The organism is Streptococcus nasisuis (assembly GCF_040836615.1).
Taxonomy (GTDB): Bacteria; Bacillota; Bacilli; order Lactobacillales; family Streptococcaceae; genus Streptococcus; species Streptococcus suis_V.
In genome coordinates this window covers 2,417,649-2,475,319 of record NZ_CP162268.1, presented here as the reverse complement: position 1 = coordinate 2,475,319, position 57,671 = coordinate 2,417,649, and the positions used below count along the sequence as shown (strand labels likewise).

The window sequence follows — 57,671 nt, the reverse complement described above, 5'->3', positions numbered from 1 at the left end:
TGGCGCTGGTGGAAGATAGCCGCCTGCTGGCGGAGACGATCTTGGCTATCAAGAAAAATCACAGTATCAGCCTCATGCCGACAGTGGATTTTTTAGTGGCTCAGGTCGGTTGGACACCCAAGGATTTAGAGCGAATTGTCGTGGCTCAGGGGCCTGGTTCTTACACGGGCTTGCGGGTAGCGGTGGCGACAGCCAAGACTCTGGCTTACACTCTGCAGATTGATTTGGTCGGGGTTTCTAGCCTGCAGTCGCTGGTGCCAGCTGGCCTCTCTGGTCGGGTGGTTCCGCTCATTGATGCGCGCCGCAATTCGGTCTATGCTGGGATTTATGAAAATGGCAGAGCTACTCAAGCTGACCAATACTGGGTATTTGAGGAATTATTGGCTAGCCTGTCTGGTCAGGAAAACCTGACTTTTGTCGGGGAAGTAACAAACTTTGTCGAGCAGATAAATCAAGCTTTTCCAGAGGCGGCTATTCAAACCAGCCTGCCGTCCGCCTATCAGCTGGCGGTTATTGGTCAGGACTTGCCTGCGGTGGAAGTTACCAGTTTTGAGCCAGCCTACCTCAAACGTGTCGAGGCTGAGGAAAATTGGCTCAAGGACCATGCTGCTGGTAATGAAAACTATATCAAACGTGTATGATTGAAATCAGGAAATACGAGGGGCAGGCGGACTTAGTTCCGGCTGTATATGCCGTTTTGACGGATGTGTATGAGCTGTCGCCTTGGACGGAAAGTCAAGTGGCTTCGGATATGGCTGGGGCGGATACGACCTATTATCTGGCCTATGATGGGCAGGATGTGGTCGGATTTTTAGCGGTGCAGACGGTTCTGGATGAGATGGAGATTTTGCAGATTGCTGTTAAGACTCATTCTCAGGGACGGGGGATTGCAAGCCAGCTAATGGCTGCTGTGAAGGACTGGGAAGGGGACATTTTTCTCGAAGTGAGGGAATCCAATGCCCCAGCCCAAGCTCTTTATAGACGCCAGCATTTTACCAAAATAGGAAAACGAAAGAACTATTACCACAGTCCGATTGAGGACGCAGTGGTGATGAAGAGAGAGTGGAATGGAAGATAGATTGATTTTGGCCATCGAGACGTCCTGTGATGAGACGTCAGTGGCGGTTTTACGAGGTGAAGCGGAGCTTTTGTCCAATGTGATTGCCAGTCAGGTTGCCAGCCACCAGCGTTTTGGGGGTGTGGTGCCCGAGGTGGCTAGCCGCCACCATGTGGAGGTTATCACGGCTTGCATCGAGGAGGCTTTGCTTGCGGCTGAGGTAACGGTTGAGGACTTGTCAGCGGTGGCGGTAACCTACGGTCCAGGCTTGGTCGGGGCACTCTTGGTCGGGATTTCAGCGGCCAAGGCTTTTGCCTGGGCACATGGTTTGCCTTTAATTCCTGTTAATCATATGGCGGGGCATTTGATGGCGGCGCGTGCGGTTAAGGAGTTGGAATTTCCCTTGCTGGCGCTCTTGGTCAGCGGCGGACACACGGAGTTGGTCTATGTGTCTGAGGCGGGCGATTACAAAATTGTCGGTGAGACGCGCGATGATGCGGTCGGTGAGGCTTATGACAAGGTCGGTCGCGTTATGGGCTTGCCTTATCCGGCTGGTCGGGTCATTGATGAATTGGCTCATCAAGGTGAGGACATTTATAATTTCCCGCGGGCTATGATCAAGGAAGATAATCTGGAGTTTTCATTTTCAGGTCTCAAGTCGGCCTTTATCAACCTCTACCATAATGCCCAGCAAAAGGGTGAAAGTCTATCCAATGAAGATTTGGCGGCCTCCTTCCAAGCCTGTGTCATGGATATTTTGATGGCCAAGACCAAGAAGGCTTTGGCGGCCTATCCTGTCAAGACCTTGGTTGTGGCGGGCGGTGTAGCGGCCAATCAGGGCTTGCGTGAGCGTCTGGCGACTGAAATCACCGATGTGGATGTGATTATTCCACCTCTTCGTCTTTGTGGTGACAATGCCGGGATGATTGCTCTTGCGGCTGCGTCCGAGTACAACAAGGGTAACTTTGCGGGTTGGAAGCTCAATGCCAAGCCGAGTTTGGCGTTTGATAATTTGTAAGAGTTTTGTGAGAGGTTGGACGTTTGCCCAGCCTCTCGTTATCAATAGGAGAAGATATGAAGGATATGAATTTTCGGTCGGGCATGGAAGCAGCTCTGCCGACGGTTTTGGGTTATGCTAGCATCGGTTTTGCTTGCGGGGTGGTTTCGGTCAATTCAGGGATTACGGCCGTTGAGATGGGGTTGATGAGTCTCTTGGTTTACGCGGGGAGTGCCCAGTTTGTCATGTGTGCTATGATTTTAGCTGGGGCACCGCTTTTATCCATTGCGGTGACGGTATTTTTTGTTAATATCCGCCTTTTTTTGATGAGTTTGCACACGACAACGATTTTTCAAGGCAATAGCCTGGGTTCTAATATTTTGATAGGTTCCCTCTTGACGGATGAATCTTATGCGGTGCTTTTGCGAAAGCATGTTGAGGAAAAGCAGATTGCGCCCAGTTGGATGTATGGCAATAATCTAGCCAGCTATGCCTCTTGGTTTGTCTTTACAGTTTTGGGAAATATGCTGGGTGGTTTGATTGCTAATCCTGAGGCTTTGGGCTTGGATTTTGCTTTGATTGCCATGTTTGTTGGGATTTTTTCTGGCCAATTGGAGGCTATGGCTCGGAAACTTCCTATGAAGAAGATTGGTTTGATTTTGCTTTCGGTTTTGGTGGTTTATGTTGGCTTGGCAAGCCTAGTCTCGTCTTATTTGGCGGTCTTGTTGGCAACGCTTGTTGGATGTACAGTGGGGGTGATGGTTGATGGCCAATAAAACTATATTTTCTACCATTTGTCAAGTCCATCAAGGTATTTGACGAAAAATATTTTGAGTTCAATAGTCAAAATAAGGAAATTGTTTTCTTTTGGACTAAAGTTTAGTGAAAAAAGTGTATACAAAACCAACACCTTATGTTGAAATTTTTTGATAAGGTGTTACAATGATAGAGCATAAACAGTTTTATCGATTTTGGGTTGAAGCGTAATCGTAAAGTTTGTTATGCATAATGAGGTAATACATTGTCCGAATGAGTCGATGTATGGAGGCAATCGTGTGTGGCTTGGTTGAAGTCGTTTGCGATTGTCTTTTTCGTTTCTCATAAAAGTCTGCGATATGGCAAGGATTAGTGTGACTAGCTGAAGCGATATTGTGAATGCACTTGAACAGAATCTTTCTAGCGTAGGGATTGCCACGCTTGGTAATGTGCTCCTTAGCGAGGAAGCTTCCAGATTCATAGTGTCTTAGGTCAATACCGATAAAGGCATTGATTTGATTGGCAGACTGAAAACGGCGAATATCTCCCAGTTCGCCAATAATACTTGTTGCAGTCGTCTCAGCGATACCAGGAATAGAAAGCAGAATCTCATATTCTGGTAATGGCTGAGCTAGTTCCACCATTTCGTCTAAGACAGTTTGTCTCTGTTCAGAAAGTCTAAGCAATTCTTTTGCATAGTAACGCACCTCTTCCATGATCGGAGAGGTTTTCTTAACGGCACAATAAGATTGATTAGCTAGTGCTGTCAGCTTCTCAACTAAGTAAGCCACACGCTTGTCAGAAATCCGTTTTGAAGTGGACAGACGGATGCTCTTTGAGAGTTCATCCTTGCTTAACTCAAGCACGAAGTCCTTGCAAGGAAAAGCTATAACTAAGTTCCAGTATTGTTCCCCAGTTGGTGTTGACAAGATAGTTTCCAATTCAGGGAAAGTGACCTGTAAGACCTTGTGCAGGCGGTTTTTAGCTCGAACGATGTCCTCAGTTAAGTTCTGATAGAATCGACTGAGATCCCGCAAGTTTTGGTAGACTTCTTCTTGGACATACGTCGATTTACGATTCAGTACAAACTGAGATTGAGCTAGTTTTTCGGCGTCAATTTGATCTGTTTTTCTCACACGCAAGCTATCCAGTTGCTTCTTGGCTTCTAAGGGATTGAGTCGTGTATAAGCGTAGCTATGTTCATCCAGAAAAGCTTGAAGACGACGAGAATAGACGCCTGTTGCTTCAAAGATGATTTCTGGCTTGTGGACGGTTTTCAAATCGCCAAGTAGCCGAGAAAAGCCAATGGCATCATTGGACATGGTGTAGTTATGAACCTTCTCGCCGTTGACTAGAATGGCTACTTCTGAACTTACCTTACTCACGTCAATCCCAAATACTACTCGCATGATATTACCTCTTTGTCTTGAATGATTCCTTGTTTTAGTGATGTCATTTTCAATACTCGACGTCTGGCGTCCCACATACTTTGATAACATTCTTTCTAAAACAGGTGCCTTGCCAGTTTTTGATGCGACGTCTAGCGTCAAAAGAGTTCTCGACTTAACAAGACACCTCTACTTTATCATAAAGAAAAAGTAGTGAGTACTTTCTCCCGTCGGAGATTTCCTCACTACTAATCTTAGTATGTTTTTGATTATTCTAGCTGCGGCTGCAGTGACTTGGTTTCCGCGGGTTCTCCCATTTGTCTTGACTCAAAAAAAAGGTTTGCCTGATAGACTGGTCAAGCTTCTTAGCTTTTTGCCCCTGACCATTATCTTTGCCTTGACCTTATCTAGTATCATGGACGAGGAGGTTGGACGGTTGCCGAGCTTTTTGCCGGTAGAAAGCCTAGCTTTACTTCCAACTTTTTGGGTGGTTCTCAAGACGAAAAACATCTTGCTTGCGGTCCTGGTTGGTGTTCTGACGACGGCGCTGCTAAGATTGGTATTTATATAGAAAAAAGGAAGGGCTGGGTCTCTTCCTTTGCTTAGCGATTTTCTTGCCTCTACTTAGACGGCGATTGGTGATAGTGACGTTTGAAAGCAGTGGAATAAATGGATTGAAGATAGGTCTGTTGGTTTAATTTCTTAATGCTCATGAATCTCTTGCATTTTTATAAAATAAGTTATATAATAAGAGTGTTGAAAACTATCTTGCAAATCTACAAGTTATATTTTTCACAAAAAGGATTAAAAGGCTTGCCTTTTAAAAATACAACTCGATTTTCATAAGGAGGAAATCATAAATGGTAGTTAAAGTTGGTATTAACGGTTTCGGTCGTATCGGCCGTCTTGCATTCCGTCGTATCCAAAACGTTGAAGGTGTTGAAGTTACTCGTATCAACGACCTTACAGATCCAGCAATGCTTGCACACTTGTTGAAATACGACACAACTCAAGGTCGTTTCGACGGTACTGTTGAAGTTAAAGATGGTGGTTTCGAAGTTAACGGTAAATTCGTTAAAGTTTCTGCAGAACGCGAACCAGCTAACATTGACTGGGCTACTGACGGTGTAGAAATCGTTCTTGAAGCAACTGGTTTCTTTGCATCTAAGTCTGCTGCTGAGCAACACATCCATGAAAATGGTGCTAAGAAAGTTGTTATCACTGCACCTGGCGGCAACGACGTTAAAACAATCGTTTTCAACACTAACCACGATATCCTTGATGGTACTGAAACAGTTATCTCTGGTGCTTCATGTACTACAAACTGTTTGGCTCCAATGGCTAAAGCTCTTCAAGACAACTTCGGTGTTGTTGAAGGTTTGATGACAACTATCCACGCTTACACTGGTGACCAAATGATCCTTGACGGACCACACCGTGGTGGTGACCTTCGTCGTGCGCGTGCTGGTGCTGCAAACATCGTTCCTAACTCAACTGGTGCTGCTAAAGCTATCGGCTTGGTAATCCCAGAATTGAACGGTAAATTGGACGGTGCTGCACAACGCGTACCTACTCCAACAGGTTCTGTAACTGAATTGGTTGCTGTTCTTGAGAAAAACGTAACTGTTGACGAAATCAACGCTGCAATGAAAGCTGCTGCTAACGAGTCTTACGGTTACACTGAAGACCAAATCGTATCTTCAGATATCGTAGGTATCTCATACGGTTCATTGTTCGACGCAACTCAAACTAAAGTTCTTGACGTTGACGGCAAACAATTGGTGAAAGTTGTTTCATGGTACGACAACGAAATGTCTTACACTTCACAACTTGTTCGTACTCTTGAGTACTTCGCAAAAATCGCTAAATAATCCTTAGTGAAAATGAAAAGAGGCTTCGGCCTCTTCAGATTACAGACAAACATCGTTTTGGTGTTTGTCTTTTTTACTGTTTTTAGAGAAAAATGGCTGTTTTGGTGCTTAAACCATCTTATTTGAACAAAATAAAAAGGGCTTCCTGCCATCATTTTAACCAGTTTTTTGAGATTTAAGCACTCTAAAGAGTTCTATCTAAAACAAGAAGACCTGACTAGGATTAAGCTCAACGTATCTTCTCAAGGGTTATGTCAACACCGTCTTTTGAAATACAGTTAAAGGTCTAATAAATAGGCCTTTTTATAATTAAAAAAACAGATTCGCGGATCATTCAGAAAATTCTTGTAAAATAATGTGATGAAAGGGCTTTACTTTTTAGTAGTAAATAATATATAATAACACCAAGAAAACGTTTGCATATTTTGGCTAGAAAATAAGAGAGGAGATATATGACGACGTTGGCAGATGTGGCGAAAAGGGCCAATGTTTCAAAGATGACAGTTTCCAGGGTTCTGAATCATCCAGAACTTGTTACGGAAGAGTTAAAACAGATGGTCTTGTTAGCAATGAAAGAGTTAGATTATCAACCGAATGTTGTGGCAAAAGCCCTTGCACAACAACGAACTCTGACAGTCCAGGTCATTATCTTAGAGGAAATGGAGACTGTCGAGCCTTATTATGCTGAGTTGGTAGCAGGAATTTCATTCGGACTGAGCGAAAAAAACTATACAATGCAAATTGTGACGGATCGGAATCAAGTGACAGAACAATGTGACGGCTACATTGTCACGGGCGCGCGTATAGAAGATTATGGCTGGCTACGGAGGTTGTTGAAACCCGTAGTCTTATTTGGCGAAAATATGGTGGGACTTCCGTTTGTAGATACACACAATAAGGAAGCAACCTACCAAGCAAGTCGCTTTGCCTTTGAGAAATGCTATGAACAGGTCGTATTTGTTGGGATAGATTTGCCAGATGCCTTTGCACAATCTAGGGAAGCTGGGTATGTAGAGGCAATGGAGGAATTGGGACATCCCCCTAAGATTTATCGTCTAGAAAACAGGTCTAGGGTATCAGAAGACTTTGTAACACAATTGGACTGGTTATCACCCAATACTTGCTTTATATGTGCTTCTGATCGCATAGCGCTTGGTATTGAGCGGGGGTTATTGTTTTCATCAAAGAGAGTCCCAGAAGATTATGGGATTATTGGATTTGATGGAATCTTTATTGACCGCGTTTCTCATCCTCAATTAACCACTATGCGGCAACCGTTCCGAAAAATGGGGAGAATTACTGTTAAGCAGTTAATGACTCTGGTGGAGGGCTGTGAATTAAAGGAACAAAAGCGATTTTGCCAAGCTAGCTTGGTAGTGAGAGAAAGTACTAGAGCATAAAATGAATGATGCTACATAACTAATAGAGGGGTTGTTAAACCCAGTGTTGATGGGTACGATGACTGGGTAAATAAAGAGTACAATCCCTTTTTTGATTAAGAAAGCTGTTACCGGTAACAATTAAGAAAACGTTTGCAAAAGAAAATATTTTTTATATACTATTATCATATTATACATACCAAAGGAGTACGGCATGAATAGAAAACGTTTGCGTTTAGCAAAAAAATCACCAATGTTTGAAAAAAAAAGTTATTTTCGGAATTCGTAAGTTTACGATAGGAGTTGCGTCCGTCGGTATAGCGACAGCCTTTTTAATGTCTGGACCTGGTCAAACAGTTCATGCTGAGGAAGTGGCTACTCCTGTGGAAGCTATTATAACCGATGTTTCTGAGCAGCCTGTCGAAACAGTTGATAATGCATCAGCAGAACCGCTGGCAACTACTAAAACAGCTGTGGCAGAAAGAGCTGCAGCAGAAACAGCTACATTATCCACCCCGGCAGAAGCACCAATTGAAGAAGGCAGTATTCGTCTGCACTTTGAAAATGTAGACGAAACAGCCCCAGAGAGCCAAGGACTGTGGACTTGGGGAGGAGTGGCAAAGCCATCCGATGGTAATCAATGGCCAACGGATACAGCGAATTTTTCAAGCAGTCAGGTAGATGACTACGGCCATTACGTTGATATTAAAAAATCTGAGACACCAGGCACAATCGGTTATTTGGTCCTTAAAGATGGGGAAAAAATAACAGAATCGGACCAAAAAGTGGAGCTTCTTGTTCCGGAACAAAATGAGGCTTGGGTTGCTAGCGATTATACTGTATCTAGCTATGAGCCACTCAAAGATGAAAATGTTCTTCGAATCAACTATACACGTGATGACAGCAATTACGATGGTTGGGGTGTATGGACATGGGGAGATACGACTGAAGCGAGTGATGGTTGGCCAACAGGTGCTGTTGATTTTCAAATTGGGAAATACGGTGCTTATGTTGACATTCCTCTTTCAAATGGTTTAGATTCTAAGCTTGGATTTCTACTAATCAATCAGAATAATCCAGATCTTGCTGGCAATAAATCGATTGATTTAGCTTTTGCAGATCGTAAACGGCATAGCCAAATATTCCTTCGAAATGGTGACGACAAAGTTTATACCAATCCATATTTTATCGAAGAGAAAGTAGAATTAGATACAAGTAAAGCTACTCCGGGTACAAAAAATGTAACTGTTGAGGCAAGTGTGAAAGCACCATTCAACTACAATGAAAGCGGCTTGGTATCTGTAACTGTCACCAACCCTGAAAATGCTGAGATTGTCAAAATGGAAGTCGATACAAGTGCCATCGGCGGAGGTCTTGTGCCAATCTCTACTGAGCTCAATCGTGTGACCATTAAAGCGACGTCTAGCACAGCGCCAGGGACATATAGTCTTCCTGTAAAAGTCTATGATAAAGACAATGGTTACTACGAAACAAAATTGGATGTGACCATTACGGAGCGCATTAAGGCAGAAGGTGAAAAAGACTGGGATGAGCAAGTCATCTACTTTATGATGACCGACCGTTTCTACAATGGTGACGTTAGCAATGATCAGGTGGTTGACGGAGATGTGACCAATCCTCGCGGTCTTTACCAAGGCGGTGACTTCAAAGGAGTGACAGCTAAGTTGGATTACTTGAAAGAATTGGGTGTGGATTCTATCTGGCTGACTCCGATTGTTGAAAATATTCCACAGAATGTTGGTAGCGCTACAGATGGAGAATACTATGCTTACCATGGTTATTGGGCATCCAATTTTGAGAAACTTAATCCGCATTTGGGAAGTTTAGCTGATTTCCATGAATTGATTGATGCCGCAGCCGAAAAAGGCATCAATATTATTGTTGACGTGGTGCTGAATCATGCTGGCTATGGTACAGAAGAAACCTTTGCAGGTATGGTACGGACCAAGGAAGAAGATAAGCAGGGAGATGACCAATTAGGTTCATTATCTGGATTACCAGACTTCAAGACAGAAGAAGCTGCGGTTCGTAATCAGTTGGTTGCTTGGCAGGCATCTTGGTTGGAACGTTCAACAACTGCTAAAGGTAACTCAATCTATGGTTTCCGTGTTGATACCGTCAAACACGTTGATGATACCACATGGCAACATTTCAAAAATGAATTGGTAGATAGAGATCCTGACTTCCACTTAATTGGAGAAACATGGGGAGCTAACTATAAAGATACCAAGGGTGACTTGGGTATCGGTACTATGGACAGTTTGTTGGACTTCGGCTTCAAGGATATCGCTAAGTACTTGGTCAACGGTCAACTGAAAGCAGCTGGACAAGAGCTAGAGGAGCGCGGTAAAGTATTAACTAGTGCTGCCTCACTTGGTCAATTCTTGGGCAGTCATGACGAAGATGGTTTCCTCTACAGTCTCGGTGGCGCAGAAAAAGAAGGAAATCTGGACAAGCTGAAATTGGCTGCTAGTCTCTTGATTACTGCTAAAGGTCAGCCAGTCATCTACTACGGTGAAGAATTGGGTCAATCTGGACAAAACAACTGGCCAGTTTATGACAACCGGTACGATTTCGATTGGAGTAAGGTAGAGACAAGTGACATAGAGGATCATTACCAAAAATTGTTGGCTTTCCGTAATGCCAATTCAACATTGCTCTCACGTGGTGATACAACAACACTTGCTGGCAATGATAGCCAAGGTTGGCTTATCAGCAAACGCAGTTACCAAGATCAAGCTGCCTATCTTGTCTTCTCAACCAATACCGAGAGCAAGGAAATGGCGATTGAAGTATCTGGGAAAGATGTGGTTGTAACAGATGCATACACAGGAAAATCTTATCAAGCTATCGAGAAAGACGGTAAATGGGTTGTTCAAGTAGAACTTCCAACTATCGCTCAAGGTGGCACCATGCTCCTTCAGACCGAAGCAGGTGACATCGTCAATGCAAGTGTGCAAGGAGCAACTGAAGAACCAATTGAAGCAGGCTACTTCCGTGTTCACTTTAAAACTCTACCATCTGATAATTTATCTAGCTTAGGCTTATGGACATGGGATGATGTCGAAAAACCATCGTCAGATGTTGGTGCTTGGCCAACAGGTGCAACCAATTTCAGTACCGCTAAACAGGATGACTATGGCTATTATCTGGACATCAAGATGAAAGACGAAACAGCTAGCAAGATTAGTCTTCTGATTAATAATACATCTGGGGAAAATATAACCGGCGATAAAGTTATTGAGCGAATTAGCACCAAGATGAATGAAGCTTGGTTTGATGAGAATTATCAACTCAGCCTCTATCAACCACTTAAAGAAGGATATATTCGGATTAATTATTTCCGTACAGATGGCGATTATGACCAAAAAGGTCTCTGGATCTGGGGTGATGTGACTGCCCTTACCTTGGGTGACTGGCCAAATGGTATTGATTTTGAAAACCAAGGTAAATATGGTGCCTATATTGATGTCAAATTGACAGATTTACCAAGTTCAATTGGCTTCCTGCTATTGGATGAAAGCAAGTCAGGAGATGATGTGAAGATTCAGCAGAAAGATTATAGCTTTACAGATTTGAAAAACCAGACACAAATCTTCCTTAAAGATGATGATCCAACAATCTACACAAATCCTTATTTTGTGAACAACGTCCGTGTAACAGGCGTTTCCCATGTTAGCCTAACAGCTCTAGAAGCAGCATTTACAACGCTTGAAGGTGCTGATAAGGAAAGTATTTTAGAAAAATTGTCTGTAACAGATAAAAATGGCCAGACAGTGACTGTGACGGATCTTGTCTTGGATGCTACAAGCAACAAGGTGCGAGTCCTCGGGGATTTCAAACAAGAAAATGCGGGCTATACCCTCAAATATGGCAATGATAGCTTCACAACAACTATGAGCTGGCAATTGAAGGATGAACTCTATGCTTATGATGGAGAACTTGGTGCGCGTGTGAGTCAGGCGGGTAGTGTCGTTGATATGACTCTCTGGTCTCCAAGTGCAGACAGTGTAGCAGTTGTTCTTTATGATAAGGATGACCAGTCTAAGGTGGTCGGTACATTAGCTATGACCAAGGGCGATAAGGGACAATGGGATCTTGAATTGAATGGTCAATCAGGTCTTGGTATCTCGGACTATCGTGGTTACTACTACCATTATGAAATCACTCGTGGGGATCAAGCTGTTCTTGTTTTAGATCCATATGCTAAGTCTTTAGCGGAGTGGAATAGTGATTTGGCAGATACAGATCCATCTTATCGGATTGCCAAAGCGGCGATTGTGGATCCAGCAGAAGTTGGTCCAAGCGATTTGGATTATGCTACTATTCCTAATTTCAATCAGCGTGAAGATGCGATTATCTATGAAGCACATGTTCGTGACTTCACATCAGATCCTGCAATTTCGGATGAATTGACAGCTCAGTTCGGCACCTTTGCGGCCTTTGCAGAACGTCTCAGCTACCTCAAAGACTTGGGTGTGACCCATATTCAGTTGCTCCCAGTTATGAGCTACTATTTTGTCAATGAATTGAAAAATGCAGAGCATCTCAGTGAGTATGCATCAAGCAACAGTAACTATAACTGGGGTTATGATCCACAGAGCTACTTTGCCTTTACAGGTATGTATTCTACAGATCCGACAGATCCAATGAAACGCATCGAAGAGTTCAAAAACCTGGTCAATGAAATCCACAAACAAGGCATGGGTGTGATTTTGGATGTCGTGTATAACCACACTTCTAAGACTTTCTTATTTGAAGATTTAGAGCCAAACTATTATCACTTCATGGAGGCAGATGGTACGGCTAAATCTAGCTTTGGTGGTGGTCGTCTCGGAACCACTCACTACATGAGTCGCCGTGTCCTCGTTGATTCTATCAAGTATCTTGTGGACGAGTTTAAGGTAGATGGTTTCCGCTTTGATATGATGGGTGACCATGATGCCGAAGCGATTGAGCTGGCCTTTACCGAGGCACAAAAACTCAATCCAAATATCATTATGCTTGGTGAAGGATGGAGAACCTTTACAGGTGATGCCAATCAGCCTGTTCAGCCAGCGGACCAAGACTGGATGAGTTCAACAGATACGGTTGCGGTATTCTCAGATGATATTCGCAACACACTTAAATCTGGTTATCCAAACGAAGGTCAGCCAGCCTTTATCACAGGCGGTGCTAAGAGTGTTGAGTCTGTCTTCAATAACATCAAGGCACAGCCAGGCAATTTCTTGGCTGATGATCCAGGTGATGTGATCCAATATATTGCTGCGCATGATAACTTGACCCTCTTTGATATTATCGCTCAGTTCATCAAGAAGGATCCGTCAATCGCTGAAAACTATACTGAAATTCACCAACGTCAACGCTTGGGTAACTTGCTAGTCTTGACTGCTCAAGGGACACCGTTCATCCATTCTGGTCAGGAGTATGGACGGACCAAACAGTTCCGCCATCCTGATTACAAGAACCCAGTTACAGAGGACAAGGTACCAAACAAGGCGCATTTGTTGACAAATGCTGATGGTACACCATTTGATTATCCATACTACATTCATGATTCTTATGATTCATCTGATGCGGTCAACAAGTTTGACTGGACCAAAGCGACAGATGAGACCCTCTATCCAGAGAATACCCGTACTCAGGCCTTTACAAAAGGATTGATCGCCTTGCGCAAATCGACAGATGCCTTCCGTTTGGGAACAAAAGACCAAGTCGATCAAATGGTTAGCTTGATTTCAATTCCAGGTCAAAATGGTATTGCTACAAACGATGTGGTTATTGCCTATCAAACCATTGCAAGCAACGGTGATCGCTATGCTGTCTTTGTCAATGCTGACAGTAAGGAACGTAGTTTTGTTCTTTCAGATATTTACAAAGACTTACTGCAGGGTCAAGTACTGGTTGATGGTGAACGTGCAGGTGTAGAAGCATTGTCTGATTTAGTGGGTGTTGAATTGACTGATAGTGCAGTTGTTCTTGCACCTTTGACAGCAACGGTGATACGTTTATCTGACATCATTACAGAAGTTCCAGATACAGCCCCTACTGCTGAAGAAAAACCAAGTCTAGACTTTACTACGAAAGAACGTACAGAAGAATCTGTCCTTCCGATTGTAGAGGAAGTTCGCTATGATACAACTCTTGCAAAAGGTCAATCTTATGTGCTTCAAGAAGGTAAGGCAGGCAAGAAAGTTGTGAATTATCAAGATGTCTTGGTTGATGGTAAGGTGGTCGCTACTAACTTGTTATCAGAAACAGTAGTAGATGGTGAAGCACGTATTGTTGTTAAGGGTAGTATGGAGGCTAAGGAAACAGTAGAAAAACTAAGTCTTTCTACTCCAATAGCTCAAGTGTCTGAACAAACCACAAGTGCATCAAACAAAGAAAGCCTACCAGCTACAGGTGACCGACAAAGTGATTTGGCACTTCTAGGCCTCGGACTTGCTGGACTTGGTTTGACAGTTGCTGCACAAGGAAGAAACAAAAAATTAGAAGAGTAGTATGCTTTCCTCCAAAGAGGTTAGGAACTGATAGTTTCCTAGCCTCTTTTCTGTTGCAGAATTTAGTCGAAATTGTTTTTGGTATTTGACATAGTTATTTAAATTAACTTTGATACATTGTCACTTTCGGCTTACCGTACTTTACAGAAGTGACTTGCTTCGATTATTTTATTTTAGCAACCTGCACCTCAGTTCCTTGTCTGAAAGTTAATTCATTCGATTGTAGTTGAAAAAATAATTAGAAAAGTTTGGAAATGGTCCAAGAGTGAACACAAGCCTGTGTTTTATTTGGTCTTTTTGTTTGCGCTTTCAAGAATTATAATAAAGCCATAAAAATCATTTCAAAAAGGAGAATGAAAAATGGATTTTCTTCAAACCCCATTAAACTGGTTCTCGCAAAACATCTTGCAGAATCCAGCTTTCTTCGTAGGTCTTTTGGTATTGGTGGGTTATGCCCTCTTAAAGAAAAAGCCTCATGATGTCTTTGCAGGGTTTATCAAAGCAACGGTCGGCTACATGATCTTGAACGTAGCAGCTGGTGGCTTGGTAACAACCTTCCGTCCAATCTTGGCAGCCTTGAACCACAAGTTCCAAATCGATGCGGCAGTTATTGACCCATACTTCGGTCTTGCAGCGGCAAACGGTAAAATCGCTGAAGAGTTCCCTGATTTCGTATCGGCAGCTACAACAGCTCTCTTGATTGGTTTTGGTATCAACATCCTCTTGGTTGCACTTCGTAAGGTTACAAAAGTACGTACTCTGTTCATTACTGGACACATCATGGTACAACAAGCAGCAACAATCTCATTGATGGTGCTCTTCCTTATCCCTGGACTTCGTAACCAATTCGGTACAGCAGCTATCGGCATCATCTGTGGTATCTACTGGGCAGTCAGCTCAAACATGACTGTTGAAGCAACGCAACGCTTGACAGGTGGTGGTGGATTTGCCATCGGTCACCAACAACAATTCGCAATCTGGTTTGTAGATAAGATTGCTCCAAAACTTGGTAAAAAAGAAGAAAACTTGGACAACTTGAAGTTGCCTAGCTTCCTCAACATCTTCCACGATACAGTTGTTGCTTCAGCAACCTTGATGTTGGTCTTCTTCGGTGTCATCTTGTTCATCTTGGGTCCAGAAATCATGGCAAACCCAGAAGTTATCACTTCAGGCACACCATACAACCCAACTAAACAAGCCTTCTTCATGTACGTTGTACAAACAGCCTTCACTTTCTCAGTATATCTCTTCATCTTGATGCAGGGTGTACGTATGTTCGTAGCAGAATTGACAAATGCCTTCCAAGGTATCTCAAGCAAATTGCTTCCAGGTTCATTCCCAGCGGTGGACGTTGCAGCTTCTTACGGCTTTGGTTCATCTAACGCAGTTCTTTCAGGTTTTGCCTTTGGTTTAATCGGTCAGTTGATTACAATCGTTCTCTTGATTGTTTTCAAGAGTCCAATCCTCATCATCACTGGTTTCGTACCTGTATTCTTCGATAACGCAGCTATCGCAGTGTACGCTGACAAACGTGGTGGTTGGAAAGCGGCAGCCATCCTTTCCTTCATCTCAGGTGTCCTTCAAGTTGCCCTTGGTGCAGTCTGCGTCGGCTTGCTTGAATTGAGCGGTGGTTACCATGGAAATATTGACTTCGAAATCCCATGGTTGCCATTCGGTTATGCCTTTAAATACCTCGGTATTGCTGGTTATGTTCTTGTCTGCCTCTTCTTATTGGCTATTCCGCAACTTCAATTTGCGAAAGCAAAAGATAAGGAAGCATACTATCGTGGCGAGGCGCAAGCGGACTAACACTCTTCGAAAATCAAAAGGATACGTCGTCAACTTGCCTTGGTGAACTCTACGAAAGACACTTACTATTGTAAGTAGGATTTCCAACCTTCAACAGTCTACTAGACTGTTGAAGCTACCTCGGCTGCGTTTCCTAGTCTGCTTCTGATTTTCATTGAGTGCCTGTTCTTCAGTAAGACGAGAGATATTCGAAAATCAACAGAACAAAACTTCGTTTATTACTTGGTTCATTAAGAAAAACAACAAAATATATTTTATAAAAAACAAGGAGAAAATAAGATGGTTAAAGTTTTAACAGCCTGTGGAAACGGCATGGGTTCATCTATGGTCATCAAGATGAAGGTAGAAAACGCCCTTCGTCAACTTGGCGTAACAGATTTTCAATCAGCTTCTTGCTCAGTCGGTGAAGCAAAAGGTTTAGCGGCAGGATATGATATCGTAGTTGCTTCAAATCACTTGATTTCTGAGTTGGAAGGTCGCACGAAAGGTCATTTGGTTGGTCTTGATAACCTCATGGACGACAACGAAATCAAAACAAAATTACAAGCAGTGCTATAAATAGCCGTTAGGGGTAGGGAGTCTCCCTCCCCCTTTCATATAGCGTGTAGAAGGGAAAAACTATGAATTTACAAAAATCATTTACGGAAAATAATTCCATTCGCTTGGGATTGACAGCGGAAACCTGGCAGGAAGCTGTTCACAAGGCTGTTGAGCCCTTGATTGAAAGTGGTGCTGCGACAGAAGAATACTATGATGCCATCATTGCATCGACAGAAGAATATGGTCCCTATTATGTGCTCATGCCAGGTATGGCTATGCCTCATGCCCAAGCGGGTGTCGGTGTCTTGAAGGATTCCTTTGCCTTGATTACCTTAACAAAACCAGTAGCCTTTTCAGACGGTAAGGAGGTTTCTGTCCTATTGACCTTGGCTGCGACAGATCCAAAAATCCATACTTCAGTAGCCATTCCGCAAATCATCGCCCTCTTTGAATTGGAAAATTCAATCGAACGTTTGATTGCCTGCAAAACTCCAGAAGAAGTATTGGCAATGGTTGAAGAGTCTAAAAACAGTCCTTACCTAGAAGGTTTAGATTTAGAAAGTTAGGAGAAAAAACATGAAACATATTCCAAATTTACAGGTTGCATTGGATCATTCAGATTTGCAAGGAGCGATTAAAGCAGCTGTCTCTGTTGGTCATGAAGTTGACGTGATTGAAGCAGGTACGGTTTGCTTGCTCCAAGTTGGTAGCGAATTGGTGGAAGTTCTTCGCAGTCTTTTCCCAGACAAGATTATCGTTGCAGATACCAAGTGTGCGGATGCGGGTGGTACTGTAGCAAAAAACAATGCCGTTCGTGGTGCGGACTGGATGACTTGTATCTGTTCTGCGACCATTCCAACCATGGAAGCGGCTTTGAAGGCTATCAAGGAAGTGCGTGGTGACAAGGGTGAAATCCAAATCGAACTCTATGGTGACTGGACTTATGAACAGGCTCAACTCTGGTTGGACGCAGGTATTTCCCAAGCGATTTACCACCAATCGCGTGACGCCCTTCTTGCTGGCGAAACGTGGGGCGAAAAAGACCTCAATAAAGTGAAAAAATTGGTTGATATGGGCTTCCGTGTTTCTGTAACAGGTGGTTTGGATGTGGATACCCTCAAACTCTTCGAGGGTGTAGATGTCTTTACCTTTATCGCAGGTCGCGGTATTACAGAAGCAGCAGATCCAGCAGCTGCGGCGCGTGAATTCAAAGACGAAATCCGTCGTATCTGGGGGTAAGGCCTATGGCACGACCAATCGGAATATATGAAAAGGCAACGCCCAAGCATTTCACATGGAAAGAGCGTTTGGAGTTTGCCAAAGAATTAGGTTTCGACTTTGTGGAGATGTCAGTGGATGAGAGCGACGCTCGTTTGGCTCGTTTGGAGTGGACCAAGGAAGAGCGTTTAGACTTGGTCAAGGCCATCTATGAAACAGGTGTCCGTATTCCGACAATCTGCTTCTCAGGCCATCGTCGTTATCCACTCGGCTCCAATGACCCTGCTCTTGAAGCTAAGTCTTTAGAAACCATGAAACAGTGTATCGAACTGGCTCAGGACTTGGGTGTCCGTGTCATCCAGTTGGCTGGTTACGATGTTTACTATGAGGAAAAATCACCTGAAACTAGAGAGCGTTTCATCAAGAATCTCCGCAAGGCTTGCGACTGGGCAGAACAGGCTCAGGTCATGTTGGCTATCGAGATTATGGATGATCCATTTATCAACTCTATTGAAAAATACCTAGCCGTTGAAAAAGAAATCGACTCACCATATCTCTTTGTCTACCCAGATACTGGAAACGTGTCTGCTTGGCACAATGACATTTATAGCGAATTTTACCTAGGTCATCGCTCTATTGCAGCCCTTCACCTCAAAGATACCTATGCGGTCACAGAAAGCTCCAAAGGTCAATTCCGTGATGTCCCATTTGGTCAGGGCTGTGTGGACTGGGACCATATGTTTGCAGTCTTGAAAAAGACTAACTACCAAGGTCCATTCTTGATTGAAATGTGGTCAGAGAATTGTGAAACGGTTGAGGAAACACGTGCAGCCATTAAAGAAGCACAGGCTTTCCTATATCCATTGATTGAGAAAGCGGGGTTGAACTAATGCCAAAAGATTTACAGGAAATGCGTCAGCGGGTCTATGAAGCCAATATCGCCCTACCTGCTCATGGGCTTGTCAAGTTTACCTGGGGCAACGTATCAGAAGTCTGCCGTGAACTTGGTCGCATTGTCATCAAGCCTTCTGGTGTGGATTATGAAAAATTGTCACCAGAAAACATGGTGGTGACTGACTTGGATGGAAATGTGGTAGAAGGTGATCTCAACCCGTCGTCTGACTTGGCGACCCACGTTGCCCTCTACAAGGCTTGGCCAAATGTCCATGCTGTCGTTCATACGCATTCGACAGAAGCAGTGGGCTGGGCTCAGGCTGGTCGCGACATTCCATTTTATGGAACAACGCACGCAGACTATTTCTATGGTCCAGTGCCGTGTGCTCGTTCTTTAACTGCTGATGAAGTGAACACTGCCTATGAAAAAGAAACAGGCTCCGTTATCATCGAGGAATTTGAGCGTCGTGGTATTGACCCAGTTGCTGTTCCTGGCATTGTTGTCCGAAACCATGGGCCATTTACTTGGGGCAAGGATCCTGCTCAGGCAGTTTACCATAGCGTTGTCTTAGAGGAGGTGGCTAGGATGAACCGCTACACAGAGCAAATCAATCCACGGGTGGAACCAGCACCAAGCTACATCATGGACAAGCACTATCTCCGTAAGCACGGTCCAAATGCCTACTACGGACAAAAAGGTGATGAACATTAAGTTCTTGTGTGAAAAAAAAGTAGGGAAAAGTAGCAGACTCCCCAAAAAGGAGAACTGCTTTTTCTCTTTTGATGAGGAGAAAGATGAGAAAGTTTTTACAAGATAGTCTGACAGAGGTTGCCTACTATCTGGAGTTGATTTTATCAGCCATTTTAGGATTAGCCCTCCTAGCACTATCAGGATTGTTGTTGGCGGATTTAGTTGGTTCACTGACGGGTGGTATTCAAGCGGATAACTTTATCCAGGGGTTTTTAAGCAAGGCTATGACTTTGGCAGTCGGGGTCGAATTCATCAAAATGCTCTGCAAACAATCGCCTAGTACTGTCATCGAGGTGCTCTTGGTTGCCATTGCCCGTCAACTGATTGTGGAACATGGGTCTAGTATGGATTACCTGATTGGTATTGTGTCGGTTGCCATCTTATTTGCTGTGAGAAAGTACCTCTTTACCCAGTTTGATGACTCTAATAATATCATCATGCGGGCCAGTCAGAAGGTTAAGGTTGCCAACATCATTGCACGGGTAAAAATTCCTAGTGAAGGCAGTGAAACCCTGCGTGAATTTGTGACCCGCAAACTCAATGAAGAAGAAAAAACCATTGCCATCGGTGCCTGCGTCTATCTGAAAAATGTAGCACTGCGGATTGACAATATGCATGGAGATTTGATTACACGGGTGGAGATTATCAAGAGCATCTATTGACAGATAAAAAACGCTACATATTTATATAATTGTTAGAATCTATATTATAAATATGTTAAGATAGAAAGAGAGGAGGGAAAAACGGTGTTACTAGATAAAAGTAGTTGTGCCTTATTGCGTCATTTGATTGGTATCCAAGAGCCAGAAACCATTATGGCTATTTCCAAGGAATTGCAACAATCGCGTAGAAAAATCTATTATCATTTAGAAAAAATCAATGCTGCCTTTCCAGACCATGTTGAGCCAATCGAAAGTCTACCTCGGATCGGAATCCGTTTGTCCGAAGAGCAAAAGCAGGCCTGTCGTCAACTCTTAGATTCCATTGATTCCTATAGCTATATTATGAATATGGATGAGCGCATGCAGTTGATGCTCCTTTATATTTGTATCGCACGCGAACGGATTACCTTGGAAAAATTAATGGATCTGACAGAGGTTTCACGAAATACTGTTCTCAATGACCTTAATGAAATCCGCAGTCGATTGAGTAAGGAACAGTATCAGATGACCCTCTATGTTTCTAAGTCACAAGGCTACGATCTGGCCTGTCATCCCTTGACAAAAATCCAATATATCCACTCTTTACTCTATAGTTTGTTCACAGAAGCGAGCAAGAGTTTTGTCAGCATTTTGGAAGACAAGGTTAGTCTTTTCAGTGGTTGCCAGTCCCTTTTTTCAAAAGATTTGGCCCAGTTTTTGTCCCGCCAGGTATATGGTATTGAAAAAGACCTTGGTAAGAAAATCAATCGTTCTGAAATTGAACTGATGCTTAAAATTCTTCCTTATATGCTGCTCACCTATCGCAATATGAGTTTAGAACAGGAGGAAAAGGATGCGATTGTCCGAGAATTTGCCTTGGTTTATGAACGGATTGAGTACGGTGTTGCTCAAAAAATTAGCCAGTCCCTAGAAGAGCAGTTTGGTCTTGATTTAGACGAGATTGAAGTGTCGCTGATTGCCGTCTTGCTCTTGTCTTATCGCAAGGACCGGGATGCCCATGTTACTAGTCAGGATTTTGCGGATTTGAAGAAGGTGGTCGATGCCTTTATCCGTCATTTTGAGCTACATTCAGATTTTGATTTGGAGAAAAAAGAGGAGCTAGCTCATGATTTGCTGGCTCACTGTAAGGCCATGCTGTTTCGAAAAACCTATGGAATCTTATCGCGAAATCCCTTGGTTGACCAGATTCGCTACAAGTATGACACCCTCTTTCGATTGACAAAGTCTTCTAGTCATATCTTGGAGGAAGCCTGGCAAATCCAGTTGACAGATGAGGATATCGCTTATTTGACGGTGCATTTGGGTGGAGCCCTTCGTCGAAGCAGTTGTCGAAAGCTGACCAGTCCGACTGTCTTTCTTATCTGTGATGAGGGAGTTTCTGTACAGAAATTGTTGATGAAACAATGCCAGCACCACCTACCTGAAAAAACCATCTCTGCCGTCTTTACAACAGAGCAATTTAAGAGTGTGGAAGACCTGTTGGAGGTGGACTTCTTGATTTCGACCAATGAAGTGACGGATACGGATTTGCCTGTGATTCAGGTTCATCCGATTCTGGATTTTGATGATGTCTTGCGTTTGATTCATTTTGCCAAATACCGCAGTCTGACAGACAGCCAAAAAGGTTTTGCCATGGAATTGGACAAACTCCTAGCGTCATATGTTGAAAATGGCCAGGAAGCCTTGGAATTGAAACAGCGTTTGCAAAATCTGATTGCCAATGAATTATTGGCAAGCTTAGCTAGTTCCGATCTGGAAACGGATTTGTATTAGCTGTCTGCGTGCAAAAGTCCAAATGTGAACACAAGCCTGTGTTTTATTTGGTCTTTTTTTTGTTGTCTTTGGAGCATATACTAGAGACATAGAAATACAATCAGCCTTATAGGAGGAATGAAAAAATGGCTAAAGTTCAAGATATTACAAGAGAATCATGGATTCTTTCAACCTTCCCAGAGTGGGGAACTTGGCTTAACGAAGAAATCGAAGAAGAAGTGGTGCCAGAAGGCAACTTTGCTATGTGGTGGCTAGGGAACTGTGGTGTTTGGATCAAGACACCTGGTGGCGCTAACGTAGTCATGGACCTCTGGTCATCTCGCGGTAAGTCAACTAAAAAAGTAAAAGATATGGTTTGGGGTCACCAAATGGCTAACATGGCAGGTGTGCGCAAATTGCAACCAAACTTGCGTGTGCAACCAATGGTTATCGATCCATTCGCCATCAATGAATTGGACTACTACTTGGTATCGCACGTCCACAGTGACCACATGGACATCAGCACAGCCGCTGCCATCATCAACAATCCTAAATTGGACCACGTCAAATTTGTCGGTCCAGTTGAAAGTGGCGACATCTGGGAAAAATGGGGTGTTCCAGCTGACCGTATCATCCGTATCGCACCAGGCGATAGCTTTGAATTCAAAGACATCAAGGTTCACGCTGTTGAATCTTTCGACCGTACCTGCTTGGTAACTCTTCCAATCGAAGGCTACGAAGAAAATGGCGGCAAACTAGCAGGACTTCCTGTGACAGATGAACTCATGGCTCGTAAGGCAGTCAACTATGTCTTTGAAACACCTGGTGGCACTATCTACCACGGTGCAGACTCACACTTCTCTAACTACTTTGCAAAACACGGTCGTGACTTCAATATCGATGTTGCTATCAACAACTACGGTGACAACCCAATCGGTATCCAAGACAAGATGACATCAATCGACCTTCTCCGTATGGCAGAAAACTTGCGTGCTAAGGTAATCATCCCTGTTCACTATGACATCTGGTCTAACTTCATGGCGTCAACAGATGAAATCTTGCAGCTCTGGAAAATGCGTAAAGAACGCTTGCAATATGACTTCCACCCATTCATCTGGGAAGTTGGGGGCAAGTACACCTATCCACTTGATAAGGACCGCATTGAATACCATCACCCACGTGGCTTTGACGATTGCTTCTTAGAAGATTCAAATATTCAATTCAAGGCCTTGCTATAATAGATCACTCCGAGGGCGGGACGTAAGTCCTGCCTTTTGAAAATGACAAGCGAAAACGCTTTATGGTATAATAGAACTATGACTTTATTAAAGGAGAATAAGATGTCACAACTTTCAGTAAATGCAATTCGTTTCCTTGGTATTGACGCCATTGAAAAATCAAAATCTGGCCACCCAGGTATTGTTATGGGGGCAGCACCAATGGCTTACAGCCTCTTTACCAAGGAGCTCCGCATTAACCCAGCACAACCAAACTGGATCAACCGCGACCGCTTTATCTTGTCAGCAGGACACGGTTCTATGTTGCTTTACGGACTGCTCCACCTTTCAGGCTTTGAAGATGTGAGCATGGACGAAATCAAGAACTTCCGTCAGTGGGGTTCAAAAACACCAGGTCACCCAGAGTACGGTCATACAGCAGGTGTAGATGCGACTACTGGCCCTCTTGGACAAGGGATCTCAACTGCGACAGGTTTTGCCCAAGCAGAGCGTTTCCTTGCAGCTAAATATAACCGCGATGGTTTCCCAATCTTTGACCACTATACTTACGTAATCTGTGGGGATGGCGACTTGATGGAAGGTGTGTCTGGAGAAGCTGCGTCTTATGCAGGCTTGCAAAAACTAGACAAACTGATTGTATTGTACGATTCAAATGACATCAACTTGGACGGTGAAACCAAGGATGCCTTTACAGAAAACGTTCGTGCCCGTTACGATGCCTACGGTTGGTACACAGATTTGGTAACAGATGGTACCGATGTAGATGCCATCTTTGCGGCTATTGAAAAAGCTAAAGCAGCTGGCAAACCGTCCTTGATCGAGGTTAAGACTGTGATTGGTCACGGTTCACCAAACAAGGCAGGAAGCAATGCAGCCCACGGTGCGCCACTTGGTCCAGAAGAAACAGAAGCAACTCGCAAAGCACTTGACTGGAACTATGGACCATTTGAAATCCCAGCAGAAGTGTATGCGGACTTCAAAGCTAATGTAGCAGACCGCGGTGCCGCAGCCTACGATGCTTGGGTGAAATTGGTAGAGGACTACAAGCAAGCTCATCCAGAATTGGCTGCAGAAGTAACAGCTATCTTGGAAGGCCGTGAATTGGCAGAGCTCAAGCCAGAAGACTTCCCAGTTTATGAAAATGGATTTTCACAAGCCACTCGTAACTCATCACAAGACGCTATCAACGCAGCAGCAGCTGTTTTGCCAAACTTCTTTGGTGGTTCAGCCGACTTGGCTCACTCAAACATGACCGTCATCAAGGGCGAAGGCTTGCAAGATGCTGCAAATCCGCTCAATCGCAACATCCAATTTGGTGTGCGTGAATTTGCGATGGGTACGATCTTGAACGGTATGGCAGCTCATGGTGGACTTCGTGTCTTTGGTGGTACATTCTTTGTATTCTCAGACTACGTCAAGGCGGCGGTACGCTTGTCAGCTCTGCAAGGATTGCCAGTGACCTACGTCTTTACCCACGACTCAATCGCAGTTGGTGAAGATGGACCAACCCACGAACCAATCGAGCATTTGGCTGGTCTTCGTGCAATGCCAAACCTCAACGTTTTCCGTCCAGCAGATGCGCGTGAAACACAAGCAGCTTGGTACTTGTCATTGACAAGCAAGTCTACTCCGTCTGCCCTTGTTCTCACTCGTCAAAACTTGACAGTGGAAGAAGGAACAGACTTTGATAAGGTTGCCAAAGGTGCCTACGTTGTCTACGATACAGAAGGCTTTGATACTATTTTGATTGCATCAGGTTCTGAAGTTAACTTGGCAGTCAAGGCAGCCAAGGAATTGACGGCAGCTGGTACAAAAGTCCGTGTCGTGTCAGTACCTTCGACAGAGCTCTTCGATGCTCAAGACGCAGCTTACAAGGAAGAAATCCTTCCAAACGCTATTCGCCGTCGTTTGGCTATCGAAATGGGTGCTACTCAGGGCTGGTACAAGTATGTCGGCCTTGACGGTAAGGTGCTTGGTATCGATACGTTTGGTGCATCCGCTCCAGCTCAAACCGTTATCGACAACTACGGCTTCACCGTTGAAAACGTCGTGAAATTGGTTAATGAGTTGTAAGATAGATTAACTAGGAACAGCCCTTCGCCGAGGGGTTGTTTTGTGTTATACTATAAACAAAAGGAGCTGTTATGAAATCTTTGAAATTTGATTTTTTGGCCTTTGTCGTCGGTGGGATGTTGTTTGGGGTTGGCCTAAGTTTGCTTTGGGATGGTCTGAATGCTTGACCTAATTTTCTAGGTGCCATCTACTTATTTCTCTGTTGGCTGGCCTTTTCGTTTATCATGGATGATTTGTATGAAAAGATACCTAAAAATGCCTTGGCAGGAAAAATCGCCTTCCCGTCCCTCTTTCTCTTTGCCCCTCTGGTATTTCTCTTAAAGCTGAGAAAGTGAATCTTGTAAATATCTCGGTATGTCTGTGCGAGGTTGCCAGTTGTGCCTGTTTTGCTATTTGAATAGAAAAATACCTTACGGCATAGGTTGGTACGGACCTTGGTCGACCTATGTCCAAGCTGCTCTTAGTCAGAGGTTTGTCTTTTTTTGAAAATATGACTCATTTTCTTGTTTTTTCTTTTTTTATATGATATACTTAACGAGTTAATTAAAAGGTTAAGGAAATAAAATGAATCCGATTGCGTTAGAAATTGAAAAATGTTTGCATGAGATTGTCCTGAGTTCGGAAAATCAACTGGAGATTCTAGTTGGTAATTGCCAGAGCTCGGTCAAGTTGACCAATACCCAGGAGCATATCCTCATGTTGATTGAAAAGAATGCTTATACCAATACTGAGATTGCCAAGCAGCTCAACATCAGTCAGGCTGCAGTGACCAAGGCCACCAAGTCTTTGGTTGCGCAAGGTCTCTTGGAGGCAGTGCGGGATAGCAAGGATGGCCGTGTTGTTCGCTTTAGTCTAACGGACCTGGCTCGTCCCATTGCGGCGGAGCATGCCCACCATCATGATCATACATTAGAGGCTTACGAGGATTTGCTAAAGGGTTACACGGCTGATGAGCAAGAATTAATTGGTCGATTTATGCAGGATTTAGTGGAGAAGATTAAAAAATAATGAGATACATCACAGTGGAGGATTTGTCCTTCTATTATGACAAGGAGCCGGTCCTGGAGCACATCCATTATCACTTGGATAGTGGAGAGTTTGTGACCTTGACGGGTGAAAATGGGGCTGCCAAGTCTACCTTGATCAAGGCGACCCTGGGGATTTTGAAACCAAAAATTGGTCAGGTGACTATTTCTGAAAAAAGCACCAAGGGGAAAAAGTTACGTATGGCTTATCTGCCGCAGCAGATCGCTAGTTTTAATGCGGGTTTTCCAAGTACTGTTTTGGAATTTGTTCGTTCAGGGCGTTACCCAAGGCAGGGTTGGTTTAGACGGTTGACGGCTCACGATGAGGAACATGTGAAAAAGAGTTTGGATTCGGTTGGTATGTGGGAGCATCGAGATAAAAAACTGGGTTCACTGAGCGGTGGACAAAAGCAACGGGCTGTCATTGCTCGGATGTTTGCATCTGATCCGGACATTTTCATCTTAGATGAGCCAACTACTGGAATGGATAGTGGCACTAAAGATGCTTTTTATAAGTTAATGCATCATTCTGCTAAGAAGCATGGGAAGGCTGTCTTGATGATTACTCACGATCCTGATGAGTTGAGTCAGTATGCAGATCGCAATATTCATTTGGTTCGTGATCAGGCTTCTCCTTGGCGCTGTTTCAATGTTCATGATGCGGAATTAGAATTGGAGGTAGGCCATGTTTGATCTGTCTATTTTCCAGTATGATTTCATGCAGCGGGCTTTTTTGGCAATTATTGCCATGAGTTTGTTTTCGCCAATCCTGGGTGTTTTTCTCATTCTCAGAAGACAGAGTTTGATGTCAGATACCCTTAGTCACGTTTCCTTAGCAGGTGTGGCGTTTGGTTTGGTTTTGGGGATTTCTCCGACTGTGTCCACCTTACTTGTTGTGATTGTTGCAGCAGTCTTTCTTGAATACTTGCGTACGATTTACAAGAACTTTATGGAAATCGGTACGGCAATCTTGATGTCTACAGGTCTGGCTATTTCCCTTATTGTCATGAATAAGTCTGGCGGCAAGTCGAGTTTGAGTTTAGATCAATATCTATTTGGATCGATTGTCACTATTAGCCAGGAACAGGTCTGGGCTTTATTTGGCATTGCAGTTGCGGTTATCTTGTTGACCCTTCTCTTCCTGCGTCCTATGTATATCTTGACTTTTGATGAGGATACGGCTTTTGTGGACGGTTTACCGGTACGTGCCATGTCTATTGCTTTTAATGTGGTGACAGGTGTCGCCATTGCCCTGATGATTCCTGCGGCTGGTGCTCTCTTGGTATCGACCATCATGGTCTTACCTGCAGCCATTGCGCTTCGTCTGGGGAAAAATTTCAAGTCGGTGATTGTGATCGGAATGTCGATTGGTTTCTTTGGAATGGTCGCTGGTTTGTTGACATCTTACTATGCTGAAACACCTGCAAGTGCCAGCATCACCTTGATTTTTATTAGTATTTTCTTATTGGTGAATCTAGTTACCAAGTTTAAAAAATAGGAGGAATTATGAAAAAATTAGCTCTTTTAGGTTTGGGTTTATCGTTCTTCGCCTTGTCGGCCTGCGGCAATAGCACAGCTTCTAAGGATGATGAGTTGAACATTGTGACGACTTTTTATCCAGTATATGAGTTTACCAAGCAGGTTGTGGGTGAGGAAGGAACAGTTGACCTTTTGATTGAAGCGGGTACAGAAGTTCATGACTTTGAGCCGTCTGCTAAAGATATCGCTTTGATTCAAGAAGCGGATACCTTTGTCTATGAAAATGAAAATATGGAGACTTGGGTGCCAGACGTTTTAGACAGTATTGATACTGAAGCGGTTGGTGTAATCAAGGCAACGGAGGGAATGTTGCTTTTGCCTGGTAGTGAGGAAGAAACACATGACCACGAAGAAGGGGAAGACCACGAACACGCCTATGACCCACACGTATGGTTGTCACCTGAACGTTCCATTACCTTGGTAGAAACAATTCGGGATGGTTTGATTGCCCAGTATCCTGAGAAAAAAGCTATTTTTGAAGAAAATGCGGCAGCCTATATTGAAAAGCTAGAAGCTCTGCATTCTCAATACACAGAAACCTTGTCAGCTGCTAAGCAAAAATATTTTGTCACCCAGCACACTGCCTTTGCTTATTTGGCTTTGGATTATGGTTTGCACCAAGTATCGATCACAGGTGTCTCTGCAGACCAAGAGCCTACGGCAACTCGTTTGGCGGAATTGACCGAGTACATCAAGACCTACGGTATCAAGTATATCTATTTTGAAGAGAATGCGTCTTCAGCAGTAGCAGAAACCTTGGCAAAAGAAACTGGCGTGGAACTGGACGTTTTGGATACGCTTGAGAGTGTAACGACAGAAGCTATGGATAGTGGTGAGGATTATATTTCCATCATGGAAGCAAACTTGGCGGCTTTGGAAAAAACAACCAGTCAAGCAGGAGTGGAAATCTTGCCAGAAGAGGGTGCTGAGACGGCTCAGACGGTTTACAATGGCTACTTTGAAGATGCTGCTGTTAAAGACCGCACTTTGTCAGATTATGCCGGGGAGTGGCAGTCTGTTTACCCATATTTGCTCGATGGTACGCTTGATCAAGTTTGGGATTACAAGGCGAAAATTAAAGGTGATATGACAGCTGAAGAGTATAAGGCATACTACGACACAGGTTACAAGACAGACGTTGATCAAATCAACATTACTGACAATACTATGGAGTTTGTAGTGGGAGACAAGTCTTACAAGTATACTTATAAGTACGTGGGTTATGAAATTTTGACTTATAAAAAAGGTAACCGTGGTGTTCGTTTCTTATTTGAAGCAACGGATCCAAATGCTGGTGATTACAAGTATGTGCAATTCAGTGACCACAATATTGCTCCTGTTAAGACAGGTCACTTCCATATCTATTTTGGTGGAGAGAGCCAAGAAAAACTATTGGAAGAATTGGAAAACTGGCCGACCTATTATCCAGTTGGTTTGACTGGTTTGGAAATTGGTCAGGAAATGCTGGCTCATTAAGAAATAAGGCTGAACGGAATGTTCAGTCCTTTTTCTTGACATTTTCTGACTACAAGTGTAAACTAAAATTAGAAAATGACTGTCGGGAGGTGAGTTTGTGGAGCAGACGATTTCTGGTGCGGAGTGGCAGGTCATGCGGGTTCTGTGGGCCCATCCTGGTGCGACTTCTCAGGAAATTATTCAGGCCTTGCAGGAGGGGTTTGATTGGCAGGCAACGACTATTAAGACACTTTTAGGTCGTCTGCGGAAGAAAAACTATCTGAGAATGACTAAGGAAACTAGCAAGTACCACTATTATCCGCTGATCAGTGAAGAGGAGCATTTGCAGGGGCAGGTGGAACTTTTACTAGCTACCATCTGTTCCACAAAACAGGGACAGTTAGTTGAAAACTTGCTAGACACAGGGACATTTTCCCAAAAAAGCCTTGAACATCTAGCCAGTAAAATAGCCCAACTACAAAAGACTGCACCTGAGCGAATCGCCTGTCAATGCTTGGCAGGTCAATGTACCTGTGGGCATCATGCTAAAGGAGAAAGAATATGAAGCAAACCTTGAAATTGAAAAATTTATCTTGTCAGAACTGTGTCAAGTACGTGACCAATCACCTCTTGGATTTGGACGGAGTGGTAGAAGTTAGAATCCAGCTGGATCAGCAGTTGGCGGAAGTGGAAACTTCGGTGGCCTATGATTTGGAAGGCTACCAAGTGGCTTTGGAAGATACCATCTATGAAGTGGAAGAGTTGGTATAAACGGAATAAAAATGAGGAGAGATTCTGAAATGATCTCTCCTCGTTTTTTATTCGACATCCTTGTTTCCAAGCAAATTTGGAAGCTGTTTGAATAGTTGTCCAACATCTAATTGATTTTCTTGGGCTTGGCTAGCTGATTGTAAGCTTTGTTCCGATGCTTCTTCATCTAGATATTTTAACTTGATGAGGCTACCTTTCACAGCAGTTGTTGTAAAGAGGTTTGCTTTAGGTTCCATATCAATCACAACATTTACTTTTTGTTTAGCATACTTTGCATCTGCCGTGAGGATTTCCATTGCTGGCTTAAAACCTAGTTCTTGCAGGTGTTCTCGAGCCTCTGGAATGGTTAGTCCAATGAGGTTTGGAAGTGAGATTTCTTGGTTACTAGCATCGATAATCTCTTGATTGATATAGTAAAGCTTTACGAGGCTTCCTTTATCTAATCTACCTGATTTTGGAACCATATCCACGACCTCATTATCTCTGGTTGTCTCCCGACGGTATTTTTTATTCGGTTTTACCAAAGTGAGAGTAACCCGAAACCCAAGTTCTTCGAGATGGCGTTTGGCTTCCTCGGCATCTACATCAATAACATTAGGAACCTGTACTTGACTCAAATTTTTTTCATGTTGACGATCCAAAGCTTTATCAACAATAGGGGCTGCAGCCTGAACAGCATCCCCGATTACTTTTGTTGTATCAGGGATAATATCAACAAGCTTATTCAAATTTTTTAGTAGATTATTCTTTTGAGTCATCTTTCACTTCTTAATCTTGTCACATATATTTATCACTATATCATAATGAAACAAAAACAGTACATTTATGGTATAATGTATTTATGGCATATTCATTAGATTTTCGTAAAAAAGTTCTCGCATACTGTGAGAAAAAATGGGCTCAAATCAAAAAACACCTCAGAAAAGTATTGGCAAAGTGTGCTACTTTTCTTGAGGCAATTTTGTCCTGCTCTTGTTTCAATCAACTATATATCCCTAAAGGAGTCTCACTTAATTCACTAACCTCTGAAGAACTGGACAAGTATATCACTGCCATCAATGAGCGCCCCCAGACGACTTCTTCAATACCAATCCTCGAAATTTCTGTTTGGGCTAGCCCAGACAGCTTAACCTCTGGATCTCTAGTTATCAATGAACTTGTTGCACTTGACTTGACAATGTACGACAAATAAAAATTGTAAAAATTCTTAATTATTTCTTGTCAAAGCTTAAAATGTTTGTGTTTTTTAGTTTTTTGATATCCATTCTTGGTAGTTTTGCGGAGGTTAGTCTATAGTTAGTTTATATGTTGTATGGTTAATATAGATTATTGTATTATAGCTAAAAAAATGAATTATTATATTGGATAATAAACAGATTTTATTATATAATATTCACGGGTACTGTCGTATAGCAACGCTATATTTGTACGGACATAATAACAAATACAGGAGTCATTATGCATTTAAATAGACGTGACATTTTCAAGAAACGTAAGAGTAAGGTTTATAAAAACCTAGTTTCTTACGGACAATATGGTGTGATTACAGGTATTACAATGCTTACTTTAGGGGCTGGTACAGTTGTTTCTGCCGCAGAAACAAGTAGTTCTAGTGCCGATACGGCATCGTCTTCTTTATCATCAACGACAGCAACTACAGAAACTACAACAGATAGTTTAGCTGTTTCAAAAATTACAGTAAATATAGAACCCCTTATTGTGGAAGGGGTTTCGTTTGATGTTTCAGCGATTCCTGAGGCAAGCACATTGATTGCAAACGCAACGGAATTACAGGCATCAGGCGCAACGATTTCATATACAACAAGTCCTGTTGCAGGTGATACGGTAGCCAATATCCTAGTTACTTATGCAGATGGTAACAGCCAAACGGTTGCTGTCCCTGTAACGGTTACTGATCAGTCTGCTGTTCAAGTAGCTACTGAAACAACTACTTCAAATACAGTAGAAGTGGAAGCTGAGACTACAGACACAGCAACTGCCGATACTGCAACTTCAGCAGGCGTGGCAACTGCAACTACTGAAACAGCAACTGCAGCTTCGGACGTGGCTGCTATAACTGCATCTGAGTCGTCAGTATCGAGTGAAACATCGCTCCTTGATGGTGCACTTGCAACAACAACCCCTACACCAGTCCCAGTTGAGTCTGCTACATTCTCATGGCAAGAAGTTCCAGCAGCAAGCACTTTGATTGCAAACTCTAGTGAGCTTGTGGCTGCTGATGCATCAATTGCCTATGTAAGTCAGCCAACATTTGGGATGACTTCAGCAAGTATCCTTGTGACCTATACGGATGGCACAAGTGTAGTTGTATCTGTTCCGATTACAGTCACAGCAAATGCTGTTCGTAAAACACTTGCTGCAGCAATTGAAGAAGGATCAGGTATTCGTGCAGTTGAGACTAGTCCAAACACATCTGGTACAGTGACAGGAAGTTTGACCTCTACCACTGCGACAACGGGTCTAAAATTAACTGATCGAACTAGTCAAACAGTTGTCTTGGGAATCTCTGGCAATGCCGCTGACTATTCGGGAGGTTATATTGAAGTTCGGATTGAAAATAGTGCTAATATAACATTCACACCATCCCCCTTGGCAGGTGTGACGGCTACAGTGACTAAAGAAGGAGCAGCAACTGTCATTAAGTATACCTTTACATCTACAGGGCTAAATGGTGGTGCCTATTATTCTATTGCTTTTGATTATGCTTTTAGCGGTACAGGAAATTGGGCAGATGTCATAGAAGGCCTGAATGATAATAATTTTACTGTCACAACAACTGCAGATTTCTACGATAAAGATGGTCTCTTTGTTCAACATCTTGGTACGGGGACTCATAGTTTTGTTGAATCAAAAAATGGAGCAGCTATAGCTACACAAATGAGCTCTGGACAAGTAGTTGGATATGACCTAAATAAGGATGGGTTAGTTGATCCAAATCCTGGTCAAGTTTCTTTCTATGTTTATACAGGAGTATTTACAACTAGCGGAAGAATAAATATAGATAAATACGCTACAGATACGGGTATTTTGGATGGACGTATCGTCTCAGATGCATATACAACAACTGAGAATACCGGTATAGATGCAATAGTATCTTACGCCTATGATGTTGAGCGGAAGCCAGGACTGACTCTTTCTACTGAGTCTATAGCTGCTGGCTGGTTTGAGGATGCAACCGGCTATCACTTAGTTGTGAATCGTGATAGTAACCCGATTGCTGGAATAACTTCTAAGTATGACAGTGTGGTTCCATTGATATTAGACGTTGTTGTAGATACTCCAGTAGCTGATTTAATTTCTTCTAAATCTATATCAGTAACCGGAAGATATACCAAGAAAGATGGAACGACCTACTCCAATACGGGTACAGCGTCCTATTCTGTCAGCGTGCCGACAAGTGAAAATACCCAAGGGGTCTTATCGCTTAACCATTATAGCTACGCAAGTGACTCGAATATTATTAGAGCTTATGGTCGTGCTAGTTATCAATCGAGGATTGCATTGAATAGTTATGTAGAAGTGGAAAAAGCTTATAATCTTGAAAATTATAGTCTAACTGTTCAAACCAATAATGACAATGAGTTTTTCCGTAGAATATCTATACATACTTCGTCTCTTGAACAAGCAATTAGAGATGGTGGAGTTGTACAAGTTTATGATGAGACAGGGGCATTGCTTCATACCTTTGATGCTACTACTATTGCTAGAGGCAAAAGTTTTGAAATCTCTGAAGAACTCAAAGTCAAAAGGCTTCGCTATGAGTTTATAAATCTAGAACTGATAAAAAGTTCTAGAACTACTCAGATTCAGAATGCTTTTACTTTTATAGAAGATACTTTCTTCGCAGATTGGTCCACTATATACAATAATCCTTCTATAACTCTTCTGACTTCTTCTGTTACGGCGAATTTATCGGATGATATGGGGACTGTAAATACAAGTACCACAGTAACACAAGCCTTAACTCGTGAAATTAACAATATTGAAATGGTAGATGGTTTTCCTGCAAATATGGTTTGGTCTAATCGAACTCAGTCTGCTAGCTTGTCTCAGTCTTATTATGTAGAAAAAGTTGGAACAGCGCCCATACTTAGTATATCTGAAACGAGCACAGCTGCCTATCTTGGAGAACTGTATCAAGCTTATCTTGTAGACCCTGAGTTGGTGTTGAAGGCTAATTCAAATCTAGGAGTTGTGTATAATTGGAATAATACAGGTAAAGATTTATATTATGAAACCCGTCCTGTTACTGCAACTGTAGATCCAATCCGCTCTAACCAAATACAGATAGCCAATGAATTTGTAAAAAATGGTACCTATGAGGTCTTGACCATTGGCTACTGGGCAGAAGTCGACCCAGGCTTTGTGCCTACTGATGGGATTGATTTGTCAGCACCGATTAATGGGACTACCATCACGACTGCCAACTCAACTACTCGTACCTTTACAGTTACCTTGAATGCTTCTGAGGCTTCAGGGGTTATTTCCCAAGTCAAACAAGATGCAGCTTCAGCTTATAGCTTCAACACCAACAACAACGAAGCGCAAAATATTGTTGACTTCAAGGTAACTTATGACAACGTCTCTCCACAGGAACTTGCAGATGTGACTGTCATTACATCGCTTCCTCGTACTGGAGACGTACAGTTGGGTGCTACAACGAAAGCACGGAACTCACAGTTCTCTGTTTACTTGACAGGTCCTGTCACTGCTCCAGCAGGTTGGACAGCCGTCTATACCACTGTGTTAGGTACTTCTGTACAAATGGAGGCTGGTACATGGTTATCAGCTAATCAAGTCACAGACTGGTCGACTATTACAGCTGTTAAGTTTATTGCAAACGGTCCAGTGGCATCATCTTCATCTGTGGACTTCTATATTGACAATGCAGTGATTGGTGGCGATGCTCTCCAAGGGGAGCAAGCTTACCTATCATCCGCTTCATCCGTTGGTACTGCAGCTTATATCGAGTCCAATAACGTTCTTATTGAGATGGCGAGAGAGATTGCAGACGGTACAGTTACCATCCAGTATGTCAATGAAGCGGGCGAAGTCATTGCGACAGAGAAAGTTCTGAAAAATGACATTAAGTCTGACTACGATGCTTCTAATCAGGCGACTTACTATCCAACTAATATTACAGGATTAGATGGTCTACCTTATGTTTATGTGACAACTGATCCAAGTTCTGCACCAAATACCGGCACTTATTCAGAGACACCACAGGTCGTCACTCATATCTACAAGTTGGTACTACAAACAGCTACCTTTACCTATGTGGATGTGACGGATACTGCTAACCCAGTTCAACTCGATGCAGTGGATTCTGAAACAGGTGGTTCAGGTCAAGATATCGCCTATGGCACTGCGACTCGTATCAATGAATACTTGAAACAAGGGTATGAGTTGGTGTCAAATAACTATACAGACACAACGAAATACGATACCGATGCGACTGTCGATCAGCTATTTACCATTGAATTGCGTCAGCGTGTTGTCACCATTCCAGATGGAGCTGTTCCAGGTAAGCCAGTAGATCCAACTGATCCAAACTCACCGCTGTGGCCAGATTCAGTTGGTACTATCTCTCCAACTGAAACAGTGACTCGTACCATTGAGTACAAGTACATTGATGAAAATGGGGCAGAAGCATCTGCGACAGTGACACAAACAGCTACCTTCACTCGTACTGCCAAAATAAACTTGGTGACGGGAGAAATTACCTACAGTGATTGGACATCAACCGATCCAGAATTGGATGTGGCAGCTTCACCAGCTATTAATGGTTACACACCAGACATGGCTAACGTTCCTGCCTTGACAGTGGATGCGGATAGTGAGGACAGCAATGTTCTTGTTATCTACACACCAAACGAACAAGTTGGTACCGTGACCTATATCGACGAGACAACAGGCGCAACCCTTGAAGTTGAAAACTTAGAAGGTGTGACAGATGCAGCGATTGGCTACTCAACGGCAGCTCGAATTGCCTACTACAAGTCACTCGGCTATGAGTTTGTCTCTGACAACTATCCTACCAATGCTGTTTATGACAACATCGATGGCAATTCACAAGATTACCAAGTTGTCCTCAAACATATCATCACACCAGTCACTCCAGATAATCCAACCAATCCAAAAGATGGCTCAACCCTTGAGTTGACGCGCACAGTGACGCGTACCATTGAGTACAAGTATATCGATGAGAATGGTGCAGAAGCTTCAGCTACAGTGACACAAACAGCTACCTTTACCCGTACTGCGACAGTAGACATGGTGACAGGCAAAGTAGTCTATGCCGACTGGACTTCAGCTGATGCGGAATTGGATGCAGTAGTTTCACCAGTTTTCGCTGGTTATACAGCAAATGTGCTTAATGTTCCTGCTTTGACAGTGGATGCGGATAGCACAGACAGCACTGTCCTCGTTATCTACACACCTAACGAACAAGTTGGTACCGTGACCTACATCGATGAAACAACTGGCAATACCCTTGAAGTTGAAAACTTAACAGGTGTGACAGATGCAGCGATTGGCTACTCAACGGCAGATCGAATTGCCTACTACGAGTCACTCGGCTATGAGTTTGTCTCTGACAATTACCCTACCGATGCAGTCTATGACAACATCGATGGCAATTCACAAGATTACCAAGTTGTCCTGAAACATATCATCACACCAATCACACCAGATAATCCAACCAATCCAAAAGATGGCTCAACCCTTGAGTTGACCCGTACAGTGACTCGTACCATTGAGTACAAGTACATTGACGAGAATGGTGCAGAAGCATACGCAACAGTTACCCAAACCGCAACCTTTACCCATACTGCGACAGTGAACATGGTGACTGGTGAGGTGACATACGGAGACTGGACATCAGAAGATGCAGAATTGGATGCGGTAGATTCACCAGCAATCCAAGGTTACACACCAAATATGGCTAACGTTCCTGCCTTGACAGTGGATGCGGACAGCACAGACAGCACAGTTATCGTCATCTACAAACCAGATACTCAAAAAGCTACTATCAGCTATGTGGATGAAACGACTGGTGAGACCATCACCGTGGACGAAGTAACAGGTGATACAGATAGTCCAATTGGCTACACAACTTCGGATCGTATCAAGGCCTTGGAAGAGCAAGGTTACGAGTTGGTAACAGATGGTTACCCAACAGACAGTGTCTATGACAAAGATGGTAATGTGGACCAAAACTTCACAGTAACCCTTCGTCAGAAACAGGTACCAGTAGATCCAGCTAACCCAACTAATCCGAAAGATGGCTCAACCCTTGAATTGACTCGCACGGTAACTCGTACCATCCAGTACAAGTACATCGACGAGAACGGTCAAGAAGCATCCGCAACTGTAACCCAAACAGCAACCTTCACTCGCACAGCGACAGTGAATATGGTGACTGGTGAGGTAATATACGGAGGTTGGGCTTCAGCTGATGCAGAATTGGATGCGGTAGATTCTCCTGTTATTGATGGATACACTCCAAATCTGGCTAATGTCCCTGCCTTGACAGTGGATGCGGCTACAGAAGATCAGTCAGTAGTGGTTATCTATACTCCAGATACTCAAAAAGCTACTATCAGCTATATGGATGAGACGACAGGTCAAGTTATTACAGTTGATGAAGTGTCTGGCGATACGGATAGTCCAATTGGTTATACCACTGAAGACCGAATCAAAACCCTAGAAGAACAAGGCTATGAATTAGTAACAGATGGTTATCCAACAGACAGTGTCTATGACAAAGATGGCAATGTGGACCAAAACTTCACAGTAACCCTTCGTCAAAAACAAGTCCCAGTGGATCCAACTAATCCAACTAATCCGAAAGATGGCTCAACCCTTGAATTGACTCGCACAGTGACTCGTACGATTGAGTACAAGTACATCGACGAGAATGGTCAAGAAGCATCCGCAACTGTAACCCAAACTGCAACCTTCACTCGCACGGCGACAGTGAATATGGTGACTGGTGAGGTAACATACGGAGATTGGACATCAGAAGATGCTGAGTTGGATGCGGTCGATTCACCAGTGATTGATGGATACACTCCAAATCTAGCAAACGTCCCTGCCTTGACAGTGGATGCGGCTACAGAAGATCAGTCAGTAGTGGTTATCTATACGCCAGATACGCAAAAGGCGACCATCACTTATATCGATGCAACGACCGGTGAGACCATCACAGTGGACGAAGTAACAGGTGATACGGATAGTCCAATTGGTTACACAACTTCGGATCGTATCAAGGCCTTGGAAGAGCAAGGTTACGAGTTGGTGACAGATGGTTACCCAACAGACAGTGTTTATGACAAAGATGGTAATGTGGACCAAAACTTCACAGTAACCCTTCGTCAGAAACAGGTCCCAGTGGATCCAACAGACCCAACTAATCCTAAAGATGGCTCAACCCTTGAATTGACTCGCACGGTAACACGTACGATTGAGTACAAGTACATTGATGAAAATGGTCAAGAAGCATCCGCAACGGTAACCCAAACAGCAACCTTCACTCGCACGGCGACAGTGAATATGGTAACTGGTGAGGTGACCTACGGTGAGTGGACATCAGAAGATGCAGAATTGGATGCGGTAGTTTCTCCAGCTATTGATGGATACACTCCAAATCTAGCAAATGTCCCTGCCTTGACAGTGGATGCGGCTACAGAAGATCAGTCAGTAGTGGTTATCTATACGCCAGATACTCAAAAAGCTACTATCAGCTATGTGGATGAAACGACAGGTCAAGTGATTACAGTTGATGAAGTGTCTGGCGATTCAGATAGTCCAATTGGTTATACCACTGAAGACCGTATAAAGGCCTTGGAAGAGCAAGGTTACGAGTTGGTAACAGATGGCTATCCAGCAGACAGTGTCTATGACAAAGATGGTAATGTGGACCAAAACTTCACAGTAACTCTTCGTCCAAAACAAGTCCCAGTGGATCCAACTAATCCAACTAATCCGAAAGATGGCTCAACCCTTGAATTGACTCGCACGGTAACACGTACGATTGAGTACAAGTACATCGATGAGAATGGTCAAGAAGCATCCGCAACTGTAACCCAAACAGCAACCTTCACTCGCACAGCAACAGTGAATATGGTAACTGGTGAGGTAACATACGGAGATTGGACATCAGAAGATGCAGAATTGGATGCGGTAGTTTCTCCAGCTATTGATGGATACACTCCAAATCTAGCAAATGTCCCTGCCTTGACAGTGGATGCGGCTACAGAAGATCAGTCAGTAGTGGTTATCTATACGCCAAATACACCAGTAGATCCTGAAACTCCAGAAGAACCTGATACACCAGTGGACCCAGGCACTCCAGAAGATCCAGAAACACCGGTAGACCCAGGTAAACCGGAAGATCCAGAAACACCAGAAACACCGGATCAACCTGGGGAAGATACCGAATATGATATAAACGGATATAGTGTCTTGCCTAATACAGGTCAGGAAGGCAGCAGTTCAATTTTTGCAATTGGAGTTGCACTAGCTGGATTAAGTTTGGCAATATTGAAAAAAAAGAAAAAAGAAGATGACATCTAAACTAATAGATTTATTGTACCTTTCTTAAAGTTTTCAATAACCGTTCTTTATCTCCTTATTATTCTACCTATGTTCTATAGCATGGCAATTTGATAGAAACACCTATTTCATTAGCAACAGTGGATTATGTTGAATGAGTCATTTATCCTCAACGTTAGCTAATGAGTTGATGATAACTAGACATCAAGAGAAGACCAAGCGGTCTTCTCTTTTTTGTGTACGACGAGTATGTCGTACATCTGAGGTGTGAAAGTCCTCTTTGTGCATCACTACACAGGTGAATCTAATAGCAACTTCAAGGCCTGACTATCGTTAGGTAGCAAATTCAGGTTCTTTGTCAACTGTAGTGGGTAGATGAAAAGTTAACACCTAGAGAGGACGAAATTCGTTCTCTCTTTCTTGTTTTTATGAGATAAGCTGAAAAGGGCTCTCCCCAGCCCTTTTCACTGTTCAAAGCAATCAAAATTCGTTTTTTTAAAGTTTTCATCTTCCTGAAACCAAAGGCATTTCTCTTAATGACTTTGATGAGATTGTTAGTAGCCTCCAATTTGGCGTTGGAATAGGGCAATTCTAGGGCATTCAAAACCTTGTCTTTATCCTTTAGAAATGTCTTAAATACCGTCTGGAAAATAGGATTAACAGTGGCTATTTCCTGTTCAACGAGGTCAAAGAAATGGTCTGAGTTCTTCTCTTGGAAATGAAATAAGAGAAGCTGATAGAGTTGATAGTGTTGTCGTAGTTCCTCTGAAAAGACAGTAGTTTTTCTAGGATTTCCTTGTTAGTCAAATGCATTCGAAACATAGGGCGATAAAATCGTTTATCGCTGAGTTTACGACTATCCTGTTGAATCAATTTCCAGTAGCGTTTCAAGGCTCGGTATTCCTGTGATTTTCTATCAAATTGATTCATGATTTGAATACGGACACGGTCCATAGCACGACTAGTAATAATAATATTTTTGTCTTTTATTCCGAGAAAGTTTGTGATACTATCCTCGCTTTATTATTTCTTGACTCGGGGATAAACAGTCACTTCCCTGACTGTTTATCTATTCCATATGATTCCTTTCTAATGATGGTTTAGTTGCTTTTCATTATAGGTCATAGGGGACTTTTTTTTCTACATTCAAAAAGGCTCCATAATTTCCATGATGGATTTGTCCACTACAGTCTTATAGAGCTCGAAAAGCTATATTCTTGAGAGGACCAGCTTAATCTTCTCGTTTTTAATGTTTGCCGCTGTTGAAATTTCTTTTACAAAGTTTTGTTCTATTTACAAACTATATTCCCCGAATTTTCTGAAAATTTTTGGTATAATAGTAAAAAATAATCTTTAGATAGGAAATACTATGACTGCAACAAAAATGAACGCTCAAGAAATCATCCAATTTATCGCCAATGCTGAGAAGAAAACGGCTGTGAAAGTGACCTTTGAAGGTCAGTTGGTGGCAGAAGTTCCGGCAACTGTCATTAAGCTGGGCAATGTCCTCTTTGGTGACTGGAAGGATGTGGAGCCGCTTTTGGCTGGCTTGACGGAAAATGTGGATTATGTGGTGGAAAATGACGCCCGCAACTCAGCTGTGCCATTGCTTGACAAGCGCGCTATCAACGCTCGTATCGAGCCGGGGGCTATTATCCGTGACCAAGTCGCTATCGGTGATAATGCAGTCATCATGATGGGTGCCGTTATCAACATCGGTGCGGAAATCGGTGCAGGGACTATGATTGACATGGGGGCTATCCTTGGTGGTCGTGCGACGGTCGGTAAAAATAGCCATATCGGTGCAGGTGCAGTGCTTGCAGGCGTGATTGAGCCAGCGTCAGCAGACCCAGTTCGTGTTGGCGATAATGTCTTGGTTGGTGCCAATGCCGTTGTCATCGAGGGTGTGCAAATCGGTAGCGGTTCTGTCGTTGCGGCAGGTGCCATTGTGACTCAAGACGTGCCTGAAAATGTGGTAGTAGCAGGTGTTCCAGCCCGCATTATCAAAGAAATCGACGCTCAAACTCAACAAAAAACAGCCTTGGAAGAGGCTCTCCGTACACTCTAAGAGGTAGTTCATGCTCGATCTAATTTCGACTAGGCGTGCCCTCCACCAAATTCCTGAAATAGGGATGGAAGAGTTCAAGACCCATGCCTATTTGATGGACGTTATTGGTCAGTTACTGGAAAATTGTGATTTTGCTCAAGTTCGGACCTGGAAAACGGGTATTTTGGTCCATCTGACAGGTTCTGCGCCGGAAAAAACCATCGGTTGGCGGACGGATATTGACGGCTTGCCTATCGTTGAGGAAACGGGGCTGGATTTTAAATCTCTCCATCCTGACCGTATGCATGCCTGTGGGCATGATTTTCACATGACCATTGCCTTGGGGCTTTTAGAGAAAATGGCAGAGCAGCAACCCAAGCATAATCTGCTCTTCCTCTTTCAGCCTGCAGAGGAAAATCTGGCTGGCGGCATGCTCATGTATGAGGCAGGTGTCTTTGGTGAGTGGTTGCCAGATGAATTTTATGGGCTCCATGTCCGACCAGACCTCAAAGTTGGTCAAATGGCCACCAACCGTGCGACCCTTTTTGCGGGGACTTGTGAAGTCAAGATACGGTTTACTGGAAAAGGTGGCCACGCAGCATTTCCCCATACCGCAAATGACGCCCTCGTGGCGGCCAGCTACTTTGTGACCCAAGTCCAGTCGGTGGTTAGCCGCAATGTGGACCCGATAGAGGGAGCAGTGGTAACCTTTGGGCACATGCAGGCGGGCACGACTAATAACGTCATCGCTGAAACGGCCTTTTTGCACGGCACTATTCGGGCCTTAACGCAAGACATGAGCCTTTTAGTGCAAAAACGTGTCCGTGAGGTGGCTGAAGGCATTGCCAAATCTTTTGGTGTAGAGCTAGACATCGTGCTCAACCCAAGCGGCTATCTGCCTGTGGAAAACAATCCGAAACTAGCAGATGAATTCATGACTTACTTTGATGGTGTGGAGGGAGTTGAGATGATTGACTGCCCACCTGCCATGACGGGTGAGGATTTTGGTTATCTGCTCAACAAGGTACCGGGGGTCATGTTCTGGTTAGGAGTGGATACGCCTTATCCCCTCCACAATCCCCGTCTCAATCCCAATGAGACTGCTCTTCCCTTGGCTGTGGATAAGTTGAGTGGATTTTTGAAAATGAAAGTGAACTAAGGTTGGTTTTCCAGCCTTTTTTCTGAAAAGGAGAATATTCTTTGGATAAAAACATCATTCGTAAGGGCATGTTGGCTCAGTTGAAATCCTTGTCCTCGAGTCAGCGGGAGAAGAGCAGTCAGACCATGACTGATTTGTTGGTAGAGACAGAGGCTTACAAGTCTGCAACCTCGCTTGCCACCTATCTTTCCATGCCACATGAGTGGAATACGCGTTATCTGATTGAGCAGGCGCAGGCGGATGGTAAGCAGATTTTCATCCCTAAGACCTATTCACAAGGGCGGATGGATTTTGTAGAATATAATCCAAATGATTTGGTCAAGTCGGCTTTTGGTGTCTGGGAACCGGGAACTTATTCACAGCCTGTGGATAAGTCTGTGATTAACTTAATTCATGTGCCCGGTTTGGCTTGGAATAAGGCCGGTTTTCGGATTGGATATGGTGGCGGATTTTATGATCGCTACCTAGCTGATTTTCACGGGCAGACGGTGTCGACTTTGGCAGATTTTCAGCTACTGGCTATTGAGCCGGAGCTATTTGACCAAGCAGTAAAGGAGTTAGTGATTGTTGAGACAGATGTTTGATAGACGGTACCCTGTGACCAATGGCTTGTTGGCTGTGACGACGGCTGTATTCTTGCTCATCCAAATCTTGCGTTTTGGGCAGACGACCGCGGCCTATACGATTTTTGAATTTGGCGGTATGTATGGAGAGGCGGTACGCCAAGATCCTAGTCAGCTGTGGCGCCTGATTTCGCCGATTTTTGTTCATATCGGCTGGGAACATTTTTTGTTTAACAGTATCACCTTGATTGGGCTGGGTTACCAGCTCGAAGGACTGTTTGGTCCGCGCCGCTTCTTTTTGCTCTATATGCTGTCTGGAATGATGGGCAATCTTTTTGTTCTCTTTTTCACTCCGGGAGTGGTCGGAGCGGGAGCATCGACCTCCTTGTTTGGTCTCTTTGCTGCTATGGCTCTCCTGCGAAAATTTAGTCGCAGTCGCTATTTACAGGTTCTTGGGCAACGCTACATGATGCTTTTGGGGATGAACTTGTTGCTCGGGCTTTTCACACCTTCTATCTCCATGGCAGGTCATATCGGTGGCGCGGTCGGCGGTGCCCTAGTCGTCATCTTTCTTCCACCGCTTGTGGAAAAAGATCTGTTTTCTGGTAAGCAAATCTTTTACAGCTTTATCGGTTATTTTGCCTTATTTGTCCTCTTGTTGGGCATCTTTTATCTGGTATAAGAAAAAACTAGCGATTTGCTAGTTTTTCTTTGTCTGTACGACGGGCATGTCGTACATCTGAGGTGAAAGTCCTCCGTGGACACCCGCTACCGGTGAACCCCAAAGCGACTCCCAAGCCTGACTATCGTGAGGTAGCGGGGAGAGGAAGGGATAGCGAAATCGTGGCTCTACGAACAGAAACGTGATAACAAGGCGTATATAGGGGATGAGGGGGCATACAACTCTAAAGTCCAAAAAGGTAGTCGTAACCTATAGACGTAAATCACGAGAGTAAACGAGGAAAGATGTACGACTTATCCCGTGAGGTCTCATGAGCGTCAAAGACGTAGTAACAACGAATCATGAGAAGTCAGCCGAGGCCATAGTAGCGATGAAACTTCTGTAATAGAGGTGGAGCGAAGGGCTGAACAATTAACCGAAGTATACCTACTTCACTTGTGTCTGTAAAACTAGCGGTCTGATAGAACTGGGTGCGGTCACGTATTGACTAGAGGAAAGTTCACCAATATAAGACGTCCCTCAGACACCGAAACAAGAAAGGAATACGCACATGTCACAGTTACTAGATAATATCCTATCTCGGTCCAATATGCTTGAAGCCTACAATCAAGTTAGAGCCAATAAAGGTTCAGCAGGAATTGACGGCGTAACTATTGACGAAATAGATGACTATCTCCGCAAACACTGGCGTTCAACTAAAGAACTCATAAAGCAGAGGAAGTACAAACCTCAGCCAGTCTTACGAGTTGAAATTCCCAAACCTAACGGCGGAGACCGTCAGTTAGGTATCCCAACGGTCATGGATAGAATGATACAACAAGCTATTGTCCAAGTCATTAGTCCTATTTGTGAACCCTATTTCTCTGAGAGGAGTTACGGATTCAGACCCAATCGGTCATGCGAACAAGCTATTATCCAGTTATTAGAATACCTTAATGACGGTTATGAGTGGATAGTAGACATAGACCTGGAGAAGTTCTTTGATACCGTTCCTCAAGATAGACTGATGTCGCTTGTTCATAACATTATCCAAGATGGAGATACAGAATCTTTAATTCGTAAGTACCTTCATTCAGGTGTAGTCATCAACGGACAACGGTATAAAACACTAGTTGGAACTCCACAAGGAGGAAACCTATCACCGCTCCTGTCCAATATCATGCTTAATGAGCTAGATAAAGAGTTGGAAAATCGTGGACTTCGCTTCGTTCGCTACGCAGATGACTGCGTCATCACAGTCGGTAGTGATGCGGCGGCTAAACGTGTGATGCATTCAATTTGTCGTTATATTGAAAAACGATTAGGTTTGAAAGTCAACATGACCAAGACCAAGATTGTGAGACCGAGCAAATTAAAGTACCTAGGATTTGGGTTCTGGAAATCATCTGAGGGCTGGAAAAGTCGTCCGCATCAGGATAGCGTACAGAGTTTCAAGAGAAAACTCAAGAAACTAACGGCCCGTAAGTGGAGTATTGACTTAGACAGCCGAATTGAGCGACTAAACTGGGTCATCCGAGGTTGGATAAACTACTTTTCTATGACGAACATGAAATCAGTCATGGAAAGCATTGATGAACGACTAAGAACTCGAATAAGAGTTATTATCTGGAAACAATGGAAGAAGAAATCTAGGCGATTATGGGGACTTCTCAAATTAGGAGTACCGAAGTGGATAGCGGATAAAGTATCTGGCTGGGGAGACCATTATCAATTAGTGGCTCAGAGGTCTGTACTGAAACGTGCCATATCAAAACCAGTCCTCGCTAAACGTGGACTGGTTTCTTGCCTAGATTATTATCTAAAACGACATGCGTTAAAAGTTAGTTGAACCGCCGTGTGCCGAACGGCACGCACGGTGGTGTGAGAGGGACTAGAAATTAGTCCCTACTCGATTTTCTAATGATTTACCGAGGTCAATCAAATATTGTTTCAAATCGTCTTTGACCTGTGGGTGTTGTAGGGCGTAGTCAATGGAAGTTTTCATGAAACCAAACTTATCACCAACGTCATAACGAGCGCCCTTGAATTCACGAGCGAATACGCGTTGGGTTTTGTTGAGGGTATCGATGGCATCGGTCAATTGGATTTCGTTGCCGGCACCTGGTTTTTGAGTTTCGAGAATTTCAAAAATTTCCGGTGTGAGAAGGTAGCGACCGATAATGGCCAAGTCAGATGGAGCATCTTCAGGTGTTGGTTTTTCCACAAAGGTGTCAACGCTATACAAACCATTTACACCTTCGCCATGAGGTGCAATGACACCGTAGGCTGAGACCTCTTCGTGTGGAACAGGCATAACAGCAATGGTAGAGGCATGGGTGCGGTCGTAATCGTCAATCAATTGCTTGGTCAATGGAACAGATTTTTTATTGGTAATATCCATGAGGTCGTCACCCAACATGACAACGAAAGGCTCATTGCCGACAAAGGCCTTGGCTTGTAAGACCGCATCGCCCAAGCCACGTGGATGGCTCTGACGAATGAAATGCAGGCGGATACCAGTTGTTTCATCGACCAGTTTGAGTAATTCATTCTTGCCTTTTTCTTTTAAGTTGTATTCCAATTCAAAGTTTGAATCGAAGTGGTCCTCAATAGAACGTTTTGATTTACCAGTAACCACCAAAATGTCTTCAATACCTGATGCGAGGGCTTCTTCAACGATAAATTGGATAGTTGGTTTGTCAACGATTGGCAACATTTCTTTAGCTAGAGCCTTTGTTGCAGGCAAGAAACGTGTTCCCAAACCAGCAGCAGGGATGACGGCTTTTCTAACTTTTTTCATACATTTTTCCTTGTACTTTATTGATGATTAACAATTTTATTAGTGCCATTCATTTTCATGACGGAATTCGCCGGACATGATTTCTTGGATGGCATCTTTGATTTGGGCACCCTGGTAGATGACCTTGTAAATGGCTTGGGTAATTGGCATGTAGACCCCGAGTTCTTGGGCCAATTCGTAGGCAGCCTTGGTCGTGGAAATTCCTTCGATGACCATGCCCATATTGGCTTCGATGTCTTCCAGTTTCTCGCCCTTACCAAGCAGGTCTCCAGCCCGCCAGTTGCGGGAATGAACTGATGTACCGGTGACAATCAAATCACCGACGCCAGACAGTCCGCTGTATGTCAAAGGATTGGCACCCATGGCGACACCGAGGCGGGTGATTTCTGTCAAGCCACGAGCGATAATAGCAGCCTTGGCATTGTCACCATAGCCCAGACCATGCAAGGCCCCGGCTCCGACTGCGATAATATTTTTAAGAGCACCAGCTGTTTCTACACCGATTACGTCGTTGTTAGTATATAGACGGAAGTAGCGATTGCTGAAGAGATTTTGGACATAGGTTGCTGCCTCTATGTCTTTGGATGCGGCAGAAATCAAGGTCAAGTCGCGGACGATAGTTTCTTCAGCGTGGCTAGGACCGGAGACAACAACGACTTCTGAACGCAAGTCGGCAGGAATTTCTTCTTCCAAGACTTCTGACAAACGTTTATGAGTTTCTGGCTCAAGGCCCTTAGATGCGTGCATGACCACAACCTTGTGCTTGAGGGTCTCGGCAACCTGCTTGGCTACCAGACGGGTTACCTTGGTCGGTACGACAAAGAGCACAGCGTCGACCCCATTTAGCGTTTCAGCCAAATCCTTGTAGGCAACAATCTTCTCGTCTAGAACAATGTCCTTGAAATAGCGCGTGTTGGTATGTTTTTCATTGATTTCATCAATCTGCTCCGGGATATTTCCCCAGATACGGACACTATGCCCGTTATCATTGAGCACCTGAGCTAGGGCTGTTCCCCATGAGCCAGGTCCCAAGATAGCAATGGTTTGCTTTTCCATAATGCTTCCTCTGAATTCATGTTTTTACCATTATATCATATATAAAATTTTTTTGAAAATAGCAGAGCGAAAAAGGCGGCTTGCAGGAAAAGGACAGGTCGGTTTTTACAAAATGAAAAAATCTATGAAAACAAAGAAAATATTGCATTTTGCTTGACAATAGTTCTCTAGAAAACTATAATGATTCTCATGGTCATTAATTAACAATGAAAGGAGTTTCGATGGGAGATTTTTTAGCAGAATTTCGTTCCCTACTCCATCAGGTGGAACAGATTGGTGATAAGATTGCCAAGGAACATGGTGTAGAGCATCTGGCTGGTCCTCAGGGATGGGCCTTGCTTTATCTAGCTAAGTGTTCTGACAAGGAAGTCTTTGTTAAGGACATTGAAAAAGAAATGAAAATTTCTAAGTCAGTTGCTAGTAATCTGGTCAAACGAATGGAGAAAAATGATTTTATTCAGGTCATTCCATCCAAGCAGGATAAGCGCTACAAGCAGATTGTCCTGACGGCGAATGGGCAGGAAAAAGTTAGTCGCCTAGATGACTTCCATCAGGAACTGCACCAATCATTGTTTAATAAGATTACAAAAGATGATTTTCAATTGGTGGAGCAGTGGGCCCATCAATTATCTGAAAATATTAAGGAATATAAGGAGAAGCACAGTGTTTAAAGAAGCGATACTGCGTTATAAGTGGTATGCCTTGGCCTCGGTTTTATTAACCGCAACGGTCGTGACAACTGCTCTGCTACAGCCGAGCTATTTGAAGGATGTCTTGACAGCTGTCTTGACCAACGACAAGACAGAGATTGTTGAAGTCGGTAAACTCTTGCTGGTTATTGCTGGGATTGGACTTTTGGCTGGTTTAGCCAATACTATCGTGGCAGCGAAGATTTCCCAAGGGGTTTCGGCGGATATCCGTGAAAAAACTTTTAGAAAAATCCAAAGTTTTTCTTATGCAAATGTGGAAGAGTTTAATGCGGGGAATTTGGTCGTTCGGATGACCAATGATGTCACTCAGATTCAAAACCTGGTTATGATGCTCTTTACCATCCTCATGCGGGTTCCTATGTTGTTTGTCGGGGCCTTCATCATGGCGGTTCGGACCTTGCCTGAATTGTGGTGGGTCATCGTTCTGATGGTTATTTTGATCATGGCGATTATGGCTGTGGTCATGGGGGTTATGGGTCCGCGATTTGGGAAATTCCAGACACTGATGGACCGCATGAACAGCATTGCCAAGGAAAATCTGCGTGGTATCCGTGTGGTCAAGTCCTTTGTACAGGAAAAAAATCAATACGACAAGTTCAAGTCTGTGTCTAATGAACTCTTGGACCTCAACCTCTTTATCGGTTATGGTTTTTCAATCCTGCAACCCTTGATGATGTTTATTTCTTTCATGGCTATTTTCTTGTCCCTCTACCTGGTATCTGGGATGGTGGATACGAATTTTGAGGCGATTGGTGGCTTTACTTCCTTCATGAGCTACCTTATGCAGATTATGTTTGCTATTATCATGGCCTCTTTCATGGGCATGCAGGCATCTCGCGCAGCTATTTCCATCAAACGGATCAGCGAGGTCTTGGATACCGAGCCTGCTATGACCTTTAAAGATGTGGCAGATGAAGAACTCGATGGCCGGATTGTCTTTGATAATGTCAGCTTTACCTATCCGCATGACACGGAGCCGACTCTGAAAAATATTTCCTTTGAGATTGAGCCAGGCCAAATGGTCGGTGTGGTTGGAGCGACTGGCGCTGGTAAATCAACACTTGCCCAACTCATTCCGCGTCTCTTTGACCCGCAGGAGGGGACGGTCTCTATCGGGGGTCGTGACTTGAAAGAGGTCAATCAAAATACTCTTCGTAACACGGTTTCTATCGTCTTGCAGAAGGCCATTCTCTTCTCGGGTACTATTGCAGACAACCTGCGTCAGGGCGCGCCTGGGGCGGACTTGACACGCTTGGAGCGGGCCGCAGGTATTGCCCAGGCCAGGGAATTTATCGACCGTTTGGATGATAGCTATGAAAGCCCGGTTGAGGAGCGGGGAAATAACTTCTCCGGTGGTCAGAAGCAACGGATGTCTATTGCCCGTGGTGTGATTTCTGAGCCAAAAGTCTTGGTACTAGATGATTCAACCTCAGCCCTTGATGCCAAGTCTGAGAAATTGGTACAAGAGGCCCTCAATCATGATTTGAAGGGGACGACAACGGTTATCGTTGCCCAGAAGATTTCGTCAGTTGTTAAGGCTGATAAGATTTTGGTGTTGGATGAAGGGCGTTTGATTGGTCAAGGTACCCATGCTGAATTGGTAGCGACCAACGATGTCTACCGCGAAATCTACGAAACACAGAAAGGGAGAGAAGAATAAATGAAGACTTTACGTTTCTTTTGGTTTTATTTTAAACGTTATAAACTATCCTTTGCTATGATTTTTGTGGCTATTGTTGCGGCGACTTATTTGCAGGTGAAGACACCGGTTTTACTGGGGAATGCCATTACAGAATTGGGAAAAATTGGTCAGGCTTATTTTGCGGCGAAACAAATGGGACAGACTGGTTTTAAGCCGGACATAGCTGATTTTAACGGGGTTATGCTCAACCTTTTCTTCGCCTATGCGGCGACGGTTGTGGCTTCCTTGATTTACACCCTCCTCTTCACGCGTATCGTGGCGCATTCGACCAACCGTATGCGTAAGGGACTTTTCGGTAAGCTTGAGCGTTTGATGGTTGCCTTTTTCGATAAGCATAAGGATGGAGATATTCTGTCACGCTTTACATCGGATTTGGACAATATTCAAAATGCCTTTAACCAGTCGCTGACCCAGGTTGTGACCAATATTGCCCTCTATATCGGTATGGTCTGGATGATGTTCCGCCAGGATGTCCGTCTGGCCTTGGTGACCGTTGCATCAACACCGATTGCCCTACTTGCTTTGGTGATTATTATCCGTCTGTCCCGTAAATACACGGACTTGCAGCAGGCAGCCGTTTCTAAGCTTAATGCCTATATGGACGAGAAAATTTCTGGTCAGAAGGCCATTATCGTCCAAGGGGTGCAGGAAGAAACGATCGATGGCTTTATGGAGCTCAATGAAGAAGTGCGTCGGACGACCTTCAAAGGGCGTCTCTTCAGTGGGGTGCTTTTCCCCTTCATGAACGGGATGAGCCTGGTCAATACGGCCATCGTTATCTTTGCAGGCTCCAGCATTGTACTCAATGATTCTTCCTTGGAAACAGCAGCAGCTCTTGGTTTGGTGGTGATTTTTGTTCAGTATTCGCAACAATACTACCAGCCAATCATGCAGATTGCGGCCAGCTGGGCGGAGTTGCAACTGGCCTTCACGGGTGCTCACCGTATCCAGGAAATGTTTGACGAACCTGAAGAAGTTCGCCCTGAAAATGCACCGCATTTCACCGAACTCAAAGAAGGCGTGGAAATCAAGAACATCGACTTTGGCTACCTACCTGGTCAGAAGGTCTTGGACAATGTATCTATCTCTGCGCCAAAAGGTAAGATGGTGGCCGTTGTTGGGCCGACCGGTTCTGGTAAGACCACGATTATGAACCTGATTAACCGTTTCTACGATGTCAATGGGGGTAGCGTGGCATTTGACGGTCGTGATATCCGTGAATACGACTTGGATAGTCTGCGTGACAAGGTTGGTATCGTCTTGCAGGAATCTGTCCTCTTCTCTGGTACCATTGCGGACAATATTCGCTTTGGCGATGAGACTATTTCGCAGGAAATGGTGGAAACAGCGGCGCGTGCCACCCATATCCACGACTTTATCATGAGTCTGCCAGAGGGCTATGAGACCTTTGTGACCGATGATGAGAATGTCTTCTCAACAGGTCAGAAGCAGCTGATTTCCATTGCCCGTACCCTTTTGACAGACCCTCAAGTCCTGATTTTGGACGAGGCAACGTCTAACGTTGACACCGTAACGGAAGCCAAAATTCAAAAGGCTATGGAGGCCATTATCGCAGGACGGACCAGCTTCGTCATTGCCCACCGCCTCAAGACTATCTTGAATGCGGATGAAATCATCGTCCTCAAAGACGGTAAGGTTATCGAGCAGGGCAACCACAGCCAGCTCCTCAAGCTCCACGGCTTCTACGCCGAACTCTACCACAACCAGTTTGTGTTTGAATAAAGTTGAAAACCCCAGCCACTAGGTTGGAGTTTTGCTTTACCCTGTATTTCCTGTATAATAGACCTATAAAATGACAGAGAGTTAGGGTTGAATTATTTCCCCTGAAAAAGGAAGAAATCCTTGCCTACTTAGACGACAAGGGGATTTTAGTGAATGATTATTTCAAGACCTATCTAGCTCACCCCGCTTATCAAGAAGTGTAAGAAGTGGTGGAGAAACAGAAGTGTTTAGTTGAGATTGTCAGCCTAGCCGGCATGGGATTTGATAGGGAAGCAACTACTCCTCAGATAGAGGAGAGAGCCGTGGAGATGGGTTATCAATTACCACCAGCTCATCTGGGAGTTTATCTTCGCCTGACCTTGTTGGAGCAGGAAGTCAGTCAAGATACTATACTCTCCCGAGGAAAATCACCAGATGGAGCCATTTGCCTGCTTTCGCCTCAGTTGGAAGAAGAATTCACCTTCCCACGCAGTGTCTATCTCCGTAAGGTTGACCAAGACTTGTGGCTACGTGCAGCCCGCTTTGATGACGACTATGCCTTCCCCTTAACAACACTTTTTGCATTTGTGACGAAAAATGCGAATTAATACAATGAATAAAAAGAAGAAAATGATATAAGGAGTTTTTATGAAAATCCGTGGATTCGAACTGGTCAGCCAGTTTACTGATGAAAACTTATTGCCAAAACGTGAGACAGCCCACGCAGCAGGTTACGACCTAAAGGCTGCGGAGAGAGTCAGCTTGGAGCCAGGTGAGATTAAGCTGGTTCCAACAGGTGTAAAGGCCTATATGCAGTCCAATGAGGTCCTCTATCTCTACGATCGTTCGTCCAACCCACGCAAGAAGGGGCTGGTTTTGATTAACTCTGTTGGGGTTATTGACGGCGACTACTATGGAAATCCAGCCAATGAAGGTCATATCTTTGCCCAGATGCGAAATATTACCGAGGAAACCGTCGTGGTGGAAGCGGGCGAGCGGATCGTGCAGGCTGTTTTTGCCCCCTTCCTACTAGCAGACGGCGACCAGGCCGACGGCGTGCGGACAGGCGGATTTGGCTCGACGGGGAAATAGGAGGAAATCATCATCGCTAAGAAAAAAACAACCTTTGTCTGTCAATCTTGCGAGTACCACTCGCCCAAGTACCTGGGGCGCTGTCCTAACTGTGGTTCTTGGTCTAGCTTTGTTGAAGAAGTCGAAGTGGCGGAGGTCAAAAATGCCCGCGTCAGCCTGACTGGTGAGAAAACCCGTCCTATGAAACTCAATGAAGTTTCCTCCATTCAAGTGGCTCGCACCAAGACCAATATGGAGGAGTTCAACCGTGTCCTCGGTGGCGGTGTGGTGCCAGGGAGTCTGGTCCTGATCGGAGGCGATCCAGGGATTGGGAAGTCCACCCTGCTCCTGCAAGTATCGACTCAGCTGTCTACCATTGGCACCGTCCTCTATGTGTCGGGGGAAGAGTCTGCCCAGCAGATTAAGTTGCGGGCGGAACGTTTGGGCGACATTGATAGCGAGTTCTATCTCTATGCGGAGACCAATATGCAGAGCATTCGGACCGAGATTGAGAAAATCAAGCCAGATTTCCTGATTATCGACTCTATCCAGACTATTATGAGCCCTGACATCTCCAGCGTGCAAGGCTCTGTCAGTCAGGTCCGTGAAGTGACCAACGAGCTTATGCAGATTGCCAAGACCAACAATATCGCAACCTTTATCGTCGGCCACATGACCAAGGAAGGAACCCTGGCTGGACCGCGGACCTTGGAGCACATGGTGGATACAGTTCTTTATTTTGAGGGCGAGCGGCAGCACACCTTCCGTATCTTACGGGCGGTCAAAAACCGTTTTGGCTCCACCAACGAAATCGGCATTTTTGAAATGCAGTCACAGGGTTTGGTCGAAGTCCTCAATCCTAGCGAGGTCTTTCTGGAAGAGCGTTTGGACGGAGCGACAGGCTCTGCTATTGTCGTGACCATGGAGGGCACCCGCCCCATCCTTGCGGAAGTGCAGGCTCTGGTGACCCCGACCATGTTTGGCAATGCCAAGCGGACCACGACAGGCTTGGATTTCAACCGTGCCAGCTTGATTATGGCGGTTTTGGAAAAACGGGCAGGCCTGCTCCTCCAAAACCAAGATGCCTATCTTAAGTCAGCTGGCGGTGTCAAACTGGATGAGCCAGCTATTGACCTAGCGGTCGCAGTTGCCCTTGCCTCCAGTTACAAAGATAAGCCAACTAACCCACAAGAGTGCTTTATTGGCGAGATTGGTCTGACAGGGGAAATCCGCCGTGTCAATCGGATTGAACAACGGATTAACGAATCCGCCAAATTGGGCTTTACCAAGGTCTATGCTCCTAAAAATTCCCTGAGCGGTATCAAGGTGCCCAAGGAAATCACGGTTATCGGCGTGACCACCATTGGCGAAGTCTTACAGAAGGTGTTTGGGTGATATAGGCGTATGACCTGCATCAATCAATATGATAAGAATTAGTATTATAGAAGAGTTTGGCGTTTTCCAAACTCTTTTAATCTTTACTATCTGCCAAATTTAGCTGGTATTATGTTTATTAGTCATTCTTGAGCCCAGTCTGAATTTGATTTCAAGAGAAGTAAATTGGGCTCAAATTGGGTAGAAATTATTTTTGAAAGGGTTTACAATGTTGTTAAGGAGGAACTTATGATTGATAATCGCACACTTGCAATCCTCATGGAATTATTTGCTACTAGTCAAATGAACCTATATGAATTAAGTATTCAGACGGGAATCGACAAAGGCACACTTCAATCCAGTATCGAAATTGTCAATCAGTTATTAAAAGAGCAGTCATTAGACTCTATAGATTTTAATGAGGAATACTATAGTGTTCCAGACTCGTTATTAAAGAGTAAGGATCAAATATTTCAGTTGTTTAGCAATAGGCAAATCTATTTATCTCAGGAACAGCGCCAACTAGTTATTTATCTCTATACTTTTATTCGAAAAGATTTTGTATCTAACGTTCATTATCAGGATTTGCTTAGTGTCAGTCGTAATACAACTCTGACAGATATAAAAAATTTGAGAGAGTTGTGCCAACGATTTGCAGTACAATTCGAATATAGTCGGTCCTTAGGATACCACCTAGTTGGTGATGAATCTGATAAATATCGAGTGGCTATTTACGCTATCAGTGAGTGTCTACAGTCCTCAGTCGGCATTTGGGCCTTAGATTATGTTTTAAAAAGTTGGTCTGAGCCAAATCTGTTTGAAGATTTAAAAATGATTTCTCAGCAGACTTGCCAAGTCTACCAAGTATCGGCTTTAGAAGGGCGTCTGGATGAATTTCTATATTTCCTGATGTTCTTAGCGATTCGTAGGGACAGAGTGCAAGATGACTTAAAATCAGTTGGTAACCAGGTTAATTCTGTCGATGAGTTTGTACAACATTTGTGGAGTTTTATTGAGCTAAAGAGAGAGAACTCAGATTTACTTTTGCCAGGTCTCCATCAATACCTTGCACATCTACTTCAAGGATGTTTAGAGGGGGACATTACGACAGCTGACTATTTCTTCCATCAATTGACCCTAGAGATAGTAGAGGAAATGGAGCGCTTATCGCTGATTACCTTTGAAAATCGTCAAGAAATGATTGAGGGGCTTAAGCGCCATTTGATCCCTGCCTATTATAGGCTAACTCTCCAATTAGTTAATGTCAATTCTTATACAGAAGTTATCAAGAAAGAACATACAGATTTATTTATATTAGTAAAAAAAGCGCTGAAGCCGCTTGAGGCACACCTAGGTTTTCCAATATCTGATAGTGAAGTTTCCTATTTTGTAATCCATTTTGGTGGATATATAGAAGCTAATAAGAAAAAAACCTATCGGTATGAGGGCTTGATTGTGTGTCCAAATGGAGTAAGCTCTTCGCTAATTGTTAAAGAAAATTTGAGACAACTATTCCCAAATATTCATTTTGCAGATACTCAATCTCTTCAACAATTGAAACAAATTGATACAAGCAAATATGATATGATTTTTGGGACAATTAAAATTGATACTACTCAGCCGTTTTTCTTGGTCCCTCAGATTATGTCTGAGAGCCAAAAGAAAGAATTGTTTCAATTGGTGAATAATCAATTCAATAATGCAGGTTATTTTCCAATCGAAATAGAACAGTTGCTATCTGTTATTGGTAAGTATGCAACGGTTCATCAAGAACAGGCCTTGAAATATGAGTTGGTGCAATTTTTAAATAAACGATCAGGTGAAAAAAGGGGGAGAAGTCCAATGTTATCAGAATTAATTACCAAAGAAACATTTCAGCGGTCACCAAAAAGTCTATCCTGGCGTGAGGCAATTACTTTAGCAGCTCAGCCATTATTACATAATGACACAATTGAAGCTTCGTATGTAGATGCTATGATAGCTAAGGTAGAAGAATTTGGTCCATTCATTGACTTAGGGAAGGGAATCGCGATTCCACATGCAAGGCCAGAAGATGGGGTGAAACAAGTTGGAATGTCTATGCTGGTGCTAGATAAGCCAGTGCAACTACTCGATGACCCGAGTCATGAAATTAGGTTGTTCATCTGTATTGCAGCAGTGGATAATCAGTCTCATTTAAGAGCTCTCTCTCATTTGACAAAAATATTGAGAGAGGACAATCACGTTAAACAACTTATCGAAGCGCAAGGCTTTGATGATATAAAAAATTTATTAATGGAGGAACAGTAATATGTTGCGAATTGGAACAGCTTGTGGATCAGGTTTAGGATCTAGCTTTATGGTACAGATGAACATTGAATCAATACTCCGAGATTTAGGTGTATCTGATGTCAACGTTGAGCATTATGACTTGGGTGGAGCAAATCCGAGCGAAGCTGATATTTGGATTGTCGGTCGTGATTTGGCAGATTCTGCGACCCATCTTGGAGATGTTCGTATACTTAATAGCATTATTGATATGGATGAACTCCGGGAGTTGGTGACAGGGATTTGCCAAGAAAAAGGTTTGGTTTAAAAACAGAGGGATTTCCTCTAGTAAAATAAAAAGGAGCACATTATGATATTAGATTTTCTGATTGATATTGCTAAGACACCAGCAATCTTAGTAGCCTTAATTGCTATACTGGGTCTGGCTTTGCAGAAAAAGCCAGCTTCGGACTTGATCAAGGGTGGTTTGAAAACCTTCGTTGGCTTTATTGTTGTAGGAGGCGGTGCAGATATTATTGTTGGGTCACTTGAACCCTTCGGACAAATGTTTGAAAAAGCATTTAACTTAACTGGTGTGGTACCGAATAATGAAGCAATTGTAGCCTTAGCTTTAGATAAATACGGTACGGCAACCTCATTGATTATGTTGTTAGGTATGGTATTTAATATTGCCATTGCTCGTTTCACACGCTTTAAATATATTTTCTTGACAGGTCACCATACCTTATATATGGCCTGCATGATTGCGGTTATTATGAGTGTGGCAGGCTTTACTTCAGTTGGCTTGATCGTTATGGGTGGTTTGGCTCTTGGTATCATCATGACCTTATCTCCAGCATTTGTTCAGAAATATATGATTCAACTTACTGGAAATGACAAGGTTGCTTTGGGACATTTCAGCGCCCTTGGATATTGGCTAAGTGGGGTCGTTGGTGGTTTAGTTGGTGATAAATCCAAATCAACGGAAGATATCAACTTCCCTAAAGGCTTGGCTTTCTTGCGTGACTCAACAGTAAGTATCGCTATTTCAATGTCACTTATTTACATGATTGTTGCGCTGTTTGCAGGTGGAGACTACATTAAGGAAAATTTGAGCGGTGGCACCAATAGTATGATTTATGCCTTAACACTAGGTGGTACTTTTGCGGCAGGTGTCTTTGTTATCTTGGCAGGTGTTCGTTTGATTCTTGCAGAAATTGTCCCAGCCTTTAAAGGGATTTCTGAAAAATTGGTTCCAGATTCAAAACCAGCTTTGGACTGTCC

Annotated in this window: 43 protein-coding genes and 3 pseudogenes (2 of these 46 cut by a window edge); 40 read left to right on the top strand and 6 right to left on the bottom strand. The window is 43.7% G+C overall.

The genetic code is table 11. From position 1 onward, the window contains the following. The 4 genes in view from tsaB to AB1F57_RS12390 are tightly spaced (at most 56 nt apart) and all read left to right on the top strand, a layout consistent with a single transcriptional unit that may run on beyond the window. Window positions 1–641, top strand: the 3' portion of a protein-coding gene (gene tsaB / locus AB1F57_RS12405) for a tRNA (adenosine(37)-N6)-threonylcarbamoyltransferase complex dimerization subunit type 1 TsaB (RefSeq protein ID WP_367985818.1). The gene continues 43 nt to the left of window position 1, outside the view; 641 of the gene's 684 nt are visible here — the last part of the coding sequence; the start codon falls outside the window, past its left edge; its stop codon occupies window positions 639–641. After that, entirely contained in the window at window positions 638–1,078 is a 441-nt protein-coding gene (gene rimI / locus AB1F57_RS12400) for a ribosomal protein S18-alanine N-acetyltransferase (protein ID WP_170238619.1), read from the top strand. The genes tsaB and rimI overlap by 4 nt, the downstream gene beginning before the upstream one ends. After that, window positions 1,068–2,075, top strand: a complete 1,008-nt coding sequence (gene tsaD, locus AB1F57_RS12395; protein WP_367985817.1) for a tRNA (adenosine(37)-N6)-threonylcarbamoyltransferase complex transferase subunit TsaD — start codon at window positions 1,068–1,070, stop codon at window positions 2,073–2,075. Before rimI ends, tsaD begins: the two co-directional genes overlap by 11 nt. A 56-nt stretch (window positions 2,076–2,131) precedes the next feature. After that, window positions 2,132–2,830, top strand: a complete 699-nt coding sequence (locus tag AB1F57_RS12390; protein ID WP_367985815.1) for an AzlC family ABC transporter permease — start codon at window positions 2,132–2,134, stop codon at window positions 2,828–2,830. 186 nt (window positions 2,831–3,016) lie between these two features. Here AB1F57_RS12390 and AB1F57_RS12385 read toward each other — a convergent pair whose 3' ends face one another. Further along, window positions 3,017–4,219, bottom strand: a complete 1,203-nt coding sequence (locus AB1F57_RS12385; protein ID WP_367985527.1) for an IS110 family transposase — start codon at window positions 4,217–4,219, stop codon at window positions 3,017–3,019. A 238-nt stretch (window positions 4,220–4,457) separates the two neighbouring features. Here AB1F57_RS12385 and AB1F57_RS12380 point away from each other — a divergent pair, with 238 nt between their 5' ends. Together AB1F57_RS12380 and gap are read left to right on the top strand one after the other, a co-directional pair. Further along, the gene (locus AB1F57_RS12380) at window positions 4,458–4,769 is read left to right on the top strand and encodes an AzlD domain-containing protein (RefSeq protein WP_367985814.1); all 312 of its coding nucleotides are present in this window, start codon (window positions 4,458–4,460) and stop codon (window positions 4,767–4,769) included. 289 nt (window positions 4,770–5,058) lie between these two features. Beyond that, a complete protein-coding gene (gene gap, locus AB1F57_RS12375; protein WP_105123035.1) occupies window positions 5,059–6,069 on the top strand; it encodes a type I glyceraldehyde-3-phosphate dehydrogenase in 1,011 nt (336 codons plus the stop codon). Here gap and AB1F57_RS12370 read toward each other — a convergent pair. After that, window positions 6,015–6,260 (bottom strand): annotated as a pseudogene (locus AB1F57_RS12370) (hypothetical protein); the annotation flags it as partial. The gene gap and the pseudogene AB1F57_RS12370 overlap by 55 nt on opposite strands. 261 nt (window positions 6,261–6,521) lie before the next feature. Here AB1F57_RS12370 and AB1F57_RS12365 point away from each other — a divergent pair. The 18 genes from AB1F57_RS12365 (at window position 6,522) to AB1F57_RS12280 (ending at window position 29,699) form a co-directional block, all read left to right on the top strand. Then, a complete protein-coding gene (locus AB1F57_RS12365; RefSeq protein WP_367985813.1) occupies window positions 6,522–7,469 on the top strand; it encodes a LacI family DNA-binding transcriptional regulator in 948 nt (315 codons plus the stop codon). A gap of 236 nt (window positions 7,470–7,705) precedes the next feature. Further along, complete coding sequence (locus AB1F57_RS12360) at window positions 7,706–13,972, top strand: pullulanase (protein WP_367985812.1); 6,267 nt, start codon at window positions 7,706–7,708, stop codon at window positions 13,970–13,972. Window positions 13,973–14,332: 360 nt separating this feature from the next. Beyond that, window positions 14,333–15,781, top strand: coding sequence for a PTS sugar transporter subunit IIC (locus AB1F57_RS12355; RefSeq protein WP_367985811.1), 1,449 nt, complete (start codon window positions 14,333–14,335; stop codon window positions 15,779–15,781). Between the two features lie 279 nt (window positions 15,782–16,060). Beyond that, the gene (locus AB1F57_RS12350; RefSeq protein WP_009910950.1) at window positions 16,061–16,339 is read left to right on the top strand and encodes a PTS sugar transporter subunit IIB; all 279 of its coding nucleotides are present in this window, start codon (window positions 16,061–16,063) and stop codon (window positions 16,337–16,339) included. 62 nt (window positions 16,340–16,401) lie between these two features. Further along, window positions 16,402–16,887, top strand: coding sequence for a PTS sugar transporter subunit IIA (locus AB1F57_RS12345; RefSeq protein WP_002939875.1), 486 nt, complete (start codon window positions 16,402–16,404; stop codon window positions 16,885–16,887). A gap of 10 nt (window positions 16,888–16,897) precedes the next feature. Continuing rightward, window positions 16,898–17,560 (top strand): 3-keto-L-gulonate-6-phosphate decarboxylase UlaD, encoded by a 663-nt coding sequence (locus AB1F57_RS12340; RefSeq protein ID WP_002939878.1) that lies wholly within the window; start codon window positions 16,898–16,900, stop codon window positions 17,558–17,560. Between the two features lie 5 nt (window positions 17,561–17,565). Then, the gene (locus AB1F57_RS12335) at window positions 17,566–18,429 is read left to right on the top strand and encodes an L-ribulose-5-phosphate 3-epimerase (RefSeq protein WP_167785975.1); all 864 of its coding nucleotides are present in this window, start codon (window positions 17,566–17,568) and stop codon (window positions 18,427–18,429) included. Further along, window positions 18,429–19,145 (top strand): L-ribulose-5-phosphate 4-epimerase, encoded by a 717-nt coding sequence (locus tag AB1F57_RS12330; protein ID WP_029943850.1) that lies wholly within the window; start codon window positions 18,429–18,431, stop codon window positions 19,143–19,145. Before AB1F57_RS12335 ends, AB1F57_RS12330 begins: the two co-directional genes overlap by 1 nt. An 83-nt stretch (window positions 19,146–19,228) precedes the next feature. Continuing rightward, complete coding sequence (locus AB1F57_RS12325) at window positions 19,229–19,846, top strand: hypothetical protein (protein WP_167785974.1); 618 nt, start codon at window positions 19,229–19,231, stop codon at window positions 19,844–19,846. 84 nt (window positions 19,847–19,930) lie between these two features. Then, window positions 19,931–21,619 (top strand): transcription antiterminator, encoded by a 1,689-nt coding sequence (locus AB1F57_RS12320; protein ID WP_367985809.1) that lies wholly within the window; start codon window positions 19,931–19,933, stop codon window positions 21,617–21,619. A 125-nt stretch (window positions 21,620–21,744) separates the two neighbouring features. Then, on the top strand, window positions 21,745–22,836 hold the full coding sequence (gene ulaG, locus AB1F57_RS12315) for an L-ascorbate 6-phosphate lactonase (RefSeq protein ID WP_024376139.1): 1,092 nt from the start codon (window positions 21,745–21,747) through the stop codon (window positions 22,834–22,836). 102 nt (window positions 22,837–22,938) lie between these two features. Then, entirely contained in the window at window positions 22,939–24,909 is a 1,971-nt protein-coding gene (tkt, locus tag AB1F57_RS12310; RefSeq protein WP_170238612.1) for a transketolase, read from the top strand. Between the two features lie 564 nt (window positions 24,910–25,473). Further along, window positions 25,474–25,917: a zinc-dependent MarR family transcriptional regulator gene (locus AB1F57_RS12305; protein ID WP_105123031.1), complete on the top strand. Its 444-nt coding sequence runs from the start codon at window positions 25,474–25,476 to the stop codon at window positions 25,915–25,917. Continuing rightward, window positions 25,917–26,627, top strand: coding sequence for a metal ABC transporter ATP-binding protein (locus tag AB1F57_RS12300; RefSeq protein WP_167785970.1), 711 nt, complete (start codon window positions 25,917–25,919; stop codon window positions 26,625–26,627). Before AB1F57_RS12305 ends, AB1F57_RS12300 begins: the two co-directional genes overlap by 1 nt. Further along, window positions 26,620–27,432, top strand: coding sequence for a metal ABC transporter permease (locus AB1F57_RS12295; protein ID WP_167785969.1), 813 nt, complete (start codon window positions 26,620–26,622; stop codon window positions 27,430–27,432). The genes AB1F57_RS12300 and AB1F57_RS12295 overlap by 8 nt, the downstream gene beginning before the upstream one ends. 8 nt (window positions 27,433–27,440) lie before the next feature. Next, complete coding sequence (locus AB1F57_RS12290) at window positions 27,441–28,949, top strand: zinc ABC transporter substrate-binding protein AdcA (protein ID WP_167785968.1); 1,509 nt, start codon at window positions 27,441–27,443, stop codon at window positions 28,947–28,949. Window positions 28,950–29,046: 97 nt separating this feature from the next. Further along, complete coding sequence (locus AB1F57_RS12285; protein WP_167785967.1) at window positions 29,047–29,493, top strand: CopY/TcrY family copper transport repressor; 447 nt, start codon at window positions 29,047–29,049, stop codon at window positions 29,491–29,493. Continuing rightward, window positions 29,490–29,699: a heavy-metal-associated domain-containing protein gene (locus AB1F57_RS12280; protein ID WP_367985808.1), complete on the top strand. Its 210-nt coding sequence runs from the start codon at window positions 29,490–29,492 to the stop codon at window positions 29,697–29,699. The genes AB1F57_RS12285 and AB1F57_RS12280 overlap by 4 nt, the downstream gene beginning before the upstream one ends. Window positions 29,700–29,746: 47 nt before the next feature. Here the strand turns inward: AB1F57_RS12280 and AB1F57_RS12275 are convergent, their stop codons facing one another. Beyond that, window positions 29,747–30,457 (bottom strand): PASTA domain-containing protein, encoded by a 711-nt coding sequence (locus AB1F57_RS12275; RefSeq protein WP_167785965.1) that lies wholly within the window; start codon window positions 30,455–30,457, stop codon window positions 29,747–29,749. Between the two features lie 128 nt (window positions 30,458–30,585). On the opposite strand from AB1F57_RS12275, the pseudogene AB1F57_RS12270 reads away from it, so the two are divergent. Both AB1F57_RS12270 and AB1F57_RS12265 read left to right on the top strand, forming a co-directional pair. Beyond that, a pseudogene (locus tag AB1F57_RS12270) lies at window positions 30,586–30,681 on the top strand (IS630 family transposase); the annotation flags it as partial. A gap of 476 nt (window positions 30,682–31,157) precedes the next feature. After that, window positions 31,158–39,296 (top strand): MucBP domain-containing protein, encoded by an 8,139-nt coding sequence (locus AB1F57_RS12265; protein ID WP_367985807.1) that lies wholly within the window; start codon window positions 31,158–31,160, stop codon window positions 39,294–39,296. Window positions 39,297–39,658: 362 nt separating this feature from the next. On the opposite strand, the pseudogene AB1F57_RS12260 reads toward AB1F57_RS12265, so the two are convergent. Beyond that, window positions 39,659–40,238 (bottom strand): annotated as a pseudogene (locus tag AB1F57_RS12260) (transposase); the annotation flags it as partial. A gap of 406 nt (window positions 40,239–40,644) precedes the next feature. Here AB1F57_RS12260 and dapD point away from each other — a divergent pair. The 5 genes from dapD to ltrA all read left to right on the top strand — a co-directional run bounded on the left by dapD (window position 40,645) and on the right by ltrA (window position 45,554). Next, window positions 40,645–41,343 carry a 2,3,4,5-tetrahydropyridine-2,6-dicarboxylate N-acetyltransferase gene (gene dapD / locus AB1F57_RS12255; protein ID WP_167785101.1) on the top strand — a complete coding sequence of 233 codons (699 nt, stop codon included), beginning with the start codon at window positions 40,645–40,647 and terminating at the stop codon, window positions 41,341–41,343. A gap of 10 nt (window positions 41,344–41,353) precedes the next feature. Further along, on the top strand, window positions 41,354–42,481 hold the full coding sequence (locus AB1F57_RS12250) for an N-acetyldiaminopimelate deacetylase (protein WP_367985806.1): 1,128 nt from the start codon (window positions 41,354–41,356) through the stop codon (window positions 42,479–42,481). A gap of 41 nt (window positions 42,482–42,522) precedes the next feature. Next, window positions 42,523–43,065, top strand: coding sequence for a 5-formyltetrahydrofolate cyclo-ligase (locus AB1F57_RS12245; protein WP_367985805.1), 543 nt, complete (start codon window positions 42,523–42,525; stop codon window positions 43,063–43,065). Further along, window positions 43,049–43,726 (top strand): rhomboid family intramembrane serine protease, encoded by a 678-nt coding sequence (locus AB1F57_RS12240; protein ID WP_367986362.1) that lies wholly within the window; start codon window positions 43,049–43,051, stop codon window positions 43,724–43,726. The genes AB1F57_RS12245 and AB1F57_RS12240 overlap by 17 nt, the downstream gene beginning before the upstream one ends. Window positions 43,727–44,276: 550 nt before the next feature. Next, window positions 44,277–45,554, top strand: a complete 1,278-nt coding sequence (gene ltrA / locus AB1F57_RS12235) for a group II intron reverse transcriptase/maturase (protein ID WP_367985804.1) — start codon at window positions 44,277–44,279, stop codon at window positions 45,552–45,554. A gap of 42 nt (window positions 45,555–45,596) precedes the next feature. Here the strand turns inward: ltrA and galU are convergent, their stop codons facing one another. Both galU and AB1F57_RS12225 read right to left on the bottom strand, forming a co-directional pair. Next, entirely contained in the window at window positions 45,597–46,505 is a 909-nt protein-coding gene (galU, locus tag AB1F57_RS12230) for a UTP--glucose-1-phosphate uridylyltransferase GalU (RefSeq protein WP_367985803.1), read from the bottom strand. Between the two features lie 39 nt (window positions 46,506–46,544). Next, complete coding sequence (locus AB1F57_RS12225) at window positions 46,545–47,561, bottom strand: NAD(P)H-dependent glycerol-3-phosphate dehydrogenase (RefSeq protein WP_105137492.1); 1,017 nt, start codon at window positions 47,559–47,561, stop codon at window positions 46,545–46,547. Between the two features lie 221 nt (window positions 47,562–47,782). Here AB1F57_RS12225 and AB1F57_RS12220 point away from each other — a divergent pair, with 221 nt between their 5' ends. The 9 genes from AB1F57_RS12220 to AB1F57_RS12180 all read left to right on the top strand — a co-directional run. Then, window positions 47,783–48,232, top strand: a complete 450-nt coding sequence (locus tag AB1F57_RS12220) for a MarR family winged helix-turn-helix transcriptional regulator (RefSeq protein WP_367985802.1) — start codon at window positions 47,783–47,785, stop codon at window positions 48,230–48,232. Further along, window positions 48,225–49,931, top strand: coding sequence for an ABC transporter ATP-binding protein (locus AB1F57_RS12215; protein WP_170239199.1), 1,707 nt, complete (start codon window positions 48,225–48,227; stop codon window positions 49,929–49,931). The genes AB1F57_RS12220 and AB1F57_RS12215 overlap by 8 nt, the downstream gene beginning before the upstream one ends. Then, window positions 49,932–51,716, top strand: a complete 1,785-nt coding sequence (locus tag AB1F57_RS12210; protein ID WP_367985801.1) for an ABC transporter ATP-binding protein — start codon at window positions 49,932–49,934, stop codon at window positions 51,714–51,716. A 206-nt stretch (window positions 51,717–51,922) separates the two neighbouring features. Beyond that, the gene (locus tag AB1F57_RS12205; protein WP_367985800.1) at window positions 51,923–52,303 is read left to right on the top strand and encodes a hypothetical protein; all 381 of its coding nucleotides are present in this window, start codon (window positions 51,923–51,925) and stop codon (window positions 52,301–52,303) included. 40 nt (window positions 52,304–52,343) lie between these two features. Continuing rightward, on the top strand, window positions 52,344–52,787 hold the full coding sequence (locus tag AB1F57_RS12200) for a dUTP diphosphatase (RefSeq protein WP_172005291.1): 444 nt from the start codon (window positions 52,344–52,346) through the stop codon (window positions 52,785–52,787). Between the two features lie 6 nt (window positions 52,788–52,793). After that, window positions 52,794–54,161, top strand: coding sequence for a DNA repair protein RadA (gene radA, locus AB1F57_RS12195; RefSeq protein WP_367986361.1), 1,368 nt, complete (start codon window positions 52,794–52,796; stop codon window positions 54,159–54,161). Between the two features lie 228 nt (window positions 54,162–54,389). After that, a complete protein-coding gene (locus tag AB1F57_RS12190; protein ID WP_367985799.1) occupies window positions 54,390–56,429 on the top strand; it encodes a transcription antiterminator in 2,040 nt (679 codons plus the stop codon). Between the two features lies 1 nt (window position 56,430). Then, window positions 56,431–56,715: a PTS sugar transporter subunit IIB gene (locus AB1F57_RS12185; protein WP_105137479.1), complete on the top strand. Its 285-nt coding sequence runs from the start codon at window positions 56,431–56,433 to the stop codon at window positions 56,713–56,715. A 42-nt stretch (window positions 56,716–56,757) separates the two neighbouring features. After that, window positions 56,758–57,671, top strand: the 5' portion of a protein-coding gene (locus AB1F57_RS12180; protein WP_170242431.1) for a PTS ascorbate transporter subunit IIC. It continues 433 nt past the right edge of the window; the window shows 914 of its 1,347 coding nt (coding positions 1–914); the start codon lies at window positions 56,758–56,760; the stop codon falls past the right edge of the window.

Coding starts and splice junctions, on each gene's coding strand:
- AB1F57_RS12300 (WP_167785970.1), top strand. CDS start 25,917: ATGAGATACATCACAGTGGAGGATTTGTCCTTCTATTATGACAAGGAG.
- AB1F57_RS12385 (WP_367985527.1), bottom strand. CDS start 4,219: ATGCGAGTAGTATTTGGGATTGACGTGAGTAAGGTAAGTTCAGAAGTA.
- AB1F57_RS12330 (WP_029943850.1), top strand. CDS start 18,429: ATGCCAAAAGATTTACAGGAAATGCGTCAGCGGGTCTATGAAGCCAAT.
- dapD (WP_167785101.1), top strand. CDS start 40,645: ATGACTGCAACAAAAATGAACGCTCAAGAAATCATCCAATTTATCGCC.
- ulaG (WP_024376139.1), top strand. CDS start 21,745: ATGGCTAAAGTTCAAGATATTACAAGAGAATCATGGATTCTTTCAACC.
- ltrA (WP_367985804.1), top strand. CDS start 44,277: ATGTCACAGTTACTAGATAATATCCTATCTCGGTCCAATATGCTTGAA.
- AB1F57_RS12305 (WP_105123031.1), top strand. CDS start 25,474: ATGAATCCGATTGCGTTAGAAATTGAAAAATGTTTGCATGAGATTGTC.
- AB1F57_RS12365 (WP_367985813.1), top strand. CDS start 6,522: ATGACGACGTTGGCAGATGTGGCGAAAAGGGCCAATGTTTCAAAGATG.
- AB1F57_RS12190 (WP_367985799.1), top strand. CDS start 54,390: ATGATTGATAATCGCACACTTGCAATCCTCATGGAATTATTTGCTACT.
- AB1F57_RS12200 (WP_172005291.1), top strand. CDS start 52,344: ATGAAAATCCGTGGATTCGAACTGGTCAGCCAGTTTACTGATGAAAAC.
- AB1F57_RS12350 (WP_009910950.1), top strand. CDS start 16,061: ATGGTTAAAGTTTTAACAGCCTGTGGAAACGGCATGGGTTCATCTATG.
- gap (WP_105123035.1), top strand. CDS start 5,059: ATGGTAGTTAAAGTTGGTATTAACGGTTTCGGTCGTATCGGCCGTCTT.
- AB1F57_RS12355 (WP_367985811.1), top strand. CDS start 14,333: ATGGATTTTCTTCAAACCCCATTAAACTGGTTCTCGCAAAACATCTTG.
- AB1F57_RS12295 (WP_167785969.1), top strand. CDS start 26,620: ATGTTTGATCTGTCTATTTTCCAGTATGATTTCATGCAGCGGGCTTTT.
- AB1F57_RS12280 (WP_367985808.1), top strand. CDS start 29,490: ATGAAGCAAACCTTGAAATTGAAAAATTTATCTTGTCAGAACTGTGTC.
- AB1F57_RS12210 (WP_367985801.1), top strand. CDS start 49,932: ATGAAGACTTTACGTTTCTTTTGGTTTTATTTTAAACGTTATAAACTA.
- rimI (WP_170238619.1), top strand. CDS start 638: ATGATTGAAATCAGGAAATACGAGGGGCAGGCGGACTTAGTTCCGGCT.
- AB1F57_RS12275 (WP_167785965.1), bottom strand. CDS start 30,457: ATGACTCAAAAGAATAATCTACTAAAAAATTTGAATAAGCTTGTTGAT.
- AB1F57_RS12185 (WP_105137479.1), top strand. CDS start 56,431: ATGTTGCGAATTGGAACAGCTTGTGGATCAGGTTTAGGATCTAGCTTT.
- AB1F57_RS12290 (WP_167785968.1), top strand. CDS start 27,441: ATGAAAAAATTAGCTCTTTTAGGTTTGGGTTTATCGTTCTTCGCCTTG.
- AB1F57_RS12225 (WP_105137492.1), bottom strand. CDS start 47,561: ATGGAAAAGCAAACCATTGCTATCTTGGGACCTGGCTCATGGGGAACA.
- tkt (WP_170238612.1), top strand. CDS start 22,939: ATGTCACAACTTTCAGTAAATGCAATTCGTTTCCTTGGTATTGACGCC.
- AB1F57_RS12335 (WP_167785975.1), top strand. CDS start 17,566: ATGGCACGACCAATCGGAATATATGAAAAGGCAACGCCCAAGCATTTC.
- AB1F57_RS12220 (WP_367985802.1), top strand. CDS start 47,783: ATGGGAGATTTTTTAGCAGAATTTCGTTCCCTACTCCATCAGGTGGAA.
- AB1F57_RS12265 (WP_367985807.1), top strand. CDS start 31,158: ATGCATTTAAATAGACGTGACATTTTCAAGAAACGTAAGAGTAAGGTT.
- galU (WP_367985803.1), bottom strand. CDS start 46,505: ATGAAAAAAGTTAGAAAAGCCGTCATCCCTGCTGCTGGTTTGGGAACA.
- AB1F57_RS12390 (WP_367985815.1), top strand. CDS start 2,132: ATGAAGGATATGAATTTTCGGTCGGGCATGGAAGCAGCTCTGCCGACG.
- tsaD (WP_367985817.1), top strand. CDS start 1,068: ATGGAAGATAGATTGATTTTGGCCATCGAGACGTCCTGTGATGAGACG.
- AB1F57_RS12325 (WP_167785974.1), top strand. CDS start 19,229: ATGAGAAAGTTTTTACAAGATAGTCTGACAGAGGTTGCCTACTATCTG.
- AB1F57_RS12340 (WP_002939878.1), top strand. CDS start 16,898: ATGAAACATATTCCAAATTTACAGGTTGCATTGGATCATTCAGATTTG.
- AB1F57_RS12250 (WP_367985806.1), top strand. CDS start 41,354: ATGCTCGATCTAATTTCGACTAGGCGTGCCCTCCACCAAATTCCTGAA.
- AB1F57_RS12345 (WP_002939875.1), top strand. CDS start 16,402: ATGAATTTACAAAAATCATTTACGGAAAATAATTCCATTCGCTTGGGA.
- AB1F57_RS12380 (WP_367985814.1), top strand. CDS start 4,458: ATGTTTTTGATTATTCTAGCTGCGGCTGCAGTGACTTGGTTTCCGCGG.